At 71.4% G+C, this 57,020-nt stretch carries 55 protein-coding genes and 1 riboswitch (1 of these 56 running past the window's edge); of the genes, 11 read left to right on the top strand and 44 right to left on the bottom strand.

Annotated elements, in window-relative coordinates:
• The 17 genes from Amac_RS21635 to mraZ form a co-directional block, all read right to left on the bottom strand.
• On the bottom strand, nt 1-180 hold the 5' end (the start) of the coding sequence (locus tag Amac_RS21635) for a DivIVA domain-containing protein (protein WP_155356197.1). Its footprint begins 723 nt before the window's first position; only the first 180 of its 903 coding nucleotides appear in the window; it begins with the start codon at nt 178-180; the stop codon falls past the left edge of the window.
• Between the two features lie 44 nt (nt 181-224).
• Nucleotides 225-518: a YggT family protein gene (locus Amac_RS21630; RefSeq protein ID WP_155342926.1), complete on the bottom strand. Its 294-nt coding sequence runs from the start codon at nt 516-518 to the stop codon at nt 225-227.
• Nucleotides 519-613: 95 nt separating this feature from the next.
• Nucleotides 614-1,120 carry a cell division protein SepF gene (locus tag Amac_RS21625; RefSeq protein ID WP_155356196.1) on the bottom strand — a complete coding sequence of 169 codons (507 nt, stop codon included), beginning with the start codon at nt 1,118-1,120 and terminating at the stop codon, nt 614-616.
• 144 nt (nt 1,121-1,264) lie between these two features.
• A complete protein-coding gene (locus Amac_RS21620; protein ID WP_246268553.1) occupies nt 1,265-1,981 on the bottom strand; it encodes a YggS family pyridoxal phosphate-dependent enzyme in 717 nt (238 codons plus the stop codon).
• A gap of 10 nt (nt 1,982-1,991) precedes the next feature.
• On the bottom strand, nt 1,992-3,461 hold the full coding sequence (gene ftsZ, locus Amac_RS21615) for a cell division protein FtsZ (protein WP_155356195.1): 1,470 nt from the start codon (nt 3,459-3,461) through the stop codon (nt 1,992-1,994).
• 182 nt (nt 3,462-3,643) lie between these two features.
• Entirely contained in the window at nt 3,644-4,354 is a 711-nt protein-coding gene (locus Amac_RS21610; RefSeq protein WP_155356194.1) for a cell division protein FtsQ/DivIB, read from the bottom strand.
• Nucleotides 4,355-4,365: 11 nt separating this feature from the next.
• The gene (gene murC, locus Amac_RS21605; protein WP_155356193.1) at nt 4,366-5,760 is read right to left on the bottom strand and encodes a UDP-N-acetylmuramate--L-alanine ligase; all 1,395 of its coding nucleotides are present in this window, start codon (nt 5,758-5,760) and stop codon (nt 4,366-4,368) included.
• Nucleotides 5,757-6,836, bottom strand: coding sequence for an undecaprenyldiphospho-muramoylpentapeptide beta-N-acetylglucosaminyltransferase (gene murG / locus Amac_RS21600; RefSeq protein WP_155356192.1), 1,080 nt, complete (start codon nt 6,834-6,836; stop codon nt 5,757-5,759). The genes murC and murG overlap by 4 nt, the downstream gene beginning before the upstream one ends.
• 41 nt (nt 6,837-6,877) lie before the next feature.
• Complete coding sequence (ftsW, locus tag Amac_RS21595) at nt 6,878-8,143, bottom strand: putative lipid II flippase FtsW (protein WP_155356191.1); 1,266 nt, start codon at nt 8,141-8,143, stop codon at nt 6,878-6,880.
• The gene (gene murD / locus Amac_RS21590; protein WP_155356190.1) at nt 8,140-9,537 is read right to left on the bottom strand and encodes a UDP-N-acetylmuramoyl-L-alanine--D-glutamate ligase; all 1,398 of its coding nucleotides are present in this window, start codon (nt 9,535-9,537) and stop codon (nt 8,140-8,142) included. Before murD ends, ftsW begins: the two co-directional genes overlap by 4 nt.
• On the bottom strand, nt 9,519-10,595 hold the full coding sequence (gene mraY / locus Amac_RS21585) for a phospho-N-acetylmuramoyl-pentapeptide-transferase (RefSeq protein WP_155356189.1): 1,077 nt from the start codon (nt 10,593-10,595) through the stop codon (nt 9,519-9,521). The genes murD and mraY overlap by 19 nt, the downstream gene beginning before the upstream one ends.
• Complete coding sequence (locus tag Amac_RS21580) at nt 10,592-11,959, bottom strand: UDP-N-acetylmuramoyl-tripeptide--D-alanyl-D-alanine ligase (RefSeq protein WP_155356188.1); 1,368 nt, start codon at nt 11,957-11,959, stop codon at nt 10,592-10,594. Before Amac_RS21580 ends, mraY begins: the two co-directional genes overlap by 4 nt.
• On the bottom strand, nt 11,956-13,470 hold the full coding sequence (locus Amac_RS21575) for a UDP-N-acetylmuramoyl-L-alanyl-D-glutamate--2,6-diaminopimelate ligase (protein WP_155356187.1): 1,515 nt from the start codon (nt 13,468-13,470) through the stop codon (nt 11,956-11,958). The genes Amac_RS21580 and Amac_RS21575 overlap by 4 nt, the downstream gene beginning before the upstream one ends.
• Nucleotides 13,471-13,540: 70 nt before the next feature.
• Nucleotides 13,541-15,256 (bottom strand): peptidoglycan D,D-transpeptidase FtsI family protein, encoded by a 1,716-nt coding sequence (locus Amac_RS21570; protein ID WP_486303476.1) that lies wholly within the window; start codon nt 15,254-15,256, stop codon nt 13,541-13,543.
• Nucleotides 15,257-15,669: 413 nt separating this feature from the next.
• Nucleotides 15,670-16,314 (bottom strand): cell division protein FtsL, encoded by a 645-nt coding sequence (gene ftsL / locus Amac_RS21565; RefSeq protein ID WP_155356185.1) that lies wholly within the window; start codon nt 16,312-16,314, stop codon nt 15,670-15,672.
• Complete coding sequence (rsmH, locus tag Amac_RS21560; RefSeq protein ID WP_155356184.1) at nt 16,311-17,276, bottom strand: 16S rRNA (cytosine(1402)-N(4))-methyltransferase RsmH; 966 nt, start codon at nt 17,274-17,276, stop codon at nt 16,311-16,313. The genes ftsL and rsmH overlap by 4 nt, the downstream gene beginning before the upstream one ends.
• Nucleotides 17,277-17,574: 298 nt before the next feature.
• On the bottom strand, nt 17,575-18,006 hold the full coding sequence (gene mraZ / locus Amac_RS21555) for a division/cell wall cluster transcriptional repressor MraZ (protein ID WP_155343106.1): 432 nt from the start codon (nt 18,004-18,006) through the stop codon (nt 17,575-17,577).
• 481 nt (nt 18,007-18,487) lie between these two features.
• Here mraZ and Amac_RS21550 point away from each other — a divergent pair, with 481 nt between their 5' ends.
• The 3 genes from Amac_RS21550 to Amac_RS21540 are packed head-to-tail and all read left to right on the top strand — an operon-like array spanning nt 18,488 to nt 23,243.
• Nucleotides 18,488-19,474, top strand: coding sequence for an AAA family ATPase (locus tag Amac_RS21550; protein WP_155356183.1), 987 nt, complete (start codon nt 18,488-18,490; stop codon nt 19,472-19,474).
• Entirely contained in the window at nt 19,471-20,703 is a 1,233-nt protein-coding gene (locus Amac_RS21545) for a DUF58 domain-containing protein (RefSeq protein ID WP_155356182.1), read from the top strand. Before Amac_RS21550 ends, Amac_RS21545 begins: the two co-directional genes overlap by 4 nt.
• Nucleotides 20,703-23,243, top strand: a complete 2,541-nt coding sequence (locus tag Amac_RS21540; RefSeq protein ID WP_155356181.1) for a transglutaminase TgpA family protein — start codon at nt 20,703-20,705, stop codon at nt 23,241-23,243. Before Amac_RS21545 ends, Amac_RS21540 begins: the two co-directional genes overlap by 1 nt.
• A gap of 69 nt (nt 23,244-23,312) precedes the next feature.
• On the opposite strand, the gene Amac_RS21535 is transcribed toward Amac_RS21540, so the two are convergent.
• The 6 genes from Amac_RS21535 to Amac_RS21510 all read right to left on the bottom strand — a co-directional run bounded on the left by Amac_RS21535 (nt 23,313) and on the right by Amac_RS21510 (nt 27,904).
• On the bottom strand, nt 23,313-23,705 hold the full coding sequence (locus Amac_RS21535; RefSeq protein ID WP_155342910.1) for an SCO2097 family morphological protein: 393 nt from the start codon (nt 23,703-23,705) through the stop codon (nt 23,313-23,315).
• Nucleotides 23,706-23,864: 159 nt separating this feature from the next.
• Nucleotides 23,865-25,097: a DNA polymerase IV gene (locus Amac_RS21530; RefSeq protein WP_155356180.1), complete on the bottom strand. Its 1,233-nt coding sequence runs from the start codon at nt 25,095-25,097 to the stop codon at nt 23,865-23,867.
• A 27-nt stretch (nt 25,098-25,124) separates the two neighbouring features.
• Nucleotides 25,125-25,832 (bottom strand): methyltransferase domain-containing protein, encoded by a 708-nt coding sequence (locus Amac_RS21525; protein WP_155356179.1) that lies wholly within the window; start codon nt 25,830-25,832, stop codon nt 25,125-25,127.
• A 49-nt stretch (nt 25,833-25,881) separates the two neighbouring features.
• On the bottom strand, nt 25,882-26,292 hold the full coding sequence (gene nusB, locus Amac_RS21520; protein WP_155351451.1) for a transcription antitermination factor NusB: 411 nt from the start codon (nt 26,290-26,292) through the stop codon (nt 25,882-25,884).
• Nucleotides 26,292-26,852: an elongation factor P gene (efp, locus tag Amac_RS21515; protein WP_155351452.1), complete on the bottom strand. Its 561-nt coding sequence runs from the start codon at nt 26,850-26,852 to the stop codon at nt 26,292-26,294. Before efp ends, nusB begins: the two co-directional genes overlap by 1 nt.
• Before the next feature lie 26 nt (nt 26,853-26,878).
• Nucleotides 26,879-27,904, bottom strand: a complete 1,026-nt coding sequence (locus tag Amac_RS21510; protein ID WP_155356178.1) for an aminopeptidase P family protein — start codon at nt 27,902-27,904, stop codon at nt 26,879-26,881.
• An 88-nt stretch (nt 27,905-27,992) separates the two neighbouring features.
• Between Amac_RS21510 and Amac_RS21505 the strand changes: the two genes are divergently transcribed.
• Nucleotides 27,993-29,861: a glycoside hydrolase family 9 protein gene (locus Amac_RS21505; RefSeq protein WP_246268551.1), complete on the top strand. Its 1,869-nt coding sequence runs from the start codon at nt 27,993-27,995 to the stop codon at nt 29,859-29,861.
• On the opposite strand, the gene Amac_RS21500 is transcribed toward Amac_RS21505, so the two are convergent.
• Nucleotides 29,839-30,873, bottom strand: coding sequence for an LLM class F420-dependent oxidoreductase (locus tag Amac_RS21500; protein WP_155356177.1), 1,035 nt, complete (start codon nt 30,871-30,873; stop codon nt 29,839-29,841). The genes Amac_RS21505 and Amac_RS21500 overlap by 23 nt on opposite strands.
• A gap of 138 nt (nt 30,874-31,011) precedes the next feature.
• Between Amac_RS21500 and Amac_RS21495 the strand changes: the two genes are divergently transcribed.
• The gene (locus Amac_RS21495; RefSeq protein ID WP_246268550.1) at nt 31,012-31,899 is read left to right on the top strand and encodes an endonuclease/exonuclease/phosphatase family protein; all 888 of its coding nucleotides are present in this window, start codon (nt 31,012-31,014) and stop codon (nt 31,897-31,899) included.
• A 207-nt stretch (nt 31,900-32,106) separates the two neighbouring features.
• Here Amac_RS21495 and Amac_RS21490 read toward each other — a convergent pair whose 3' ends face one another.
• From Amac_RS21490 to Amac_RS21475, 4 genes are read right to left on the bottom strand one after another with little or no spacing between them, the layout of a single operon-like run.
• Nucleotides 32,107-32,709 (bottom strand): nucleotidyltransferase family protein, encoded by a 603-nt coding sequence (locus Amac_RS21490; protein WP_246268548.1) that lies wholly within the window; start codon nt 32,707-32,709, stop codon nt 32,107-32,109.
• Nucleotides 32,702-33,796, bottom strand: coding sequence for an XdhC family protein (locus Amac_RS21485; protein ID WP_155356176.1), 1,095 nt, complete (start codon nt 33,794-33,796; stop codon nt 32,702-32,704). Before Amac_RS21485 ends, Amac_RS21490 begins: the two co-directional genes overlap by 8 nt.
• Nucleotides 33,789-34,892 (bottom strand): vWA domain-containing protein, encoded by a 1,104-nt coding sequence (locus tag Amac_RS21480; RefSeq protein WP_155356175.1) that lies wholly within the window; start codon nt 34,890-34,892, stop codon nt 33,789-33,791. The genes Amac_RS21485 and Amac_RS21480 overlap by 8 nt, the downstream gene beginning before the upstream one ends.
• Nucleotides 34,885-35,775, bottom strand: a complete 891-nt coding sequence (locus Amac_RS21475; RefSeq protein ID WP_425544318.1) for an AAA family ATPase — start codon at nt 35,773-35,775, stop codon at nt 34,885-34,887. The genes Amac_RS21480 and Amac_RS21475 overlap by 8 nt, the downstream gene beginning before the upstream one ends.
• A 34-nt stretch (nt 35,776-35,809) precedes the next feature.
• Between Amac_RS21475 and Amac_RS21470 the strand changes: the two genes are divergently transcribed.
• From Amac_RS21470 to Amac_RS21455, 4 genes are all read left to right on the top strand, one after another.
• A complete protein-coding gene (locus Amac_RS21470; RefSeq protein ID WP_155356174.1) occupies nt 35,810-36,406 on the top strand; it encodes an HD domain-containing protein in 597 nt (198 codons plus the stop codon).
• 33 nt (nt 36,407-36,439) lie between these two features.
• Nucleotides 36,440-36,715, top strand: coding sequence for a hypothetical protein (locus Amac_RS21465; protein ID WP_155356173.1), 276 nt, complete (start codon nt 36,440-36,442; stop codon nt 36,713-36,715).
• Nucleotides 36,712-37,140 carry a hypothetical protein gene (locus Amac_RS21460; RefSeq protein ID WP_155356172.1) on the top strand — a complete coding sequence of 143 codons (429 nt, stop codon included), beginning with the start codon at nt 36,712-36,714 and terminating at the stop codon, nt 37,138-37,140. The genes Amac_RS21465 and Amac_RS21460 overlap by 4 nt, the downstream gene beginning before the upstream one ends.
• Nucleotides 37,141-37,342: 202 nt before the next feature.
• Nucleotides 37,343-38,134, top strand: a complete 792-nt coding sequence (locus Amac_RS21455) for an alpha/beta fold hydrolase (RefSeq protein ID WP_218041213.1) — start codon at nt 37,343-37,345, stop codon at nt 38,132-38,134.
• A 21-nt stretch (nt 38,135-38,155) separates the two neighbouring features.
• Here Amac_RS21455 and Amac_RS21450 read toward each other — a convergent pair whose 3' ends face one another.
• The 7 genes from Amac_RS21450 to rpe all read right to left on the bottom strand — a co-directional run bounded on the left by Amac_RS21450 (nt 38,156) and on the right by rpe (nt 43,709).
• The gene (locus Amac_RS21450) at nt 38,156-38,605 is read right to left on the bottom strand and encodes a PH domain-containing protein (RefSeq protein ID WP_307729747.1); all 450 of its coding nucleotides are present in this window, start codon (nt 38,603-38,605) and stop codon (nt 38,156-38,158) included.
• Between the two features lie 62 nt (nt 38,606-38,667).
• Nucleotides 38,668-39,138: a 6,7-dimethyl-8-ribityllumazine synthase gene (gene ribH, locus Amac_RS21445; protein ID WP_155356170.1), complete on the bottom strand. Its 471-nt coding sequence runs from the start codon at nt 39,136-39,138 to the stop codon at nt 38,668-38,670.
• 13 nt (nt 39,139-39,151) lie between these two features.
• A complete protein-coding gene (locus Amac_RS21440) occupies nt 39,152-40,366 on the bottom strand; it encodes a bifunctional 3,4-dihydroxy-2-butanone-4-phosphate synthase/GTP cyclohydrolase II (RefSeq protein WP_155356169.1) in 1,215 nt (404 codons plus the stop codon).
• Entirely contained in the window at nt 40,363-41,016 is a 654-nt protein-coding gene (locus Amac_RS21435) for a nicotinamide mononucleotide transporter family protein (RefSeq protein ID WP_155356168.1), read from the bottom strand. Before Amac_RS21435 ends, Amac_RS21440 begins: the two co-directional genes overlap by 4 nt.
• Complete coding sequence (locus Amac_RS21430) at nt 41,013-41,603, bottom strand: riboflavin synthase (protein WP_155356167.1); 591 nt, start codon at nt 41,601-41,603, stop codon at nt 41,013-41,015. Before Amac_RS21430 ends, Amac_RS21435 begins: the two co-directional genes overlap by 4 nt.
• Nucleotides 41,584-42,678: a bifunctional diaminohydroxyphosphoribosylaminopyrimidine deaminase/5-amino-6-(5-phosphoribosylamino)uracil reductase RibD gene (ribD, locus tag Amac_RS21425; protein WP_246268546.1), complete on the bottom strand. Its 1,095-nt coding sequence runs from the start codon at nt 42,676-42,678 to the stop codon at nt 41,584-41,586. Before ribD ends, Amac_RS21430 begins: the two co-directional genes overlap by 20 nt.
• Before the next feature lie 124 nt (nt 42,679-42,802).
• Nucleotides 42,803-42,933: riboswitch (FMN riboswitch) on the bottom strand.
• A 104-nt stretch (nt 42,934-43,037) separates the two neighbouring features.
• Nucleotides 43,038-43,709 carry a ribulose-phosphate 3-epimerase gene (rpe, locus tag Amac_RS21420; RefSeq protein WP_155356166.1) on the bottom strand — a complete coding sequence of 224 codons (672 nt, stop codon included), beginning with the start codon at nt 43,707-43,709 and terminating at the stop codon, nt 43,038-43,040.
• A gap of 71 nt (nt 43,710-43,780) precedes the next feature.
• Here rpe and Amac_RS21415 point away from each other — a divergent pair, with 71 nt between their 5' ends.
• Together Amac_RS21415 and Amac_RS21410 are read left to right on the top strand one after the other, a co-directional pair.
• A complete protein-coding gene (locus tag Amac_RS21415) occupies nt 43,781-44,698 on the top strand; it encodes an ABC transporter ATP-binding protein (RefSeq protein WP_155356165.1) in 918 nt (305 codons plus the stop codon).
• The gene (locus Amac_RS21410) at nt 44,695-45,492 is read left to right on the top strand and encodes a DUF2705 family protein (RefSeq protein ID WP_155356164.1); all 798 of its coding nucleotides are present in this window, start codon (nt 44,695-44,697) and stop codon (nt 45,490-45,492) included. The genes Amac_RS21415 and Amac_RS21410 overlap by 4 nt, the downstream gene beginning before the upstream one ends.
• Here Amac_RS21410 and Amac_RS21405 read toward each other — a convergent pair.
• The 9 genes from Amac_RS21405 to coaBC form a co-directional block, all read right to left on the bottom strand.
• Nucleotides 45,489-46,856: an RsmB/NOP family class I SAM-dependent RNA methyltransferase gene (locus Amac_RS21405; RefSeq protein WP_155356246.1), complete on the bottom strand. Its 1,368-nt coding sequence runs from the start codon at nt 46,854-46,856 to the stop codon at nt 45,489-45,491. The genes Amac_RS21410 and Amac_RS21405 overlap by 4 nt on opposite strands.
• Nucleotides 46,857-46,876: 20 nt before the next feature.
• Complete coding sequence (gene fmt / locus Amac_RS21400; RefSeq protein ID WP_155356163.1) at nt 46,877-47,803, bottom strand: methionyl-tRNA formyltransferase; 927 nt, start codon at nt 47,801-47,803, stop codon at nt 46,877-46,879.
• Nucleotides 47,804-47,824: 21 nt separating this feature from the next.
• Complete coding sequence (gene def, locus Amac_RS21395) at nt 47,825-48,373, bottom strand: peptide deformylase (RefSeq protein WP_155356162.1); 549 nt, start codon at nt 48,371-48,373, stop codon at nt 47,825-47,827.
• A gap of 61 nt (nt 48,374-48,434) precedes the next feature.
• Complete coding sequence (locus tag Amac_RS21390; RefSeq protein ID WP_246268544.1) at nt 48,435-49,679, bottom strand: hypothetical protein; 1,245 nt, start codon at nt 49,677-49,679, stop codon at nt 48,435-48,437.
• Between the two features lie 23 nt (nt 49,680-49,702).
• Entirely contained in the window at nt 49,703-51,391 is a 1,689-nt protein-coding gene (locus Amac_RS21385; RefSeq protein ID WP_155356161.1) for a hypothetical protein, read from the bottom strand.
• 74 nt (nt 51,392-51,465) lie between these two features.
• Entirely contained in the window at nt 51,466-53,622 is a 2,157-nt protein-coding gene (locus tag Amac_RS21380; RefSeq protein WP_155356160.1) for a primosomal protein N', read from the bottom strand.
• A 75-nt stretch (nt 53,623-53,697) separates the two neighbouring features.
• Entirely contained in the window at nt 53,698-54,885 is a 1,188-nt protein-coding gene (gene metK / locus Amac_RS21375; RefSeq protein ID WP_155356159.1) for a methionine adenosyltransferase, read from the bottom strand.
• A gap of 93 nt (nt 54,886-54,978) precedes the next feature.
• Nucleotides 54,979-55,347: a hypothetical protein gene (locus Amac_RS21370; RefSeq protein WP_155351474.1), complete on the bottom strand. Its 369-nt coding sequence runs from the start codon at nt 55,345-55,347 to the stop codon at nt 54,979-54,981.
• Between the two features lie 172 nt (nt 55,348-55,519).
• Nucleotides 55,520-56,731, bottom strand: coding sequence for a bifunctional phosphopantothenoylcysteine decarboxylase/phosphopantothenate--cysteine ligase CoaBC (gene coaBC, locus Amac_RS21365; RefSeq protein ID WP_218041211.1), 1,212 nt, complete (start codon nt 56,729-56,731; stop codon nt 55,520-55,522).
• Between the last annotated feature and the right edge of the window lie 289 nt (nt 56,732-57,020).

Below are 57,020 nucleotides of genomic sequence, written 5' to 3'. Positions count from 1 at the left end.
GACCTTGCCCCGCAGGCACTCGGCCAGCTTGGCGCGGAGCTCCTCGTTCTCCTGGATGAGGCGGTCGAGTTCGGCCTCGACCTCGTCGAGGAAGGCGTCCACCTCTTCCTCGTCGTAGCCCGGCCTGAGCCGGGTCGTACTGAACTGCTTGTTCCGCACATCTGCGGGCGTCAGCGGCATTTGGGTCTCCTTGGCGCGCTTGGAGTCTGTCCGGAGAGAAGTACCTATCCTCGACCAAACGCGGACACGACTTGGATCAAGACCAAGACCACAATGAACAGCACTGTGAAGCTTAGGTCAAAGGCCACCGTACCCAACCTCAGGGGCGGAATGAAACGGCGGAGGAATTTGAGGGGTGGATCCGTGGCCGTGTACGTGGCCTCGGCGAGGACCAGAACCGGCCCTCTGGGCCGCCAGGCCCGGGCGAACGCCTGCACCGTCTCGAAGATCATCCTGCCGATCAGCAGGACCAGGTAGAGGGACAGGACGAAGACCAAGACACCACTAACGATCCCCACGGTCGCGCCCCGCCTCCGTCCTGGTCCGCTGCCAGGTTCGCACCCTCCGGTCCCCGTGGGCACCGCTCAGCTTTTCACTGTCCATACAAGGAACTCTAGCTCTGGTTGAAGAAGCCGCGTTCCGCGATCCGAGCCTTGTCCTCCGCGGTCACCTCGACATTGGCAGGGGACAACAGGAACACCTTGTTGGTAACACGTTCAATGCTGCCGTGTAGCCCAAAAACCAGACCTGCCGCAAAATCGACTAGACGTTTCGCGTCACTGTCAACCATTTCGGTCAGATTCATGATGACCGGCGTGCCCTCCCGGAAGTGCTCCCCGATCGTGCGCGCCTCGTTGTACGTGCGGGGGTGCAGGGTGGTGATCCGCGCCAGATCGGTCGTACGGCGCTCGATCACCGCGGTGGAGGGTCTCGGCGCGGGAACCGGCGTGTCGTCGCCCGCATCGCGCCCCTGCGCCCCGGCAGGGGCGAACTCCTCGCTCTGCCCGTCATACGGGTCCACACCGAAATCGTCGGCGTCATAGTCCCGGTACCTGTCGTAGCGGTCGTCGTCCTCCACGAGACCGAGGTAGACCGCCATCTTGCGCATCGCGCCGGCCATCGCTCCGTCGTCCTCCGTCTACCGTGCCTCTGCGGCCACCCTAGCGTGCCGGGTGCCGTCGAGGGCCTTGAAGGTCCGTGGCGGAAGCCGTAACCCCCCGACTGGCGAACCGCTGATCGACCTCTACCTGTTACTCGGGGGACATTACCTGACGAAGGGCGTCCGGCGGCCGAGCAACGCCGTACCAACACGCAGGTGTGTCGCACCTTTCGCTATCGCCTGCGCGAGATCGCCACTCATCCCGGCAGAAATCACATCCGCCCCAGGATGCTCTTTCTGTACGGCTTGCGCCACCTCGAACAAACGGGCGAAAGCGACATCCGGGTCAGATCCCAGCGGGGCCACCGCCATGACGCCCCGCAGCCGCAGACCCGGCGCCTCGGCCAGGGCGGCGGCGAGGGCAGGGACGTCCGCGGGACGGGCGCCACCGCGCTCAGGACGGTCGTCCAGGGCCACCTGAACCAGGCAGCCGACCTCGCGCCCCACCCGGACGGCTTCGCGGCTCAGCGCCGCCACCAGGCGGCTCCGGTCCACGCCGTGGATCAGATCCGCGTAGGCGACGATGGATCTGGCCTTATTCGTCTGCACCTGGCCGATGAAATGCCAGGTGAGCGGGAGATCCGCGCATTCGGCGGCTTTCGCCGCCGCCTCCTGATCGCGGTTCTCCCCCACATCGCGCACCCCGAGCTCGGCCAGCAGCCGCAGGTCGGCCGCCGGGTAGGTCTTGGTGACCGCGATCAGCGTGAGCTCCTCGCGGGAACGGCCGGTGGCACGGCACGCGTCCAGGATGCGCCGCTCCACGTCGGCCAGCGCGGCCGCGAGCTCGCTACGGCGCCCGGCGGGGGGATCCGGGTCGATCACGTGCGGTGGATCACTTCAGGAAGTCCGGCACGTCCAGCTCCTCCTCCTGCTCCTCGAAGACCACCGGGCGCCGGGGGACCGGCTGGGTGAGCTTGGAGGTGATCGGAGTCGGCGGCTCGGTCGGCCGCGGGATGGCGAAAGGGCCGGTGCCCGACGCCCCCTGGTGGTCCGGCCGCGAACCCTCGCCCTCCCGTCCGAACGGCACCGAAGGCGCGACCTGCTCGGCCGAGGCCACCTGGGGCTGCGCCGCCGGGTGGTTCGGCCCCGGCTGGGCCGGGGGCGAGGTGATCGGCGGCACCGGCTGCACGGGCGAGACCGGCGGCGAGCCCGCCGGGGTGAGCGGGCGCACCGGCGCGGGCGGCTGCTCGGTCCGCGGGTCGGGCCGCGACTCCTGGCGGGGCTCGGGCTTGGGCGGCGCCACGAAGGACGACAGCGCGGGACGCTCCCGGCCCCCCGGGGCGGTCTGGGCCTGGGCGGGGGCGGGGCGGGCCTGCTGCTGCCGCGGCTGCGGCATGACGGCGGGCTTCTCCGGCACCGGCTCGTCGAACCCGGCCGCGATCACGGTGACCCGGACCTCGTCGCCGAGCGCGTCGTCGATGACCGTGCCGAAGATGATGTTGGCGTCCGGCGCGGCCGCGCTGGAGACCAGCTGGGCGGCCTCGTTGATCTCGAACAGGCCCAGGTCGGAACCGCCCGCGATGGACAGCAGCACACCGTGCGCGCCGTCGATGCTGGCCTCCAGCAGCGGGCTGGAGACCGCCATCTCGGCGGCGGCCACCGAGCGGTCGTCGCCCCGGGCGTGGCCGATGCCCATCAGCGCGGACCCGGCCCCGGACATGACCGACTTCACGTCGGCGAAGTCCAGGTTGATCAGGCCCGGCGTGGTGATCAGGTCGGTGATGCCCTGCACACCCGAGAGCAGCACCTGGTCAGCGGCCTTGAACGCGTCCAGCACGCTCACCTGGCGGTCCGAGATGGACAGCAGCCGGTCGTTCGGGATGACGATGAGGGTGTCCACCTCCGCCCGGAGATTCTCTATTCCGGCCTCCGCCTGCATGGCGCGGCGCTTGCCCTCGAAGCTGAACGGGCGGGTCACGACCCCTATGGTCAGGGCGCCCAGCGATCTGGCGATGTTGGCCACCACGGGCGCGCCGCCGGTGCCGGTGCCGCCGCCCTCCCCGGCCGTCACGAACACCATGTCGGCGCCCTTGATGACCTCCTCGATCTCCTCGCGGTGATCCTCGGCCGCCTTGCGCCCCACCTCGGGGTTGGCGCCGGCGCCCAGGCCACGCGTGAGCTCGCGCCCCACGTCCAGTTTCACATCGGCGTCACTCATCAGCAGCGCCTGGGCGTCGGTGTTGATGGCGATGAACTCGACGCCCTTGAGTCCCTCCTCAATCATCCGGTTCACGGCGTTCACTCCGCCGCCGCCGATGCCGACGACCTTGATGACCGCGAGGTAGTTCTGCGGTGCTGCCACGACGAGGGGCCTTTCCGCTCGCTTACATATGTCCACGCAGGCTGCTGCCCGCTCTGTCAAACCCTCACCCTCAAGTTGAGATTTAGAGTTATGTCAACCTGAGGATTGATACGGACAGTAGGGTTGCGCCTCCCCCAGGGTCAACTAACCGCGCCGCAAGCACGTCCGGCGTGTCGCCGATCTCACTTGACCGTTACCACGTCAGGGGAACTGACGTCGAAGGTCATGGCGTTCTCGCGAAGCAGCGTGGTCAGGATCCTGGCTTTGTCCCCGGTCCGCTCGGGACCGCCCCACACCACGGTACGGCCATCGGCGAGCGTCAGCGTCACGGTTTCCGCGGACGCGGCGCTCACCTGCCGCACCCGCCGGGAGATGCTCTCCGGCAGGCTGGCGAGAACGGCCAGCGCGGCCTTGATCCCGGGATCGGCCGGATCGAACCGGTTGGTCTTCAGCTCCGGCAGCCGCAAGGTCACCGGATCCACCGCCCCCGCGGGATCCGCGGTGTCCGCCGCGTCCACCAGGTCCAGCACGACGCCGAACCGGTCCACGACCGTCGTCCTGCCGTTGATCGGCACCGCCACCAGCGGCATGCGCTCCACCACGGAGATCAGCAGCGTGCCCGGCCACTCCCGGTCCACGGTGACCGACTCGACCGCCCGCAGCGCGGCCACCCTGGCCCTGACGGCGTCGGTGTCCACCCCCACCAGCGGGGTGTCCGGCGGCACGGCGGCCGCCCTGCGGACCTGCTCGGCCGGGAGCCGCTGGTTGCCGATCACGGCCACCTCGCGCACTCCCAGGACCGGCGAGAGGAAAACCACCCACCCGGCCACCGCCACCACCCCGCCGGCCAGCAGAGTGGCGACAGCCGTACGCCACAGGACGTTCTTCCTCACCGCGGGCTCCCCTATCGGGCGTGCAGCTCCGCGACGATGTGCGGGCCGAGCTCGGTGACGTCGCCGGCGCCCATGGTGAGCACGATGTCGCCCGGCCGGGCCCTGCCCGCCACCAGGGCGGGCACCGCGGACCTGTCCGGAGCATACGAGACCTGTGCGGACGGGAGCGGGATCTGGCCCGCCACCAGCGCGCCGGAGACGCCGGGCTCGGGGTCCTCGCGCGCGCCGTAGACGTCCAGCACGATCGCCTCGTCGGCCAGGCCCAGGGCGGCGCCGAACTCGGCGGCGAAGAACCGGGTTCTGGAATACAGGTGCGGCTGGAAGACGGCGATGACCCGGCCTCCCCCGGCCACCACATCCCTGGCTGCGGCCAGGTCGGCGGCGAGCTCGGTCGGGTGGTGGGCGTAGCTGTCGAAGACGGTGACCCCGTCCGCCTCGCCCTTGGCCTCGAACCGGCGCTTGGCCCCGGTGAAGGCCGCCAGGCCGTCCCTGACCTCCTCGAACGGCAGGCCGAGTTCGAGCGCCACGGCGATCACGGCGGCCGCGTTGAGCGCGTTGTGCCGCCCGGGCACCGACAGCCTGACCCGGCCGAGCCCGGCCACCTCGAACTCCACGCCGAGGCCCTTCGGGACCACCTCGGCGACTCGGACGTCCGCCTCGCCCTCGCCGTACGTGACGACCTTGAGGCCACGCGACCGGGCGACGGGCGCCAGCTTGGCCGCGCCCGGGTCGTCGGCGCAGAGCACCAGCGTCGACCCGATCCGCTCGACGAACCGGTTAAAACTGTCGTAGACCGCCTCGGGGTCGCCGTAGTTGTCCAGGTGGTCGGCCTCGACGTTGGTCACCACGGCGATCTGGGGGGCCAGCATCAGGAACGAGCCGTCGCTCTCGTCGGCCTCGGCCACGAAGACGTCCCCGGTGCCCTCGTCCGCGCCGAGCCCGGTGGTGACCAGCTGGCCGCCCACGCAGTACGACGGGTCCGCGCCACACTTCTGTAGCGCCACGGTGAGCATGGAGGTGGTCGTGGTCTTGCCGTGGGTGCCCGCGATCGCGATGCCGACCCGCCCGGTCATCACCGCCGCCAGCGCCGCCGCGCGCGGGATGATCCGCACGTTCTGCCGCAGCGCCTCCCCCAGCTCCGGGTTGGAGTCCCGGATGGCGGTGGACACCACGACCGTGTTCACGTCCCTGATGTGCGAGGCCGCGTGCCCGACGTGCACGGTCGCGCCCAGCTCGCGCAGCTCGGTGAGCATGTCCGAGCTGCGGGCGTCGCTGCCGGACACCGCCACCCCGCGCTTGAGCAGGATCCTGGCGATGCCCGACATGCCCGCCCCGCCGATGCCGATGAAGTGCACCCGGCCGAGCTCCTCGGCCGGCACCGGCTCAATCAGTTTCACCAGACTCATCGCGCTGCGATCTCCAGAACCTTGCGGGCGAGCGTCACGTCGGCGTCCTTGCGCCCCATCTGCAGGGCCGCCTCGCACATCACGGCCACCTTCTCCGGGTTGTGCAGCAGCGGCGCCAGCACCCTCATGATCCACTCGGGGGTGAGGTCGGCGTCCTCCACCATCAGCCCGCCGCCCGCCTGGACGATCGGCTGGGCGTTTAAGCGCTGCTCGCCGTTGCCGTGCGGCAGCGGGACGTAGGCCGCGGGCAGGCCCACGGCGGTCAGCTCGGCGCAGGTCATCGCGCCGCTCCGGCACAGCACCAGGTCGGCCGCCGCGTACGCCAGGTCCATGCGGTCCACATACGGCAGGATGACGTACTGCGGATCTCCCGGCGGGGGCTCCTGCTCGACCGTGTTCTTCGGGCCGATCACGTGCAGCACCTGCACCCCGGCGGCGCGCAGCGCGGGCGCGGCGTCCAGCGCGGCCTTGTTGATCGAGCGCGCGCCCTGGGAGCCGCCGAACACCAGCAGCGTGGGCCGGTCCGACTCCAGGCCGAAGTAGGAGCGGGCCTTGTCGCCGAGCGAGAACCGGTCCATGTCCACCACCTGGCGGCGCAGCGGGATGCCGATGCACACCGCCCCCGGCAGCGCGGTGTCCGGATGGCCGGTGAACACGTGGTCGGTCAGCCGCGCGCCCAGCCGGTTGGCCAGGCCAGGCCGGGGATTGGCCTCGTGCACCACGATCGGGATGCCGCGGCGGCGCGCGGCCAGGTAGGCCGGTGTGGCCACGTAACCGCCGAACCCGACCAGGACGTCGGCGCCGACCTTGTCCAGGATTCCGGTGGCGGCGTTGATCGCCCCGGCCAGCCGGCCCGGCACCGCGAGCAGCTGCGGGGTGATCGCGCGGGGCAGCGGCACCGCGGGCACCAGCTGCAGGTCGTAACCCCGGGCCGGCACCAGCCGGGTCTCCAGGCCGCGATCGGTGCCGAGGCAGGTGATCCCGATCGTGGGGTCGATCTGACGAAGCGCGTCGGCCAGCGCGAGCGCCGGCTCGATATGGCCGGCCGTCCCGCCGCCGGCGAGGACCACCCTCATGTCTCTCCCTATGTGAAAAGCCGCGTGTTTCAAGTCGCGGATTATGCCCGGAGGCCAAGCCAGCTTAGAGCCCGGGCCGCCGGTCCGGGCCCCCGCGCGGCCAACGCTTCGGCCGCGCCCGGCTCACGTTTCGCGAACGACAACAACATCCCAAGCGCGGCGAGCGTCGGCAACAGGGCGGATCCGCCGTACGAGACGAGCGGCAGCGGGATGCCCGTGATGGGCAGCACGCCGATGACCGCGCCGATGTTCACGATGGCCTGCCCCACGATCCAGGCCACCGACGCCGCCGAGGCGAACCGCACGAACGGGTCGTTGACCCGGGCCGCGATGCGCAGGCCCGCGTAGCCGAGCAGGCCGAACAGGGCGATCACGACGAGCGTGCCCATCAGGCCGAGCTCCTCGCCCAGGATGGAGAAGATGAAGTCGCTCTCCGCGTGCGGCACCCAGTCCCACTTCTGCCTGCTGCTGCCCAGGCCCAGGCCGAACCAGCCGCCGGAGCCCATCGCGATCTGCCCCTGGGCGGCCTGGTAGCCGGAGCCCTGGGCGTTCTCCCAGGTGTTGAGCCAGCCGGTGATGCGCTCGGACCGGTAACCCTCTGAGATGATCATGAAGACGGTGGCCAGGGCGAGCACGGCGAGCAGGCCGGCGAACAGCCGTACCGGCGCGCCCACCACCCAGAGCAGGGCCAGGAAGATCATCATCAGCACCAGGGTGGTGCCCAGGTCGCGGCCCCACATGACCAGCACGGCCAGGATGGCCACGCCGGGCATCAGCGGGATCAGCAGGTTGCGCCACTCCATCAGGCGGCCGCGCGCGTGCCGGGCCAGGATGTCGGCCCCCCACAGCACCAGGGCCAGCTTGGCCGGCTCCGACGGCTGGATGGTGAGGCTGCCGATGTAGATCCAGCGCTGCGCGCCCAGCTCGGTGGAGCCGATGAAGATCACCATCACCAGGCCGATGATGGACAGCGCCAGCAGCGGGTATCCGGCCAGCCGGAAGAAGCGCTGCGGCAGCTTGCTGCAGGCGTACATGAGCGGGATGCCCAGCGCGACCGAGAGCGACTGCTTCAGGAACCAGTAGAACGGGTCGCCCTTGACCTGCAGCGCCTCGATGCTGGAGGCCGAGAGCACCATCATCAGGCCGAGCGCGAGCAGCAGCGCGCTGCAGCCCAGCACCAGGTAGTAGGAGGTGAGCGGGCGGCTCAGCAGCTCGCGCAGCAGCGCCAGCTGGATCCTGCTCCAGCTGGGACGGCGCCGCTCCCCCTCTGTGGCAGCCCCTGCGGCGGCCCCGGTGGCGGCCGTCACCGCTCGACCAGACCGGTCAGGCCGGTCAGATTGCGGACGGCTCGCGCGAAGGCCTCCCCTCGCGCGCCGTAGCCGGGGAACATGTCCAGGGAGGCCCCGGCGGGGGCCAGCAACACGGTGTCCCCGGGGGAGGCGAGCCTGGCGGCTGCGGTGACGACACGATCCATCACCCCAGTGTCGTCCCCGGCCACCTCAAGCACGGGGACATTCGCCGCGTGTCGCGCCAATGCCTCCGCGATCCGTTCCCGGTCCACGCCCAGCAGCACCGCGCCGCGCAGCCGAGGCGCGGCCCGCCGGACCAGATCCTCCACGTCGGCGCCCTTCAGCTGGCCGCCGGCGATCCAGACGATCGACGGGTAGGCCGCCAGCGACGCCGCCGCCGCGTGCGGGTTGGTGGCCTTGGAGTCGTCCACGTAGTCGACCTCGCCGACCCGGGCCACGTGGGCGATCCGGTGCGGGTCGGGGCGGAAGTCCGCCAGGCCTTGCCGTACGGCGGCCGCGGGCACCCCGTGGGACCGTGCCAACGCCGCGGCGGCCAGCGCGTTGGCCACGTTGTGCGGCGCGAACGGGTGCACGTCCGACAGCGCGGCCAGCTCCTCCGCCGACCGCATCGGGTCCCCGGTGAACGCCCGGTCCACGAGCAGGTCCTCCACCACGCCCAGCTGACCGGGCCTGGGCACCCCCAGCGTCCACCCCACGGAGCGATCCCGGTACGGCTCCGCCAGCCGCGTGGCCCACGGATCGTCGGCGTTGTAGATCACCCGCTCCGCCTTCGCGAAGATCCGCGCCTTGGCGCGCGCGTACTCCTCCAGCGAGCCGTGCCAGTCGATGTGGTCGGGCGCCACGTTCAGGACGGCCGCCGCCTTCGGGGCCGGGCTGGCCGACCAGTGCAGCTGGAAGCTGGACAGCTCGACGGCGAGCACGGTGGTCTCGCCCGGGTCGAGCACCGCGTCCACGATCGGGACGCCCACGTTGCCGACGGCGAGCGCGCGCTCCCCGGCGGCGGTCAGCATCGAGGTGAGCATGCGGACCGCGGTGGTCTTGCCGTTGGTGCCGGTCAGCGCCAGCCAGGGCGCCGCGCCCTCGTGCCGCAGCCGCCAGGCCAGCTCGACCTCGCCGATGACCTCGATCCCGGCCGAGGCGGCGGCCCGCAGTAGCGGATGGTCCGGCTTCCAGCCCGGCGAGGTGACCACCAGCTCGGTTCTGGCGGGCAGGTCCTGCTCGCCGAACCTGACCTCCACCCCGAGCTCGGACAGGATCTCCGGGATCGGGCGCTCGCGCTGCTCCAGCACGACCACCCGCTCCCCGCCCCTGGCCAGGCCGCGCGCGGCGGCGGTGCCGGACAGACCGAGCCCGGCCACGACGACGCAGCCCCTCACAGTTTCGGCATCCATTCCACGTAGAACAGGCCGAGCCCGGCGGCCGCGCTGAGCGCGGCGATCAGCCAGAACCGGACCACGATCGTGGTCTCCGCCCAGCCCTTCAGCTCGAAGTGGTGCTGGAGCGGGGCCATCCGGAAGATGCGTCTCCTGGTCATCTTGAAGAAGCCCACCTGGATGATCACCGAGGAGGTGATCACCACGCACAGGCCGGCCAGGATGAGCAGCAGCAGCTGGGTCCTGGTGGTGATGGCCAGCCCGGCCAGCACCCCGCCCAGGGCCAGCGAGCCGGTGTCGCCCATGAAGATCTTCGCGGGCGGGGCGTTCCACCACAGGAAGCCCACCAGCGCGCCCAGCACCGCCGCCGCCACCACCGCCAGGTCCAGCGGATCCCGCACGATGTAGCAGTTCGGCCCGAGGATCGCGGTGGTGCAGCTGTTGCGCAGCTGCCAGTTGCCGATCAGCACGTACGAGGCGAGCACGATCCCGGTGGCCCCGGAGGCGAGCCCGTCCAGGCCGTCGGTGAGGTTCACCGCGTTGGAGAACCCGACGATCATGATCAGCACCCAGATGGTGAACCCGATCAGGCCGATGGAGGGCCCGAAGTCGCGCAGGAACGACAGCCGGGTCTCGGCCGGGGTGATCGAGTACGCGTTCGGGAACTGCACCACCAGCACCGCGAAGACGGCGCCCACGATCAGCTGCCCGAGCGCCTTCGCGCCGCTGCGCAGGCCCAGGCTGCGCTGCTTGTAGATCTTGATGAAGTCGTCCAGGAAGCCGACCATGCCCAGGCCGGTCATCAGGAACAGCACCAGCAGCGCCGAGGCGGTGGGCGGGGCCGGATCGGCCGACAGCAGCGTGGCCAGGTGCGCCGCCGCGTAGCCGAGCAGGGCCGCGATGACGATGACGGTGCCGCCCATGGTGGGGGTGCCGCGCTTGTCGTGGTGGCCGGACGGCCCTTCCTCGCGGATGTTCTGGCCGTAGCCCCTGCGGGCGAACAGCCGCATCGCCAGCGGCGTGCCGAGCATGGACAGCACCAGGCCGACCGCGGCGGCGACGAGGATGTCCCTCACCGGGCGTCACCCCCTATCAGCCGTTCCGCCACCCGTTCCAGACCGGCGGCCCGGGGACCCTTGATCAGCACCACGTCGCCGGGCCGGAGCCGCTCGGCGAGTTCGGCGGCGGCGGCCGCCACGTCGGGCGCGTGGATCGCGTCCGGGGCCCCGGCCATGATCTCGCCGGCGTTCTCGCCCACCACGAGCAGACCGGCCAGGCCCGCGCTCGCGGCCAGACGGCCGACGCCCTCGTTCAGTTCCGGTCCGTCCTCGCCCAGCTCGCGCAGCGCGGCCACGACGGCGAATTTGCGCCGTCCGGCGGCCATCGCGTCGAGCGCCGCGAAGGCGGCCCGCATCGAGTCCGGATTGGCGTTGTACGCGTCGTTGATCACGGTGACGCCGTCGGCCCGGTCGGTGACCTCCATCCGCCAGCGGCTGCGCGGCTCGGCCTGCGACAGCTCGTCGGCGATGGTGGCCACCGGCAGGCCCAGCTCGTAGGCGGCGGCCGCGGCGGCCAGGGCGTTGGCGACGGCGTGCCCGCCGTACAGCCGGAGCCGGACCGGGGCCGCGCCGGTCGGGGTGCGCAGCGTGAACGCGGCCCGCCCCCGCTCGTCGAGCCGCTCGTCCAGGGCCCTGATGTGCGCCCCTGCGCCGCGCCCGAACCAGGTCACCCTGGCCTCGGTGCGCACGGCCATGCCCGCCACCAGCGGGTCGTCGCCGTTCAGCACGGCCACGCCGTCCTTCGGCAGCGCCTCCACCAGCTCGCCCTTGGCCCTGGCGATCATGTCCTTGCCGCCGAACACGCCCAGGTGCGCGGTGCCCACGTTGAGCACCACCCCGATCCTGGGCGGCGCGATCCCGGCCAGATACGCGATGTGCCCGACATCTCGGGCGCTCAGCTCCAGCACCAGATACCGGGTCTCCGCGTCGGCCTTGAGCACGGTCAGCGGATGCCCGATCTCGTTGTTGTACGACCCGACGGGCGAGACCGTGGGCCCGATCCGCGCGGTCAGCCGGGCCAGCAGGTCCTTGGTCGAGGTCTTGCCGGCCGACCCGGTCACCCCGACCACGGTCAGCTCGGGCAGCTCCGCCACCACGGCCCTGGCCAGCTCGGCCAGCGCGCCCACCACATCGCCCACGATCACGGTGGGCGCCTCCACCGGGCGCGCGGCCAGCACGGCCACCGCGCCGGATTCGCAGGCCTGGACCGCGTAGTCGTGCCCGTCCACCCGCTCGCCCTTGAGCGCGACGAACAGCGACCCCGGCTCGGCGGCCCGGGAGTCGATCACGACCGGACCCCGCACCACGGCCCGGGGGTCGGTCAGGCCCATCAGGGCGCCCGCGGTGATCTCTGCGACCCGGCCCAAAGGCAACGGGATCATGCGTTCCTCCTGCGAATGGCGGCGGCGACCACCTGGCGGTCGTCGAATGGCACGACCTCGCCTGCGACATACTGGCCCTGCTCGTGGCCCTTGCCGGCCACAACTACCACATCTCCCGCGCGGGCACGGGAGATCGCCAGCTCGATGGCCTCGGCTCGGTCCGGCTCCACGATCACGCGGGCCCGCTCCGGCGGCGGCACTTCCAGCGCCCCGTCCATCATGGCGGACAGAATGGCCAGCGGGTCCTCACTGCGCGGGTTGTCGCTGGTGAAGATGGCCACATCGGCGAGCCGGGCGGCGGCCTCGCCCATCAGCGGGCGTTTGCCCCGGTCCCGGTCGCCGCCGCAGCCGAGCACGATGGTCAGCGTGCCCTCGGTGACCTCGCGGAGCGAGCGCAGCACCGACTCGACCGCGCCGGGCTTGTGGGCGTAGTCGACGATCGCCTCGAACCCGTGAGGGGACGGCACCCGCTCCATCCGGCCCGGCACCCCGGCGAACCCGCTCACCCCGGCCACCGCGGTCTGCAGCGGCACGCCGGTCTCCACCAGCGCGACCAGCACGCCCAGCGCGTTGGCCACGTTGAAGGGCCCGGGCAGGGCGACCGACACGTCGGCCTCGATGCCGCCGGGGCCGACCACCCGGAAGGCGCTGCCGTCCGAGCCGAGGCGCACGTCCACGGCCCGCCACTCGGCCTCGGGGCCCCCGGCCGGCGAGAACGTGGTGATCGGGATCTTGGCGAACCCGGCCAGCTCCAGGCCATGCGGGTCGTCGGTGTTGACCACGCCGAGCCGGGCGAACTCCGGGGTGAACAGCCGCGCCTTGGTGGCGAAGTAGTCGTCGAAGTCCCGGTGGAAGTCCAGGTGATCCTGGGACAGATTCGTAAATATCGCGACATCGTAGAAGATGCCGTCGACGCGGCCCAGCGCCAGCGCGTGGCTGGAGACCTCCATCGCGGCGGCGGTGACCCCCTGCTCGCGCATCAGCGCGAACAGGCCCTGCAGATCGCTCGCCTCCGGCGTGGTCAGCTCGGGCGTGATCCGGATGTCCCCGGCGTGGATCTCCACCCCGCCGACCAGGCCGGTCCGGTGCCCGGCGGCGGCCAGGCCCGCCTCCAGCAGGAACGTGGAGGTGGACTTGCCGCTGGTCCCGGTCACCCCGATGACCAGGATGTCGGTGGCGGGCTGGCCGTACACCCAGGCGGCGACCTGGCCGAGCAGGGCGCGCGGATCCGGCAGCACGAGCACCGGCAGGCCGGTGGCGGCGGCCTCGTCCCGGCCGGCGTCGTCGGTGAGGATGGCCACCGCGCCCGCCGAGCGGGCCGCGGCCGAGAACGCGGCGCCGTGCGCCGCCTTGCCGGGCAGCGCCACGTAGAGGTCGCCGCGCTGGACCCGCCGGGAGTCGATGGTGACGCCGGTGAGCACGCCGCGGGCCACCCGGCCGGAGGCGGACGGCGCGCCGAGCAGGGTGGCCAGCCCGGAGAGCGGGCGGGCCGACGTGGAGGACGGACGCATCGGGTGATCCACGGGATGGCCCGTGGGATGCGCTGCGGGCTGGTTCACGGCGAGAGCGTATCGTTCGCGGTCACGGCAGAGCGCTCGTCGAGCCGGTAGGCGGGATTTTCTTGGTCTTCAACGCGAATGTCATGACGTCCTTGAACACGGGCGCGGCGATCGTCCCGCCGTAGTGGTCCTTCTTCGGGTCCTGGATCACGGCCAGCGCCAGCAACCGGGGGGCCTCCGCCGGGGTGAAGCCGACGAAGGTGGCCGTGTAGCCACAGTAGCCCCCGCATTTCTGGTCATACCGCATTGCCGTGCCGGTTTTGCCCGCCACCCGGTACCCGTCGATGGCGGCGGCGTTGCCGGTGCCGTCCGTGCCGGAGACCGCGCCCTCCAGCATCGCGGTGAGCTGCTTGGCGGTCAGGTCGCTGATCACCCGGGTGGACTTGCCGAGGGGGGCCGGAGTCAGCCGGTCGTGCTGGTCGGTGGTCCCGGCCACGACCGTGGGGGCGATCCTGACGCCGCCGTTGGCGATGGCCTGGTAGACGCTGGCCATCTGGAGGGCGGTGACCGAGATGCCCTGGCCGTACATGATGGTGCAGCGCTGGCTGCCGCTCCAGTCCTGCCACTTGGGCAGCAGGCCGGCCTCCTCGCCCGGGAGGGCGCCGCCGCTCTTGGCGCCGAAGCCGAACGACCGGAACATGTCGTACAGGCGCTGGTTGGTGATTTTCTGCCCGGCCAGGATGGTGCCCACGTTGCTGGACTCGCCGAGGATCTCCGCGTAGGTCATCTGCTCGGTCGGGTGCGGGTGGGCGTCGCGCAGCGTGCGGTCGGCGCACTGGATGTGGTCCGGCACGGTGAAGATCGTCTGCGGGGCGACCACCCCGGCCTCCAGCGCCGCGGCGGCGGTGATGACCTTGTTGGTGCTGCCCGGCTCGAACACCTCCGAGGCGGCCCGATTGCCGCGCTGCTCGGCCGGGACCTTCTGCCAGCTGCGCAGGTCCACCTCGGGGGCGTTGGCCATCGCGATGATCTGCCCGGTCCTGGTGTCCATCACGATCACGCTGCCGCTGCGCGCGCCGGTCGCCTTCACCTGCTTGGCGATGGCCTGCTGGGCGGCCCACTGGATGTAGCGGTCGATGGTGAGGCGCAGCTCGCGGCCCGGCACGGGGGCGACCCTGGTGCTGCGGGTCATCGGGATGCGCTGGCCGTCGCGGCCGATCTCGATGCTCTGCTGGCCGTCCTGGCCGGACAGCAGCTTGTTGTGCGCCTGCTCCAGGCCCTCCAGGCCGAAGCCCTCGTCGCCGACGAAACCGACCAGGCCGCCGGCCAGCGAACCGCCCGGGTAGAGCCGCCGGTAGGTGGCCTTGGAGCCGACCCCGCGGAAGCCCAGGCCCATGATCTTGCGGGCCCGGAGCGGGTCCACGTCCTTGGCCACCACCAGGTAGCGCTTGTCGGCCTGGGCCAGCTTGGCGGCGATCTCCTCCTTGGGCCGGCCCAGCTCGGTGGCGAGCGTGGTCGCGATCAGGTCCCGCTGGTCGGGCCTGACCTCGTACGGGTCGAGGTAGATCTCGCGGGCGTCGGAGGTGAGCGCCAGCTCGTAGCCGTTCACGTCGGTGATCGGCCCGCGCCTGGCCGGCAGCGTCTCCGGCTGCACCCGCTGCTGGGCCGCCTTGGCCTGGAACGACTTGGAGTCCAGGCCCTGCAGCTGGACCAGCCGCCCGGCGAACAGGGACAGCACGAACGCCATCACCACCAGCGCGACGTTGATCCGCCGGGACGGATCGCCCAGGCGCAGCATGGCGGGCGGGCGCGGGGGCCGCGCGGGCGGGCGCGGCGGCGCTCCGGGCCGGCCCCGGCCCGGCCCGATCGGCACGGTACGCCCCTGAGCGTCGCGCCCCTGCGTATCCCGGCCCCGGACGTCCCGGCCCTGGGCTGTCTTGGTCGGCGCTGTCCTGTTCTGCGGGTCCTTGTTCTGGCCGTCCTTGCGCTGAGCGGGGTTCTGGGGCGGATTCTGGGCAGGGCGAGGCTGCCCGGCGGCGGGCCGGGGCTCGCGTGGCGGCCCGGGGCGCGGCTGGGGCGGCAGGGGCGGCCTTGGGCGGCCGGAACCGCCGGGAGTGCGGCGAGCGCCTCCGGAACCGCCACGGGGACCGCCCGGGGAACCGCCTCCCGGGCCGCCGCGGCCGGCGCTGGGCGGCCGGCCGCCGCCGTCTTTCACCGGACCGCGCCCTCCGTCGTGGCGGCGGGGCGCGGCGCCGCGGACTCGTCGCCGGGCTCGGCGACGCGCTCGCCCAGGCTGGCCGGGTGCAGCCCCTCGCCGACGAACTCCGGCGCCGAGTCGTCCGGCCGCAGGCCGAGGTCGCCCGCCTGCCCGGCCAGGCCGGAGGGCTGCTGCGCGTCGCGGATGCGGCCCTCCTCCTGGTTGGCCTGCTGGTGCAGCTGCTCGGTGACCCGGCGCAGCTCGTTGTACTTGAAGGAGTCCTGGGCGAGCACGGTGTTCAGCAGCAGCAGGCTCACCAGGCCGCCGCCGAGCAGCCCGACCACGAGCAGCACGAACGGCGCCCTCGGCGGCCGCCGGTCGCCCGGCCGCGCCGCCATCGGCTTCGGCACGGGCTTGGCCGCCACGGGCTCCTGCCGCTGGGCCCTCAGCCGAGGCTGCGGGGCCTTGGGGGTCGCCTGCGGCTTCGCCGGTTGCGGCGCCTTGGGCTCCGGCTTGGGCGCTTGCTTCGGCACCGGGCCGGGCACCTGCGTGGGCAGCGGCTTGGGCGCCTGCTTGGGCGCGGGGACCGTCCGCCCCGGCACCCGTGCCCTGGTCCGGACGTCGGTGCCGGCACGCCTGTTGTCCTGGTCGGTCGTCATCCCTGGCGGATCCTCTCTGCCGCCCGCATCCGGGCCGAGGCCGCCCGCGGGTTGCGGGCCACCTCGTGGTCGTCCGGGAGCTCTGCTCCCCTCGTCAGGAGGCGGAACCGAGGCTGGTGGGCCTCCAGCGGGACCGGCAGCCCGGGTGGGCCGGTGTCCCTGGTCCGCGCCGTGAGCACCTGCTTCGTGAGCCGGTCCTCCAAGGAGTGGTAGGCGAGCACGACCACGCGCCCGCCGACGGCCAGCGCGTCGAGCGCGGCCGGCAGCGCCGTCTCCAGCGCCGACAGCTCCGCGTTCACCTCGATGCGCAATGCCTGAAAAGTTCGTTTTGCGGGGTTTCCCCCGGTGCGCCGGGTGGCCGCGGGGATCGCCTGCCTGACCAGGTCGGCGAGCCGCTTGGTCGAGGTGATGGGCGCCTTGGCCCGCTCCTTGACGATCAGCCCGGTCACCCGGGAGGCGAAGCGCTCCTCGCCGTAGTCGCGCAGGATCCGGGTGAGCTCCCCCGGCGGATACGTGTTCACCACTTTTTCCGCGGTAAGATCTTGCTCCCGATCCATCCGCATATCCAGCGGGGCGTCGTACGAGTAGGCGAACCCGCGCTCGGCCTCGTCCAGCTGGGGCGAGGACACGCCCAGGTCGAAGAGCACCCCGTTGACGACCGGGCGGCCGAGATCGGCCAGCACCCCGGCCAGCTCGTCGGAGACCGCGCGCACGATCGTGACCCGCGCCGCGAACGGCTCCAGCCGCGCGGTGGATCGCTCGATGGCCACGGGATCGCGGTCGATGCCGATCAAGTGCAGCGCCGGGTGGGCGGCGAGCAGCGCCTCGGCGTGCCCGCCGAGCCCGAGGTTGGCGTCGACGACGACCGCGTCCGGCCCGGTCAGCGCCGGAGCCAGCAGCTCCAGCACACGATCCAGCAGGACCGGGACGTGACCCCCCGGCTGCTGACGCTCCTCAGACATCGTTCAACCCCCAACGGACTGCCGCTTCTAGGCTCGCGGATACGCGGCGCACACCCTCGATGATCTAGTCCCCACCCTGGATCGGCCCCAGGCGGGGAGCCGACCCGTCCGGCCAGGTCCCCATCCGCAGACCGTTGCTCGCGACACCTGACACCGGGGAAGGTGCATCAGCTGCCGGCTGGGTGCGGGTGGAGACCTCGCCGAACGTCACCGACGGGTCACAATAAGATCAGTACGGCCGATGGTGTGGTCAATCGGTTTTGTCCCGATAACCCACCAGGGGACGACTGATCGCCGGTTACAGGACTCCGGGCAACACCTCCTCCGACAGATCGGCGAACGCCGGCTCCTGTTCGGCCAGGTAGGTCTCCCAGGCTCGGGCGTCCCAGATCTCCAGACGGGTGTTGGCTCCGATGACGACGCAGTCACGTTCCAGTCCCGCGTACTGCCTGAGGCTCGGGGGGATGGTGATCCGCCCCTGCTTGTCGGGCGTTTCGTCGGAAGCGCTGGCGAAGAAGACACGGCTGTAGTCGCGGACGGCCTTGGCGGTCACCGGCGCGGTGCGCAAAGCCTCAGTGAGCCGCTGGAACTCCTCTACGGGGAAGACGTAGAGGCAGCGCTCCTGGCCTTTGGTGATCACAAGACCCTCCGCCAGCTCCTCGCGATACTTCGCCGGCAGGAACAGTCGTCCTTTGTCGTCGAGGCGCGGCTGATGGGTGCCGAGAAACAACGGCCCCACCTCCCGTACCGTGCGGAACACCTAGCTCTGCAGCCACGGCCCTCCACTGGGCTCCACCATACTCCACTTCTCCCCACCGTCAACTGATTCAAACGGTATGGAGACGGTGTTAAATTCGCGTTTCCGCAGGTCAGAGAGGGTGGAGCAAAGTGGGGCGGGGCGCGGCCCGTGCCCCGTGTTTGGGCGTGTCGCGGGCGCTACTTGACACGAAAACCCCGATCGTGGGGCTTCCCGGCGGGTCCGGGTGGAGCGGAATGGAGGGGATCAAGGCCACTACCAGCAATGGATGGCCCGATGTCACGGAATACGGACATCCGTACCACCCGATCGAGAAGCAAGTTCACGACACTGTGGGCAGTTCACGGTTGTTTCGCACAAAGTCGCCTGGGAACCCGTCGCGGCATAGTGTCGGTACACACAATGGATAAGGAATGGCAAACCCCCAGTAATACGGCATGCCTCTGGAGGCCTGGTGGCAGTAACACACGGCGCCGACACCGATGTCGACGCGGAACGGCTTGAGGATCTGGTCGAGGTCGCGCACCGGATCCGCACCGCGATCGAATCGGTGATCGAGGGCAAGAGCGACGTTGTCCGGCTCACCTTGACAGTTCTGCTCGCGGAGGGCCACCTCCTGATCGAAGACGTGCCGGGGGTCGGCAAGACGATGCTGGCCAAGGCGCTGGCACGGTCCATCGACTGTCCCGTCCGGCGCGTGCAGTTCACCCCCGACCTGCTGCCCAGCGACATCACCGGCGTCAGCGCGTACAACCAGCAGACCCGGGAGTTCGAGTTCAAGCCGGGCCCGGTGTTCGCCAACATCGTGGTCGGGGATGAGATCAACCGGGCCTCCCCGAAGACCCAGTCCGCGTTGCTGGAGTGCATGGAGGAGCACCAGGTGACCGTGGACGGCGTGACGTACACGCTGGAGTCGCCCTTCATGGTCATCGCCACCCAGAACCCGATCGAGATGGAGGGGACCTATCCGCTGCCGGAGGCACAGCGGGACAGGTTCACCGTGAAAATCGCGATGGGCTATCCGGAACCGGCCGCCGAGCTGGAGATGCTCGACGTGCACGGCGCCCCGCAGCCGCTGGGCAAGCTGGACCCGGTGGCCAGCACCGCCGAGGTGCAGGCCCTGATCCGGGCCGTCCGCGCGGTCTACGTCTCGCAGTCGGTCAAGAAGTACGCGATCGACCTGGTCGACGCCACCCGCCACTCGCCCGACCTGCGCCTGGGCGCCTCCCCCCGGGCCACCCTGCACCTGGTCCGGGCGGCCCGCGCGCACGCCGCGCTGTCGGGCCGGGACTACGTCATCCCCGACGACCTGCAGGAGCTCGCCGTCCCCGTGCTCGCGCACCGGCTGCTGCCCAGCCTGGAGGCCCAGGGCCAGCGCCGTCACCCCGAGCAGGTGATGACCGAGCTGGTCCGGCGCGTCCCGGTGCCGGACAGCAAATGACCGGGCTCAAGGCGCTCACCTCCCGGGGCCGCTCGTTCCTGGCCTCGGGTTTCGCGGCCCTGCTGTGCGCCTTCTTCCTGGGCGAGCACGACCTGCTCCGGGTGGCCGTCCTGATCGCCGCGCTGCCGCTGCTGGCCGCGATGGTGGTGGCCAGGACCCGATACCGGCTGAGCTGCGCCCGCCGGCTGGACCCGGCCAGGGTCGAGGCGGGCAGCGACAGCACGGTGACGCTCCGCCTGGAGAACGTCACCCGGCTGCCCACCGGCCTGCTCCTGATCGAGGACACCCTGCAGTACGCGCTGGGCACCCGCCCCCGCTTCGTGCTGGACCGGGTGGAGGCCAAGGGCGTCCGCGAGATCGACTACAAGGTCCGCTCCGACCTGCGCGGCCGGTTCACCATCGGGCCGCTGGCGATCCGGATCACCGACCCGTTCGGCCTGGTCGAGCTGGCCAGGACGTTCACCGTGACCGACTCGCTGGTGGTCACCCCGCAGGTGATCCCGCTGCCGCCGGTGCGCCTGTCCGGGGAGTGGACCGGCGGGGGCGACAGTCGTACTCGATCGGTGGCCTCGGCCGGGGACGACGACGTGGCGCCGCGCGAGTACCGCCAGGGCGACGACCTGCGCCGGGTGCACTGGCGCTCCACCGCCAGGTACGGCGAGCTGATGGTGCGCCGGGAGGAGCAGCAGTGGCAGAGCCGCGGCGCCCTGCTGCTGGACACCCGCCGCCCCGCCCACCGCGGCGACGGGCCGCGCTCCTCGTTCGAGGTGGCCGTCTCGGCCGCCGCGTCCATCGGCGTGCACCTGGCCCACGAGGGTCTCGGCCTGCGCCTGGTCACCGACCAGGGGCCGCAGCACCTCACCGACAAGGGCGTCTCCTGGTCGCTGCTCGACACCCTCGCGGTGGTGCGGCAGAGCCAGTCCCGCAGCCTGGAGCAGGGCGTCGCGGCGCTCCGCCAGGGCGGCGGCGACGGCCTGATCGTGGCCGTGCTGGGCGCGATCGACCCCGAGGAGGCGCAGGCGCTGGCCCGGCTCAGGCACGGGCACATGACCGGCGTCGCCGTCATGCTGGACGTGGCGAGCTGGGAGCAGTCTCGCGCGGCCGACGAGCGGTTCGAGCAGGCGCAGGCCGTGCTCACCGGAACGGGCTGGCGGGTGCTGCGGCTGCCCGCGGGGACGTCGCTGGCCACGGTCTGGCCGGACGCGGCATACAAGAGGAGCGCGGCGTGATGAGGCTGCCGATCTCGGCGGGGCTGGCCACCGGAGCCGTCTCGCTCACCCTCTACCCGCTGTTCGCCGACGGCGCCTGGTTCTGGACCAGCCTGGGCATGCTGATCGTCACCACCCTGGTGGCCACCCTGATCACCCGCCTGGCGCTCCCTGGCTGGCTGGCCCCCGTGGGCATGCTCGGCGGCAGCTGGCTCTTCCTGACCTTGGTGTACGCCAGGGACGACGCCTGGCTGGCGTTCATCCCCACCAAGGACTCCGTGCTGGCCCTGGCCGAGCTGCTGGTGGAGGGCTTCGACGACATCCAGCAGTACGCGGCCCCGGTGCCCGCCAACCCCGGCATCAGCCTGCTCACCGCGGGCGGGGCCGCCCTGATCGCGATCCTGGTGGACCTGTTCGCGGTGCGGGTGCGCCGGGCGGCCCTGGCCGGGCTGCCGCTGCTGGCCCTGTTCACCGTGCCCGCCGCCGTGCTGAACGAGCCGATCGGCTGGCCGGCGTTCGTGATCGGCGCGCTCGGGTACGTCGGGCTGCTGGTCGCCGACGGCCGGGAGCGGGTCAGCCACTGGGGCCGGGCCGTGCTGGTGCGCCGGTCCAAGACCACGACCACCGCCGACGCCGGGCGGCTGGCGCTGTCGGGCAAGCGGGTCGGCGTGACCGCGATCGCGCTGTCGATCGCCATCCCCGCCCTGATCCCGACGCTGACCCCGGACCCGCTGTTCGGCTTCGGCGTCGGCAACGGCCTGGGCGACGGCGGCAACAACGTCGGCATCCCGGACGCGGTGGCCAAGCTCAGCGGGCAGCTCACCCAGCCGGTGAACGCCACCGTGATGAGCTACACCTCGGCCGACGACACCCCGCGCTACCTGCGCATCTACTCGCTGGACGTGTTCGACGGGCGGCAGTTCAAGCCGAGCTCGCTGAAGGGGCGCCCGGAGGACAAGGTGGACGAGGGGCCGATGCCGCCGGTGCCGGGCCTGTCCCCGAGCACGCCGACCACCAGGACCTCCACCACCATCCAGATCAGCGACGAGATCGAGGAGCTGCGGTTCCTGCCGTTGCCGTACCCGGCCACCCAGGTGGCGGTGGACGGCGACTGGCGGGCGGACCGGAGCACGCTGATGGTCTTCTCCACCCGCGACGAGGCGGCCGGTCTGGAGTACGAGGTGACCGGCATGGACCTGCGGCCGACGTTCGACACGCTGGACCAGGCGCCGGTGGCGCCGGTGGAGGTGCAGTCCCGCTTCCTGGCGCTGCCGCGCGGGCTCGACCCCCGGATCATGGATCTGGCGCTGGAGGTGACCGACGGGGCGCCCTCGCAGTACCAGCAGGCGGTGAAGCTGCAGGAGTGGTTCACCAAGACCGGGCAGTTCGCCTACAGCCTGACCACCCGGGGCTCGGGCAACGAGGCGCTGGCCGAGTTCCTGCTGAACAGCAGGACCGGCTACTGCGAACAGTTCGCCAGCGCGATGGCCGTGATGGCCCGGCTGCTGGGCATCCCGGCCCGGGTCTCGATCGGCTACACCGGCGGTTCGAAGATCGACGGCCGCTGGGTGGTGCGCACCCACGACGCGCACGCCTGGCCCGAGCTCTACTTCGAAGGCGCGGGCTGGCTCAGGTTCGAGCCGACCCCGGCGGGCGGCGGCGGGCAGGCGACCGCCCGGGTGCCGCAGTACTCGCTGCCGGTGACTCCGACGGCCAGCCCGACGGCGGGGGCCTCGGCCAACCCGACGACGGGGGCGACCGACCCGGCCGGCCCGGACTCCGAGGCCGCCAGGAACATCCGCGAGCTGGAGGATCCGTTCGCCGGCACGTCGGGAGCGGTGGCCGAGCCGGGCATGCCGCTCATCGTGAAGATCCTCATCGGGGTGGGCGTGGCGCTGCTGCTGTCCCTCATCCCGGCGCTGATGCGGCTGATCCTGTGGCTGTGGCGGCGGCGGATCGTGAACCGGGCGGCGGGATTCGGGTCCATCGAATCGAGCACACGAGAAGAACCGGAATCGGACGGGTGGACCCGTGACGAGATCGGCTCCGTGGCCGATCCGGACGATCGTCCGGTCGTGGATCCGGCCAAGTTCACCGTACCGGCGGTGGAGGCGGCCTGGGCGGAGCTCTGCGACACGCTGACCGACCTGGGCATGGCCCGGCAGACCAGCGAGACGCCGCGGGCGCTCGGGCGCCGTCTCACCGAGCGGTACGAGCTGGACCGGGAGGCCGCGGCGGCCATCGCCAGGATCTCCTCGGCCGAGGAGCGGCTGCGGTACGCCCGGGTCCCGGCGGTCGCGAGCCCGCTGGTCAGCGACCTCCAGACGGCCAGGAGCGCGCTGGCGGCCACCGTGTCCTGGCAGCGCAGGGTCGGCGCCCTGCTGACGCCGGTGTCGGCGTTGCTGCGGCTCAGGGCGATCGGCGAGGGGCTGCTGGACGGGTTCGACCGGCTGGAGGGAAACGGCTGGCGGCCCCGCCGGAAGGCGCGCACGGGGAAGGTCGCTCGTACCGAGAAGGCCGAGCCCACAGCGGAACGCCCGCTGGCCGGGACTCGGCGCTAAGTTCGACCTAGTTCGATATCTAGTTCGATTTCGATAAGGTCCGGGGGTTTCGAACCCCCGGGCCTTTCGTTATCTCTCGTCGTTACGACGGCGCCAGCGCTCTTCCATGCGCTCCATGAAGCCCGGCCGGCGGCCGCCACGGCGACCGCCCTGGGGAGGAGCGGCCGGGGACGTGGTCTCTCCGCCGAAACCGTTCATGCGTTTCCAGCTGGACAGACCCCACAGACAGGTCGCGAGCATGACCACGAAGCCGGCGACGCCGAGCCAGATAGTGTTCGACACGACGCCGACCATCAACAGGACGACGCCGAGCGTGAAGCCAATGGAGGCTTTCACCAGGCGGCGCTTGTAATGGCTGCGTGGATCACTGATCCGGACGGTATTAGCCCACTTCGGGTCCTCGGCGTAGAGCGCCTGCTCGATCTGGTCGAGCAAGCGCTGCTCGTGCTCAGACAGCGGCACGGCGCCTCCCAAGGACAGCCCCACTACGGGGAAGACGGCAACGGACGACACGGGGTGTCCGAACCCTGCGGTCGGTTATCCCCAGAATACGAGTCTGTAGACGTAGACGAAAGAAAACGGTCACAACGTCCACAAGCGCGGTACAAACCGGAGGTGACGTCATAGATCCATTGGACCAAACGGTCGGCGAACAAGCGATGCCGGTCGCACCGCATCCGGACCGAAACGCTGGATCGCCTTGTCCATCGCCTGTTCCGCCTCCCGCCAGCCGGTCTCTCTCTCACCGAGGCCCAGTTGCCTGGTCGCGGTGCCCGCCGGTCGGAGATTCTCCATCCGGACTCCCACCAGCCGCAGCCGAATCCGCTGCAGGCCCGCGGCCCGGTAGAGGTCGCAGGCGGTGGCGTGGATCTCCTTGGCCACGTCGGTGGCCTCGCGCAGGGTGCGAGACCGGGTGATCGTGGTGAAATCCGATCGGCGTAGTTTCACACTGATTGTACGCCCTACCAGATCCGCCGCTCTGAGCCGGGAGGCCACCCGCTCCGACAGCCGCAGCAGCTCCCGCTCGATCACCTCGGGATCGTCCACGTCCTGGGCGAACGTCTCCTCGTTGCCGATGCTCTTGTCCGGCGTGTGCGGCACCACCTGGCGCTCGTCCCGGCCCCAGGACAGCGCGTGCAGGTGCTCCCCGGCCACCCCGAACTCCCGCCGCAGGGTCGTCACGGGCACCTGGGCGAGATCGCCGACCGTGTTGATGCCCAGCCGCGTCAGGGCCTGCTCGGTGCGCTCTCCGACGCCCCACAGGGCCGCCACGGGCAGCGGGTGCAGGAACTCCGTCACCCGGTCGGCGGCGACCACCAGCAGGCCGTCCGGCTTGCACTCGCGGGAGGCCAGCTTGGCCACGAACTTGGTGCTGGCCACCCCGACGGAACAGGTGATCGAGAACCGCTCGGCCACCTGCTCGCGGATCATGGCCGCGATCCCCGCCGGCGAGCCGAGCCTGCGCCGGGCCCCGCCCACGTCCAGGAAGGCCTCGTCCACCGAGAGCGGCTCCACCTCGGGGGTGATCGCGTGGAAAATCTCCATCACGCCTTTGGAGATCGCGCCATACTTCCCGTGACTAGGGGGGATCACCACAGCCTGGGGGCACAACCGCCTGGCCCGCGTCATCGGCATCGCCGAGTGCACACCGAACCGCCGCGCCTCGTAGGTGGCGCTGAGCACCACACCACGCGCCCCCGCGGCCCCGATGATGACCGGCAGGCCATGCAACTCGGGCCGGTCGACCAGCTCCACGCTGGCGAAGAACGCATCCATGTCCACGTGCAGGATCGAGCACCCCGCGTCATCCGCGAGCCCGCCCCCACCACCCGGCCGCACCTGTTTCCTGGACACGCCATTCAGCCTATCCGAACACCCGTTCTATTGATAGGCGAGCACATGCAGCTGGGTGGCGATATCACGCAGCACCGGATGGGTTGCCGCCGCCTGCTCCAGCGCCACCAGAGCGTCCGGATCCCCTTCGGCGAACCGACTCGGCACCAGATCCGCGAAGATCCGCACCCCGTGCGTCTCCCCCACCGTGAACCCGGCCTTGGCCAGCAGGGCGGCCAGCGCGGCCGCGGTGAACCGGTGCGGGGTCGGATCCTTGTCCCCCCAGCGCCCGGCCGGGTCAGCCAGCACCTGGCGGGCCTCGCCGAAGTTCCCGGCCACCGCCCTGTGGATGGCGGTCGCCACCGGATTGGCGGCCAGCACGCTCAGCACGCCGCCGGAGCGCAGCAGCCCGCCGATCGCGGCCAGCGCGACAGCAGGATCCTCGACATACTCCAGCACGCTGTGGCAGAGCACCAGATCGGCGCTGCCGGGCGCGAGGAGTTCCCCGAGATCTCCGGCATCCCCCTGGATGCCCTTGACCGCCACGCCCGCCTCAGCGGCCCGGCGCTCCAGCCCGGCCAGTGAATCCGGGGTCGGGTCGACCACAGTGACCGCGTGCCCGAGCTGGGCCAGCGGCACCGCGAACCCTCCGGTGCCGCCACCGGCGTCCACGATGTCCAGTGTCTCTCGCCCGGTGGCACCCGCCCGCTCGGCCAGCACCGCGCGCAGCGCGTCCCACACGACTGTCTGCCGCACCTTGATGTTTCCTCCCGAGAGCTGCCGGAACAGGCGTAAGCCTACGCCGCTACAGCACCAGGGAGGGCTTGAGCTGCTTGAAGCGGGCCAGGATGCCGTTGACGAACTGGGGGGACTCGTCGGTGGAGAGTTCGCCCGCCAAGTGCACCCATTCGCTGATCACGACGCCCTCGGGCACCTCGGACGACCACAGCATCTCGTAGGTGCCGCCGCGCAGCACGTTGCGGTCCACGGCGGGCATGCGTTCCATGCTCCACCCCTCGGCATACGTCGAGATCAGCTCGTCGATCCGGCCGAGATGCCGGGTCACCCCCTCGACCAGGGTGACCGTGTACTCGTTCACCGGTGGTTCGGCCCGCTCGATCCGCTCGGCCAGCACGTCGAGCGGGCTCCGGTCCCTGGCCTCGGCCTCGAAGAGGATGTCCAGGGCGCGCCTGCGGGCCTTCCCCCGAGCTGACATCAAGCGCGACCGAGGTAGTCGCCGGTGCGGGTGTCGACCTTGACCTTCTCGCCGGTCGTGATGAACAGCGGCACCTTGATCTCGGCGCCGGTCTCCAGCGTGGCGGGCTTGGTGCCACCGGTGGACCGGTCGCCCTGCAGCCCGGGCTCGGTCTCGGCCACGAGCAGCTCGACCGCGGCGGGCAGATCCACGTAGAGCACGTTGCCCTCGTTGATCGCCACCGTGGCGGTCATGTTCTCCAGCAGGTAGTTGGCGGCGTCGCCGACCGAGGCCCGGGAGACGTTGAGCATGTCGTAGGTCTCGGTGTCCATGAACACGAACTCGGCGCCGTCCATGTACGAGAACTGCATCTCGCGCTTGTCCACGGTCGCCACGTCCACCTTGACGCCGGCGTTGAAGGTCTTGTCCACCACCTTGCCGGACATCACGTTCTTCAGCTTGGTACGGACGAACGCGCCGCCCTTACCGGGCTTGACGTGCTGGAATTCCACGACGGTCCACAGGTCACCGCCGTCGAGCTTCAGCACCAGTCCGTTCTTGAGGTCGTTCGTCGTCGCCACGTGGATTCTCCAGCTTGCGGGCCGCCCTACAGAACGAGCAGCTCCTTGGTCGTGAGTGTGAGCAGCTCCGGCCCGTCGGCACGCGTCACCAGCGTGTCCTCGATGCGCACACCGCCCCTGCCCGGCAGGTAGACCCCGGGCTCGACGGTGATCGGAACTCGATCCTTTAGTCTACCGGTCCTGTCGGGGCCGAGGAACGGAAGCTCGTGGATCTCCAGGCCGACCCCGTGCCCGAGCCCGTGCTCGAAGTGCTCCGCGTGCCCGGCGTCCGCGATCAGATCCCGGGCCGCGGCGTCGATGTCGTGCGCGCTGGCCCCGGCCCGTACGGCTTCGCGCCCGGCCCGCTGCGCCGCGCGGACCAGCTCGTACAGCTCGCGCTGCCAGCCGGCGGGCTCGCCGAGGGCGACGGTCCTGGTCATGTCGGCGTGGTAACCCCGGTAGAGCGCGCCGAAGTCCATGGTGATCAGGTCGCCGCGCTGGACCGGGCGGTCGCCGGGCGCGTGGTGCGGGATGGCGCCGTTGGGCCCCGCGGCCACGATCGAGTCGAAGGCGGGTTTGTCCGCGCCGAGTTCCAGCATCCGGAACTCCAGCATCCGGACGATCTCGCGTTCGGTGCGGCCGGGCGCGATCCGGCCGGCGACGTCGGCGAAGACCTCGTCGGTGAGGGCGCAGGCGTGGCGGAGGGCGTCGAGCTCGGTCTCGTCCTTGACCGTGCGCAGCTCTTCGACCTGGCCGCTCAGGACGGGCATGTCGCCGCCCAGGCGGCGGTAGTCGTCCACGGTCATGTCGTGGCCCTCCACGGCGGCGCCGGGGCTCAGCAGGGCCGCGGCCACGTCGCGGGCCTCGATCACCTCCAGGTCCGGGCATTCGCGGGCGGTCTGGATGTAGCGGGAGTCGGTGGCCAGGGCGGCGGTCCCGTCCTGCCGGACCAGGATGGCGGCGTTGCTGCTGGCCAGGCCGGTGAGGTAGCGCACGTTGACGGGACGGGTGACGAGCAGGGCGGGCACGTCGAGCGAGGAGGCCAGCCGGAGCCGCCGTTCCACGTAGGTCATGTCCCGAATTTACGGGATATCTTGACCAGCCTCACGAGGCGGGCTACAACGTTAGGAATCTTTCCTAACTATAGGGCGGAGTTTGCCTGTGCGTTCCTTATCCCGACCGGCGCTGGCGTTCGCGGTGGCCGCCGTTCTCACGACAAGTCCAGCCATGGCCGATGCGAAGACGACCGGGTTCATCCGCGTGGACCAAGTCGGGTTCACCCCGGTTGAGAGCAAGCACGCCTACCTGATGACCACCGGGACGGCTGCACGTTTCACCGTCGTCGACGCCCAGGGGCGTACCGTCCTGACCGGAACCCCAGGCGCGGACCGCGGCACCTGGAACACGAAATATCCGCACGTCTACCCGCTCGACCTGTCCGCCCTGGAACGCCCGGGTTCGTACAAGATCAAGGCGGGCGGCCTGACCTCGCCCGAGTTCCGGATCGCCCCCGCCGCCCAGTTCGCCGTGCCCGCCGCCAAGGCGCTGGCCTTCTTCGCCGCCCAGCGGGACGGCGCCGACGTACGCCCCGGGGAGCTGGGCCGCCGCCCGAGCCACCTCAACGACCGCGCCGCCACCGTGTACGAATGGCCGGCCTTCACCGGCCCCGACACCGACGTGATCCAGGGCGAGCTCACCAGGATCGGCGGCCGGGTGGACGTCGAGGGCGGCTGGTTCGACGCCGGGGACTACCTCAAGTTCACCCACATCCTGGCCTACGTGGACACCCTGATGTGGGCCGCCAAACGCGACGGCGGACCGCTCGCCGCCGGGGTGACCGCCGAGGCGCGGCACGGCCTGCGCTGGCTGGACAAGATGTGGGACGAGAAGTCCAAAACGCTGTACATCCAGGTCGGCATCGGCGCGGGCAACGAGGAGGGGACCTTCGCGGGCGACCACGACGTGTGGCGGCTGCCGGAGGCCGACGACCACGACACCGGGGAAGGCCGGCAGTACATCCGCAACCGCCCGGTCTTCCGGGCCGCCGCGCCCGGCCAGAAGATCAGCCCCAACCTGGCGGGCCGCACCGCCGCCGCCTTCGCGCTGGCCGCCCAGGTGGAACCGGACCGCAAGATCGCCCGCGACCTGCTCGACAAGGCCGCCACCCTGTACGCCCAGGCCAAGACCACGAACGTCGGCCAGCTGGTGACCTCGCTCCCGTTCGCCTTCTACCCCGAATCCGCCTGGCGGGACGACATGGAACTCGGCGGCGCCCAGCTCGCCCTGGCCGCCAAGCGGCTCGGCGACCATCGCGCCGGGGCCTGGCTGGAGCAGGCCGCGCACTGGGCCGGGGAGTACCTGGCCCACGAGGCGGGCGGCGACACCCTCAACCTGTACGACGTAAGCGCCCTGGCCCACCGCGACCTCATCCTCGCCCTGCGCTCCTTCGGCACCCGGGGCCTGGCCGTCGGCGAGCAGGACCTGATCGCCGACCTGAAGGCCCAGCTGGAGATCGGCGCCGCCCGGGCCACCCCGGATCCGTTCCAGGCGGGCGCCGACTACGCCCAGTTCGACGCGGTGCCGCACGCGTTCGGCCTGACGGCCACCGCGCGGCTGTACCGTTCGGTGTCCGGCGATCCGGCCTACGACGCGTTCGGCACCCGGCAGCGCGGCTGGGCGTTCGGCGCGAACCCGTGGGGCGTCTCGTTCATGGTCGGGGTGAGCGAGAACGCCGAACGCTGCCCGCACCACCAGGTCGCCAACCTCAAGGGCCGCGCCGACGGGCGGCACCCGATGCTGACCGGCGCGGTGGTCAACGGCCCGAACAGCGCCGACCTGTTCGCCGACGGCCTGGGCGGCCACTTCGACGAGATGGTCCGCTGCCCGCCGGACGGGGTGGACCGCTACGAGGAGTTCACCGGCCGGGGCGCGCGTTACGTGGACGACGTGCGGTCGTGGCAGGCGTCGGAGCCCGCCGACGACTTCGCGGCCATCGCCCTCTACGCGCTCACCCTGACGTCATCTCCTTGATCTTCTCGATCAGGGCGACCCGGTCGGCGTGGGTGGCGCCGGCCGGGGTCACGTTGATCGTGGTGACGCCGGAGTCGCGCATGGCCTGGATCCGGTCCCGGACGAAGCCCTCCGGGCCGACCAGGGACATGTTCTCCAGCAGCTCGTGCGGGACCAGGGCGGCGGCCTCGTCCTTCTTGCCGTCCAGGTAGAGGTCCTGGATCCGCTCGGCCTCCCGCTCGTAGCCGTACCGGCGGGCCAGGTCGTTGTAGAAGTTCTTGCCCTTGGCTCCCATGCCGCCGATGTAGAGGGCGGCCATCGGGCGGCCGAACTCCAGCAGGCCGCCGACGTCGTCGCCGATGGCGAGGGTGGCCTGGGCGATCACGTCGAGCTCGCCGAGTTCGGGGGCGCGCCTGGCCTTGCCCGCGGCCAGCGAGGGCCCCCAGACGTCGGCGGCCTTCTCCGGCAGGTAGAAGATCGGCTCCCAGCCCTCGGCCAGCTCGGCGGCGAGCTCCACGTTCTGCGGGCCGATGGCGGCGACCACGATCGGGATGCGCTCGCGGACCGGGTGGTTGATCAGCTTCAGCGGCTTGCCGAGCTTGGTCCCGGCCAGCGGCATCGAGTAGTGCTTACCCTGGTGCTCCAGCTTTTCCCGCCGCCACACCTTCCGGCAGATCTCGATGATCTCCCGCGTCCGGCCCAGCGGCGCGGTGTACTGCACCCCGTGGAACCCCTCGATGACCTGCGGCCCCGACGCCCCGAGCCCGAGCGTGAACCGCCCGTCGGAGACGTAGTCCAGGCCCGCCGCGGTCATCGCCAGCAGCGTGGGCGTCCGCGAGTAGATCGGCAGGATCCCCGACGCGATCTGCAACGTCTCGGTCTTGGCCGCGATGTACCCCATCTGGCTGACCGCGTCGAAGCTGTAGGCCTCGGCGACGAAGACGATGTCCAGACCGGCCTTCTCGTAGTCGGCCAGCTCGGCCACGGTCTCCTTGAAGCCCCCGGAGTAGCTCAAGGCCATCCCGATCCGCATAGCGCAGTCCTCCTTGACCGAATGTTGTTCGGTTTCTTCGGCATTCCGAGGGTACATGAGCGCGTGGCCCGCCGAAGCGGCGGTCTGTGGACGGGTCTCCGGTCAATAGACTGGTGCCCGCAGCCCCAGGGAGTGATCTTGCTCAGACGCGCGGTCATGGTGCTCGCGGCCGTGCTCGCCGCGGTGCTCGCGGGCCATCGGCTGCTGCCCGAACTCGGCGGCTTCACCCCCGTCCTGGAGAGCGTGCTGCCCTGGATCGGCCTGGGCGTCCCGCTGCTCCTGGCCGCCGCGCTGGCCTCCCGCTCCGTCCCCGCCATCGTGGCCACGCTCGTCCCCGCCGTCGTGTGGGGCGTGCTGTTCGGTCCCGGCCTGCTGCGCAGCCCGCCCGGCGGCCCCAGCGACCTGTCGGTGGCCACCCTGAACGTGGGCGTCACCAACAGCCTGTCCGGTACGGCCGTGCGCACGCTCTCCGAAGGACGCGACCTGGTCGCCCTGCAGGAACTGACCCCCGGCGGCCCGGCCGCCAAGGAACTCAACAACCGGTATCCGCATCACTACCAGGTCGGCACGGTCGGCCTGTGGAGCCGCTACCCCCTGGAGGGCGCCCGCAAGGTGGACGTCGGCCTCGGCTGGGCCCGCGCCCTGCGCGCCGTCACCAAATCCCCCAAAGGCGAAGTCACCGTCTACGTCATGCACCTCGCCTCCGCCCGCCCCGGCGAAACCGAATTCCGCGACGAGACCCTCGAAGCCGCCGGAAAACTCATCGCCGAAGACGAGAGCAAACGCTTACTCCTCCTGGGCGACCTCAACACCGCCACCACCGACCGCCACCGCGAGGACCTCGTCCCCCCACTCACCGACGCCCAGCAACAAGCCGGCCAGGGCTTCGGCTTCACCTGGCCCGCCAGATTCCCCATCACCCGCCCCGACCACATCCTCTACCGAGGCATGACCGCCACCACCGCCACCGTAGAAGAAGCCGCCGGCAGCGACCACCGCGCCGCCGCAGCCACCCTGCGCTTCTAGCCATACGACCCCAGCCACGCTGCGCTTGTGATCACACGACCCCAGCCATCGCGGCCCCCTCAACCCCAGCCATGCGCGGCTTCTATTGATGCTTGTATCGATCTGGCTCACGACCCCGATGCCGCTGGCCCCTCTTGGCGCCGGTGCGGCGAGAAGCACCACCTAGGTAAACGGCGCCGGATAGCGGCGAGCAACCAGGTGATCCGTTCACTCCGCCGGGCGCTCTTGTGCCTTAGCACTGAGGGCCGCCAAATCGGCCGCCTCGTCGATGTCCGCGGGGTCGCCGACGTCGTCGCAGGGGATCTCGGTCACCAGTTCAGGATGGGCGTGCAGGAATGGGCGTGCTCCCGCGTCGCCGTGGAGTGATTCCGCCAGGTCGTGTACGTATTCACGGCCAACGATCACCGGATTTCGCGGTTTGCCGTGATATGTCGCCACGGCGATCGCCGCGCCTTTCCGGTGGGCGGTGATCAAGCGTTTGATCGCCTCAGGGCGGATCAGGGGCTGGTCGACCAGGGCGATCACCACCGCTTCCGCCGAATCGGGCATCGCCGCGAGGCCGACTCGGAGGGAGGAGGCCATGCCCGTCTCCCAGTCCGGGTTCAGCACGGTCACCGCTCCACATACCGGCGCAAGTGCCGCCCCAAGGACGACCACGACCGGATGGCATCCCCCGCCGGCCAGCAGCCGTACGCCACGATCGACGAGACGTTCCCCCTCGAACTCGACCAGCGCCTTGGGTGTCCCTAACCGCCGACCGGCTCCGGCGGCGAGGAGGATCCCGGTGATGGAGCCGTCGTGGTCAGTCACCGTGGATGCGGCCCTCCGTGCCGGTCAGCGGGAGCCCCGAGCCGCCCCAGCGCAACTGGATCAGCTCGGCGGCGATCGAGACCGCGGTCTCCTCGGGGGTGCGCGCCCCCAGGTCCAGCCCGATGGGCGAGCGCAGCCGGGCCAGCTCGTCCGGGGTGACGCCAGCCTCGCGAAGCCGTACCAGCCGATCTTCATGGGTGCGGCGGGATCCCATCGCGCCCACATACGCGGCGGGGGTGCGCAGCGCGACCTCCAGCAGCGGGACGTCGAACTTGGGATCGTGGGTGAGCACGCAGATGACCGTGCGTTCGTCCACATTCGTGGCGGTCAGATAGTCGTGCGGCCATTTGACCACAACCTCGTCGGCGTCCGGGAAACGCTTGCCGGTGGCGAACACCGGGCGGGCGTCGCAGACCACCACGTAGTAACCCAGGAACTTGCCGATCCGCGCCACCGAGGCGGCGAAGTCGATCGCCCCGAACACCAGCATGCGGGGCGAGGGCGCGAACGACTGCACGAACACCTGCAGATCGTCGAGGCGGCGCTCGCCGTGCGCGCCGTACCTGCGGATGCCGGTGAGCCCCTGGGCCAGCATGCCGCGCACGTCGTCGTCGACCGCGTCGTCCAGCCGCGCCGACCCGAGGGTGCCGGAACCGCGATCCGGCCAGATCACCCGGCGCGCGCCCGCCTTGCCGGGACCGGACAGGATGGTCGCCACCGCCACCGGCTGCCGCTTCTCGATCGACGCGGCGATCTCCCCGAGCTCCGGATAGTCCGCCCGCGACACCGGCTCCACGAAGACGTCGATGATCCCGCCGCAGGTCAGCCCGACGGAGAAGGCGTCGTCGTCGCTCACGCCGTACCGCTGCAGGACCGGCCGCCCGGCCGCCACCACGTCCTGGGCCAGCTCGTACACCGCGCCTTCGACACAGCCGCCCGACACGCTGCCGACCGCCTCGGCCGCCAGCACCGCCATGGCCGCGCCCGGCGGCCGGGGCGCGCTCCGGAAGGTGCCGACCACCGTGGCCAGGCCGAACCGCTCCCCGGCCTCCCACCATCGCACGATCTGCGAAAGCACATCACGCACGCCGCAACCCTCCCAACCGATCCCCTAGCTCCTCGAAAGCAGCCAGACTGTGCCCTGCCACCAGCTCGTCGATGTACGGCAGCGCGGCCCGCATACCCGCCGTCAACGGCTGATACCCCGGATCCCCTTTATGAGGATTAACCCACACGACCCGGTGAGCCATCCGCGCCAGCCGCGCCATCTGCGCCGCCAGCAGCCCCGGATCCCCACGTTCCCACCCGTCGGAGGCGATCACCACGATCGCCCCGCGCGCGTCAGCGAGCCTGAGCAGCTCCCGGAGTTCCTCCCCCAGCCGGGTCCCGCCGCTCCAGTCCGGAATCGCCTTCGACACCGCGTCCATGGCCACGGCCGGATCCCGGTGCCGCAGCTCGGCGGTGATCCTGGTCAGCCGCGTCCCCACGCTGAACACCTCGGTCGCCCGCGGCTCGGACCGCACCAGCGCGTGCGCGAACCGCAGCAGCGAATCCGCGTAGGCGGCCATCGACCCGCTGACGTCGGCCACCATGACGACCCGCCGCGGCTTCAGCCGCCGATCCCGGTAGTACAGCCTGGACGGCTCGCCGCCGCTCCTGATCGCGTGCCGCGTCGTCCTGCGCGCGTCCAGGACGCCGCCCTGGGACGGCACCAGCCGCCGTGACCTGCGCAGCTCCCTGGCCGTCCGGAGCAACGCGAGCATGCGGTGCACCTCGTCGCGCTCGGCGGCGGTCATCCGGGCGATGTCCCGATTACGCAGCACCTCGACCGCGCTGGCCGTGGCGGGCAGCACGTTCGGCTCACCCTCCGAGGCGCCCGTGTCACCCGAGGGCGTGGCGGTGAACCGGGTCACGGTCACCGTCAGCTGGGATCGGGCCGGGCCTGCCCGTACCCCCGCGAAGTACGCGGCGAAGCAGCGGTCATACCTGGGCAGATCATCGGGACCCGCGCACAACGTCAGCCGCCCCGCCCAGTAGACGTCGCTCTCCCGCGCCGAATCGAGGTGTTCGAGCGCACTCAGGAAATTCCGCGTCCGCTCGTGATCGGCTCCGACCCCCGCCGCCCGCAGAGTCCGCGCGAACCCCACCAGCACCGACACCAGCCGGGCTCGCGGCTCACCCATCACGCAAAAGCCCATTTTTCACGACGAACTGCTGATCCTCCCGATATTTCAGGACCGCGCCGAGCGTGGCGGCGGCGAGATCGGGATTGAGATCGGTCGCCCCCAGCGTGAGCATCGCCTCCGCCCAGTCCAGGGTCTCCGCGATCCCCGGCGGCTTGACCAGATCGGCCTCCCGCAGCCGGGCGGCGGCGTGCGCGACCTGCCCCGCCAGCGTCTCCGTACAGGCCGGCAGGCGGCGCAGCAGGATCGCCACCTCCCGATCGAACCCCGGATGCTCCAGCCAGTGATACAGGCACCGCCGCTTCAGCGCGTCGTGCACCTCCCGCGTCCGGTTCGAGGTCACCACCACCACCGGCGGCGCGGCTGCCGCGATCGTCCCCAGCTCCGGAATCGAGATCGTGAAATCCGAGAGGACCTCCAGCAGGAACGCCTCGAACTCGTCGTCCGCCCGGTCCACCTCGTCCACCAGCAGCACCGCGGGCTGCACCTCCAGCGCCCGCAGCAACGGCCGCGCGATCAGGAACCGCCGGTCGTAGATCTCCCCTTCGAGCGCCCTGACATCCCCCGCGCCCACCGCCTCGGCCGCCTTCAGATGCAGCAGCTGCCGGGCGAAATCCCAGTCGTAGAGCGCCTGCGCCGCGTCCAGCCCCTCATAACACTGCAACCGGATCAACGGCGCCTCCAGCACCGCGGACAGCGTCTTGGCCAGCTCCGTCTTCCCGACCCCCGCCTCCCCCTCCAGGAACAGCGGCCGCCCCATCTTCAACGCCAGAAACGCCGCCGTCCCCAGCCCCTCATCGGCGAGATAATCCTGCTCCCCCATCCGCCGCACCAGCGCCGCCGGAGAATCGATATCAGCCGCCCTGCCCGCTCGCTCCCACACGCCCTCAGGCTACGCCACCGGATAAGTTTCCCCCGTGGACAATCCGCTTGGCCTCCCCGGCTCCCCCGCCGCCACCGCCCTGCTCGCCGAACTGGAAGCCCGGTGGTCAGAACCCCACCGCCGCTACCACACCCGCGCCCACCTGCACGCCGTCCTCACCGCGATCGACACCCTCGCCGCCCACGCCGACGACCTCCTCGCCGTACGGCTGGCCGCCTGGTTCCACGACGCCGTCTACGACGGCCGCCCCGGCCACGACGAGGAACGCAGCGCCCAACTGGCCCACACCCGCCTCACCGCCTGCGCCTACCCCGCCGCCGCGGAGGTCGCCCGCCTGGTCCGCGTCACCGCCACCCACACCCACGCCCCCGGCGACCACAACGCCGCCGTGCTATGCGACGCCGACCTCTCCATCCTGGGCGCACCCCCCACCACGTACGACCACTACAGCCACGCAATCCGCCAGGAATACCACCACGTCCCCATCAACCTCTTCAAAACCGGCAGAACCGAAGTCCTCACCCGCCTTCTCACCAAAGACCCCCTATTCCATACCCCGACCGCCCAATCCCTCTGGACCGAACAAGCGACGAAAAACCTCACCCGAGAACTGGCATCCCTGGGGACCTGAGGATCCGGCCGCCTGCATGAGTATGATCTGGGTATGAGCGAGAAGAAGACGCGGATCACCATCACCGTGGATCCGCATCTGGCCGCCTACGCCGAGCAGCTCGTCGAAGCCGGGAAGGCGGCCTCGGTGTCCGCCGCGTTCAACGACGCCCTGGCCGAGCACGCCCACCGCAGCCGGCGGGCCCGGCGCTGGTGGCAGACCAAGGCGGCCGCGGCCGCCGCCGATCCCTCCACCGCCGCTCGAGTGGCCAGGACCCGCGCCCACATCGACGAGCAACTGCGCGCCTTCCAGGAGCGCGGGCAGCGTTGACCGACTTCACGCCTGTCCCCCTGATCCTGGACTCGACCGTGCTGCACGAACTCGCGCGCGGCGAGATCGGCACGATCAGCCTCATCCAGGGCTACGACGCCGACGGCCAGCCGATGGTGGTCTCCGCTCTGGCGATCACGCGAGCGCTGGTGGACACCCACACCGAAGAGGCCGCCGACGCCATGCACGGCCTGACCTCGCTGGAATACGTGACCGTCGCGCCACTGCGGGACACCGAACAAGCCGAACTCCTGGCCGAGGTCGTGGCGACCACAGGGCTGGAGGCGTACGAGGCACACACGGCCGCGATCGCGGACATCTCGTTCTGCCCCATCCTGACCATGGACGCCACCCGATGGGTTGACGCCTCAACCCATCTGGACGAACCCCTCCACATCATCGAGATCAGAGATCCCGAGGGCTAGATCCCATCCTCGACCGTGACCGCGGCACAGTCGCGTTGTCCGCCGCGGATCACTTCCTCTCTCGGCCGGCGCGGGGGATCCTGACGAGGGACCCGTCGGATGGTGTGAGGGGGGGCAAGCCGGCATCGAGACGATCCGATCGGCCGATCAGATGAGAACGCTCGCCATCTCGCGACAGGGCAAAGTCGAGGGGGGCATTCCGGTGTTCCTTCTGCATGGAACTCCGGGCAGCCGGGTGGGCCCGGCTCCGCACGCCGACCTGCTCAATCGCCTGGGTGTCCAGCTGATCACCTACGACCGGCCCGGGTACGGGGCGTCCGACCGCCACATGGAACGGCGGGTGTGCGATGTCGCCTCCGACGTCACGGCCATCGCGGACCACCTGGGCCTCGATGAGTTCGCCGTGGCCGGGCGATCTGGCGGCGGGCCACACGCGCTCGCTTGCGCCGCGCTCATCCCTGACCGGGTGACCCGGGTGGCGGCGCTGGTCAGTCTGGCGCCGATCGCCGCCGCGGAGCTGGACTGGTTCGAGGGAATGACCCCGACCAATGTGAGCGAGTATCGAACCGCGCTACAAGGCCGGGCCGCCTTGACCGCCAAGCTGGCCTCGGAGGCCGAGGAGATCAAGAAGGACCCCGTCCAGCTGGTGAACAGCATTTTCGCCGAACTCACCGATTCCGACCGGCGCATCGTGACCGACCCGGAGTTCCGTACCGCTCTGATAAGAAACTTCGCGGAAGCGGTGCGAACGTCGCCGGGCGGATGGATCGACGACTCCCTCGCCTTCACCGCCCCCTGGGGTTTCGATCCCGCCGAAATCCGGGTCCCCACGCTGGTGTGGCACGGCCAGGACGACAAGTTCTCTCCGCTGAGCCATTCGCGGTGGCTGTCCGAACGCATTCCCACGGCACGGATGACCGTGCAACCCGGAGCCGCGCACTTCCATGCGTTCCACGTCCTCCCCGACCTGCTCCCCTGGCTCGTTCAACGGTGACGTGGGAGCCCCGAGCAGAGGTCATCGGTCTTCGGGGGCCTCGCCTTTGGCCTTGAGGAGGATGCGGAGTTCTGCCACCGCCTGGGCGGCGCGGATCTTTTCGGAGCCCTGGATGCCCATCGCGCCGATGACTGTGCCGTCGGCGAGGTCGAGGCGGGGCCACGGGTCGGCGTCGATGAAGGTGACGTCGAGGACCTCGGCCCATTCGTAGCGGTGGGTGCGCAGGACGTTGACGACCGTGAGGCCGTCTTCTGCCGCGACCACCCGGATCCGGCCGATCAAGTGCAGGACCCAGGCGATCGCGGCGAAGAAGGCGACCATGCCGATTCGGTCGGGGGCCTTGAACTGTTCCGGGAGGACGACCGCCAGGATCAGGGAGCCCGCGACCATGAGCGCCGCCATGCCGTACGCGACGTAACGGGAGCGGCGGGGGCGCCAGGTGAGAGGGAGGGTGGGCAGGGGTTCGGGCACGATTGAGGGTCACCAGGTGAGTCGGGGCGGGACCACAGAACCGTACTGCACGGGTGCGGAGGTCAGGGGGTCAGGGCGCGGAGGAGGACGGCGGTTTCGAGGGCGGCGACGGTGGCTTCGTAGCCTTTGTCCTCGTGGCTGCCGGGGAGGCCGGATCTGTCGATGGCCTGGTGCAGGCTGTCGCAGGTGAGGACACCGTTGCCGATGGGGGTGGATTCGTCCAGGGCGATCCGGGTCAGGCCGGCGGTGACCGAGTCGCAGACGTAGTCGAAGTGGGCGGTCTTCCCGCGGATCACGACGCCGAGGGCGACGACGGCGTCGTGGCGGCGGGCCAGGGCCTGGGCGATGACGGGGATCTCCAGGGTGCCGGCCACCCGGACCACCACGGGGGTGGCGCCGCAGTCCTTGGCGGCCTCGACGGCGCGGGCGACCAGCTGGTCGGTGATCTTCTCGTGCCAGCGGGCGGCGACGATGCCGACGGTCAGGCCGTCCGCCTCGACGGGGGTCGGCTCGGGGCGTCCTACTCCACTCATCACTTCTCTCCACTCATCGCTTATCTCCAGGAATGTCGTGGCCCAGGCGGTCGCGCTTGGCCGCCAGGTAGTTCTGGTTGTACGGGTTGACCACCACCGGCATCGGCTCCCGGCCCAGCACCTTGATGCCGTAGCCGTCCATGCCGCGCAGTTTGGCGGGATTGTTGGTGAGCAGCCGGACCGACTTCACGCCCAGGTCGCCGAGGATCTGCCCGGCGTTGGAGAACTCGCGCGCGTCGACGGGCAGGCCCAGTTCCAGGTTGGCGTCGACGGTGTCGCTGCCGTTGTCCTGCAGGCTGTAGGCGCGGAGCTTGGCGACCAGGCCGATGCCCCGGCCCTCGTGGCCGCGCAGGTAGACGATCACGCCGCGGCCCTCGGCGGCGATGGCGCTCATGGCGTGGTCGAGCTGCACGCCGCAGTCGCAGCGCAGCGAGCCGAGCACGTCACCGGTGAGGCATTCGGAGTGGGCCCGGACCAGGACGTTCTCCTCCAGGCCCTCGCCGAGGACCAGGGCCAGGTGCTCGCCGCCGTCCAGGGCGCTGGTGTAGCCGTACGCGCGCCAGGTGCCGTACCGGTTGGGGATGGACGTCTCGGCGACCCGGGTGACCATGCGCTCGGTGCGGCGGCGGTGCTCGATGAGCTGCTCGATGGAGACCAGGGCGAGGTCGTGCTCGTCGGCGAACTCGCGCAGCCGGGGCAGCCGGGCCATGGTGCCGTCGTCGTTGACGACCTCGGCGAGGGCGCCGGCGGGGGTGAGCCCGGCCAGGCGGGCCAGGTCCACGGCGGCCTCGGTGTGGCCGGGGCGGGCCAGGACGCCGCCCTCGCGATACCGCAGCGGGAAGATGTGCCCGGGCCGGACGAGCTCGTAGGGTTCGGTGGCGGAGTCGCAGAGGGTGCGGATCGTGTGGGCCCGGTCGGCGGCGGAGATGCCGGTGCTGACGCCGTCCCTGGCGTCCACGCTGATCGTGTACGCGGTGCGCAGGCGTTCCCGGTTGTCCTGCACCATCAGCGGCAGCCTGAGCCGGTCCAGGTCGGGCCCCGGCACGGCCACGCAGATCACCCCGCTGCTGTGCCGGATGGTGAAGGCCAGCAGGTCCGGCGTGGCCTTGGAGCCGGCGAAGATGAGGTCGCCCTCGTTCTCCCTGTCCTCGTTGTCGACGACCACGACCGGTTTGCCGTCGCGGATGTCCGCGATCGCGCGTTCGATCGGATCCAGCCTGATGGTCATACCGCCACCACTACTTCCCTTGACCGGTATTGCTTGAGCCAGTTCACGAACCCGACGAGGACCAGCAGGAAGAAGATCCCGTACACGGTTCCGGAGACGACGAGGCCGGAGCGGAAGGCCAGCGGCACGCCGACCAGGTCCACCGCGACCCAGATGAGCCAGAAGTCCACCAGCGCGCGGCCCTGCGCCCAGGTGGCGACGGCGCTGCCGACGAAGATGTACGCGTCGGCGGCGACCAGGAAGTACCCCTCGGGCAGCGGCGCGTGCGCGCCCCAGGACAGCCCGGTCGTGAAGAACAGCACGCCCACCGCGGCGGTGCCGGCGACCATTGCGACGATCATGGCGGCCCGCTCGGGGCCGGTGGCGGGGCGCACGGCCAGCTCCTGGCCGTCCCGGGTGCCCTGCGACCAGCGGATCCAGCCGTAGATCGCGAGCGCGCCGAACATGACCTGCTTGAGGGCGTTGCCGGTGATGTGCGCGTTGACGGAGGCGACCAGCAATAACACCGACGCGGTGAGCTGGACCGGCCAGGTCCAGATCGACCGCCGGATGGCCAGCAGGACGGTGGCCAGCGCGGCCACGTTGCCGATCAGGTCGGTCCACAACACCCGGGTGCCCAGCAGGTCGAAGCCCGCCTCGGCCCAGTTCATGACCGGGTCACCAGCTTCTCGACGTACTTGGCGATGATGTCGACCTCCAGGTTGACCGGGTCGCCGGGCTGCTTGTGACCGAGCGTGGTGAGGCCGAGCGTGGTCGGGATTAAGCTGACGGCGAAGCTCTGCTCGTCGACGGCGGCGACGGTGAGGCTGACCCCGTCGACGGTGATGGAGCCTTTCTCGACCACGTAGCGGTTCAGGTCCTTGGGCAGGGAGAGGCGGACGATCTCCCAGTGCTCGGCGGGTTCGCGGGTGAGGATGACGCCGGTGCCGTCCACGTGGCCCTGCACGATGTGGCCGCCCATCCGCTGGTCGGCGCGGACCGCGCGTTCCAGGTTGACCCGGGAGCCCCGCTGGAGCACGCCCAGGCAGGAGCGGTTCAGGGTCTCCTTCATGACGTCGGCGGTGAACACCTCGCCGTCCACGTCCACCACGGTCAGGCAGACGCCGTTGACGGCGATCGACTCTCCGTGCCGCGCGCCGACGGTCACGATCTTGCCGTGTACGGCCAGGCGGGCGGCGTCGTGCAGGTGCCCGACGTGCACGACCTCACCGAGTTCCTCAACGATTCCGGTGAACATCTGTCTCCTTCGGGGGTGCCGGCCGGGCGATGAAGCGAAGGTCCGGCCCAATAGGGGAAATTTCGTGAAATATCAGTCGATGGGTGTCGGTGATGGTGGTGACTCCGGCCGGTCCGAGGGCCGCCGCCCCCGAGCCCAGCAGGGCCGGGGCCAGGTAGCCGACCACCTGGTCGACCAGCCCGGCCCGCAGGAACGATCCCGCCACCACCGGCCCGCCCTCCACCAGCAGGCTCACCACCTGCCTGCGGTAGAGCTCGGCCAGCAGGCCGTCGAGATCGATCCCGTCCGGGGTCCGGGCCAGCCGGACCACGTCGGCGTGGGCCACCTCGGTTCCCTCCGCCACCGCGATCAACGTCGGCGCGGCCGAGTCCAATACCCGGGCGCCCGGCGGCGTCCGCCCCTCGCTGTCCAGAACCACCCGGAGCGGCGGTCTCCCCCGCGGCGGCCGCACGGTGAGCTGGGGATCGTCCGCCAGCACCGTGCCGATCCCGGCCAGGATCGCGTCCTGCTCGCCCCGCAGCCGGTGCACGTCGGCCCGCGCCTCCGCCGAGGTGATCCACTTGCTGGTGCCGTCCTCGGCCGCCGACCGCCCGTCCAGCGTCGCCGCGAACTTCCACGTCACGTACGGCCTGCGCCGCCGCACGAAGGTCAGCCAGGCCGCGTTGCCCGCTTCGGCCGCCTCGGTCAGCACCCCGGTGTCGACCCGGATCCCCTGCCGCCGGAGCCGCTCGGCGCCCCCCGAGGCCACCGGATTGGGATCGCCCACGGCGATGACCACCCGGGCCACGCCCGCCTCGATCAGGGCGAGGCTGCACGGCCCGGTCCGCCCGGTGTGGTCGCAGGGTTCGAGTGTCACGTACGCGGTGCCGCCCCTGGCCCGCTCGCCGGCCGCGCGCAGCGCGTTCACCTCGGCGTGGGGGCCGCCGGCGTACTCGTGGAATCCCTCGCCGGCCGGCTCGCCGTCCGCGTCGAGGATCACGCACCCGACCACGGGATTCGGGCTGGTCGTCCCCAGCCCGCGCGAAGCGAGCGCGACGGCACGCCGCATGTGCGCGATGTCCGGCTGATCGGCCACCCCGGTCCTCTCCTCACCTGTGTCACCAGGCGGGCCCCGGGGGTGGCGATGGGTGCACAAACCGGTGCACTCCATCAGCGGACAGCGGACCTCCCCGAAAATCGGGGGACGCCCAACCGCCCGCCAGCGCGCTGCCTCCCATCCGGACTTTCACCGTCGGTCCTGGAGTTTCACCAGGTCAACCGGCCGAAGGCTTCGGCCGGGTCGCGGACTGTAACCGCCGGTTCGGAATTACACCGACCCCGGAGCACGCTTTGCTCGCTTTCAGTGTGCCATGCGACCGCGAATCGCGGCGACCCATCCATCTAATGAGACAAGCAAGCGCTTGTTTCCAGTCCTCGCGCGCCGCACGTTCACGCTTACCCCAAGGGCGGATGTGCCAGCGCCAGCGCGCGCAGGTCCCGGACGGCCTGGGCCGGATCGTCGGCCGCGTAGACCGCGTTGCCCGCCACGAACACGTCCGCCCCGGCGGCGGCGCAGCGTTCGATCGTCTCGGCCGAGACGCCGCCGTCGACCTGCAGCCAGATCTCCCCGCCGTGCTTCTCGATCAGCGCCCGGGTCCGGGTGATCTTCGGCAGCACCACGTCCAGGAACCGCTGCCCGCCGAACCCCGGCTCCACCGTCATCAGCAGCAGCATGTCGATCTCCGGCAGCAGATCCTCGTACGCCTCGATCGAGGTGGCCGGATTGAGCGCGAACCCCGACCTGGCCCCGGCCGCCCGGATCGCCCGCAACGTCCGCACCGGCGCCTTGGCAGCCTCGGCGTGCACGGTCACGCTCCCGGCCCCGGCCTCCGCGTAGCCGGGCGCCCACCGGTCCGGATCCTCGATCATGAGATGGCAGTCGACCGGAATCGGGGTGGCCCGCAGCAGCGCCTCCACCACCGGCAACCCCAGTGTGAGATTGGGCACGAAATGGTTGTCCATGACGTCCACGTGCAGCCAGTCGGCCACCCCTTCGACCCGCGCCGCCTCGTCGGCGAGACGGGCGAAGTCGGCGGACAGGATGCTGGGCGAGATCTGTACGGCCATGACCGGCAATTCTACGGCGAGACGCGCGGGCTTTACCGATTGCCGGGTGCCCGCGTCCTAGCCTCGACATCATGATCCAGGCACAGGGCCTCACCAAGGTCTACGGCGCGAAGACGGCGGTCGATCACATCGACTTCGAGGTCAGGCCGGGTGTGGTCACGGGGTTCCTCGGCCCGAACGGCGCGGGCAAATCCACCACGATGCGGATGATCCTCGGACTGGACCACCCGACGGCCGGGCGGGTGACCGTGAACGGGCGGCGTTACCGGGACCTGCCCGCGCCGCTGCGCGAGGTGGGCGCGCTGCTGGAGGCCAAGTCCGTGCACGGGGGGCGCACGGCGTACAACCATCTGCGCTGCCTGGCGAAGGCGAACGGGATCTCCCCGCGGCGGGTGGCCGAGACGCTGGATCTGGTCGGGCTGACCGAGGTGGCGGGCAAGCGGGCGGGCGGGTTCTCGCTCGGCATGGCGCAGCGGCTGGGCATCGCGGCCGCGCTGCTCGGCGACCCCGGCGTGCTGCTGTTCGACGAGCCCGTCAACGGCCTGGACCCGGAGGGCATCCGGTGGATCAGGCAGCTGATGCGCAGCCTGGCCGCCGAGGGGCGGACGGTGTTCGTCTCCAGCCACCTGATGGCGGAGATGGCGCTGACCGCCGAGCGGCTGCTGGTCATCGGCAAGGGCCGGATCCTGGCCGACACCACGATGAGCGCCTTCATCGCCGCCAACGCCTCCAGCCACGTCCGGGTCCGCTCCCCCGACCTGCTCGCCCTGGCCTCACTGCTCACCGCGCGCGGCTGCCGCACCGCCCCGGCCGAGCGCGGCTGCCTGCTCGTGTACGGCGTGAGCCCCGCCCAGATCGGCGACCTCGCCTACGCGGCCCGGCTCCGCCTGCACGAGCTCTCGGTGGTCCAGCCGTCCCTGGAGGACGCGTTCATGCGCCTGACCGCCGACAGCGTCGAGTTCCACGCGCACGCCAGGGACGCGGCGTGAGCCGCGGGTCGCGCCGCCGCGCCACCTTCGCCCAGGCCCTGGCCGCGGAATGGCTGAAGTTCTTCACGGTCAGGTCCGCGTTCTGGGGCCTGCTGGCCACCGTGGTCGTCACGGTCGGCCTGTCCGCGCTGCTCGCGCTCGCGTTCGTGGTCTCCCTCGACCAGCTGCCCGCCTCCCGCCGCGCCGCCTTCGACCCGGGCGCGTACGGCCTGGCCGGGCTGAACTTCGGCGTCATCACGCTGGGCGTGCTCGGCGTGCTGACCATGTCGGGCGAGTACTCCACCGGCTCGATCAAGTCCACGCTGGCGGCGGTGCCACGCCGGGGCCGGCTGCTGGCGGCCAAGCTGGTCGTGCTGGCGGTGGTCAGCCTGATCACCGGCCTGCTCGTGTCGTTCGCGTCGTTCTTCGCCTCGCAGGCGGTGTTCGCGACCAGGGGCCTGGCCGCCACCCTCGGCCAGCCGGGCCTGCTGCGCGCGGTGCTCGGCGGCGGCCTCTACCTGGCGCTGGTCGCCCTGTTCTCGCTGGGCCTGGCGACCATCGTGCGGCACACCGCCGGGGCGATCACGGCCGTGCTGGGCCTGCTGTTCGTGCTGCCGATCTTCGGCGCGTTCCTGCCCGGCGAGTGGGGCGCGACGACGCAGAAGTTCCTCCCGTCCACGGCGGGCGCGGCGATCATGAACGCGGCGGAGACGTCCGGCTCGCTCGCCCCGTGGACGGGATTCGGGGTGTTCGCCGGATACACCGCGATCATCCTGGCCATCGCGCTCTGGGCGTTCCGGCGGCGGGACGCCTAACGTTTCCTGAGCAGGGCCAGGAACATCGCGTCGGTGCCGTGCCGGTGCGGCCAGAACTGGGCGTACGGGCCGTCGCCGAGGCCGGGGACCTCCGGCAGGAACTCCCGGGCGTCCAGCGTGTCCACCCGGCCGGCCACGTCGGCGATCACGGCTCTGGTCTCGGCCAGGTGGGGCGAGCAGGTGACGTAGGCGACGACGCCGCCGGGCCGTACCGCGTCCAGGGCGGAGTCGAGCAGGCGGCGCTGCAGGCGGGTGAGCTCCGGTATGCCGCTGGGATCGCGCCGCCAGCGCGCCTCCGGGCGGCGGCGCAGCGCGCCGAGGCCGGTGCACGGCGCGTCCAGCAGCACCCGGTCGAACGCGCCGGGCCGCCAGGCGGGCGCCAGGCCGTCGGCGACCACGACCTTGGCCTCCTTGGTGGTACGCCACACCATCCTGGCCCGGTGTTCCTGCAGGTCGGCGGCGAGCACCCGGGCGCCGGTCTGGACGGCGACGGCGTCAAGCAGCCCGGCCTTGCCGCCGGGGCCCGCGCACATGTCCAGCCAGAGGCCGTCGCGGTCCAGCGGCACCCGGGTGAGCGCGAGCGCCACCAGCTGGCTGGCCTCGTCCTGCACCGCCGCGCGGGCCTCCCCGACGGCGGCCAGCGAACCCGGATCGCCCTCGGTCATGTACGCGCCGTACGGCGAGTACGCGGCCGGTTCCGCGCCCGCCGCGACCAGCTCGTCGATGGTCGCCCGGCCGGGGCGGGCCACCAGGGCCACCCGGGGACGCTCGTTGTCGGCCGCCAGCAGCGCGGCCGTCTCGGCGAAGTCGCCGCCGACCGCGTCCCGCAGCGCGGCCACGATCCAGGCCGGATGGCTGTGCACGATCGACAGGTGGCCGATCGGGTCCTTGTCCGCCGGTGGGGCGACGATCTCCAGCCAGTCCGGCAGGGAGCGCCCGGCGACCTTGCGGAGCACGGCGTTGGCGAACCGGGACGGGCCTTCGCCGACGCGCAGCCGGACCAGGTCGATGGTGGCGCTGACCGCGGCGTGCGCCGGGATGCGGGTCTTGAGCAGCTGGTGCGCGCCCAGCCTGATCGCGTCCAGCAACGGCGGATCCACGTCCTCCGGGGCCCGGTCGCTGCACGCGGCCACGATCTCGTCGTAGGTGCCGAGCCCGCGCAGCGTGCCGTAGGCAAGCTCGGTCGCCAGCGCGGCGTCCCGGCCGGTGATGCCGCGCTGCCGGAGCATGACCGGCATCAGGAGGTTCGCGTACGCGTCCCGCTCGTCGACCGCGCGCATCAGGTCGTAGGCGGCGTTGCGCGCCGCATCCCTGACCGGCTTGGAAGGCCTCTTCCCGCCTCGCCGGTTGGCGCCCTGGCTCATTCCGGCCCGGTTTCCCGTCACTAGTCCAGCCGATCCTGGTCTGTTATGCGGACGCCGCGCGCCCAGTCTCCCGCCAGCATCTGGCGCTTCCCTTGTGGCCCCACCTCGCCGAGCTCGACCGGGTGGCTGCCCGTGCCGGCGAGGACGCTGTTCTTGCTCACCCGGAGCTCGCCCGGCTCCAGCTTCTCGGCGTCCGGCCTGAGCCGGACCGGGCCGAGCTTGACGCGCTGGCCGCGGAACTCGGTCCACGCGCCGGGGTTGGGGGCGCAGGCCCGGACCAGCCGGTCCACCCGCATGGCGGGGGCCGCCCAGTCCACCCGCGCCACCTCCACGGTGATCTTCGGCGCCAGGCTGACGCCGTCGGGCGGCTGCGGGCGGGCCTCCAGCGTGCCGTCCTCGACGCCGTCCAGCGTGGCGGCCAGCAGGCCCGCGCCGGACTCGGCCAGCCGCCCGAGCAGCTCGCCGCTCGTGTCCGCAGGCCGGATCACCTCGGTGACCACGCCGAACACCGGACCGGCGTCCAGCTCGCGGACGATCCGGAAGGTGGCCGCGCCGGTGATCTCGTCGCCGTGCAGGATCGCGTGCTGCACGGGCGCCGCGCCGCGCCAGGCGGGCAGCAGCGAGAAGTGCAGGTTGATCCAGCCCTGCGGGGGAATGTCCAGGGCCGCCTGCGGCAGCAGCGCGCCGTACGCGACGACCGGGCAGCAGTCCGGGGCGATCTGGCGCAGCCGGTCCAGGAACGCGGGGTCGCCCGCCTTCTCCGGCCGCAGCACCTCGATGCCCGACTCCGCGGCCAGCGCGGCGACCGGGCTGGGCCGCACCTTGCGCCCCCGGCCCGCCTCGGCGTCCGGCCGGGTGACCACGGCGACGACCTCGTGCCGGGACGCCAGCAGCGCCCGCAGCGACGGCAGCGCGGTCTCGGGCGTGCCCGCGAAGACCAGCCTCAACTCAGTCCTTCCTGGATCACGCTAGATGGCCCGACCCTGGGTGGCGTGCGGCGACACCTTGACGACCGGGGCCGACATGCCGCTCCACTCCGCCTCGCGGATCGCCTTCATGGCGAGTTTGCGCTGCTTGACGTCCATGCGGTCGATGAACAGCACCCCGTTGAGGTGGTCGGTCTCGTGCTGGAGGCAGCGGGCCATCAGCTCGGAGCCCTCGATCGTGACAGGCTCACCGTACATGTTGAAGCCCTTGGCCACCGCGCGGATCGCCCGCGGCGTCGGGAAGGTCAGGCCGGGGAAGGACAGGCAGCCCTCCTCGCCCTCCTCGTCCAGGTCGGCCGACAGGTCCAGGTCCGGGTTGATCAGGTGGCCCAGCTCGTCGTCGATGTTGTAGGTGAACACACGCAGGCCGACCCCGATCTGGGGCGCCGCCAAGCCCGCGCCCGGCGCGTCCATCATGGTGTCGGTGAGGTCTTTGACAAGCTTGCGCAGTTCCTTGTCGAAGTCTGTCACCGGATCCGCGGGCGTGCGCAGGACGGGGTCGCCGAACAGGCGGATCGGCTGAATGGCCACCAGCGGGCTCCTCATTACCTAGGGATCACCCCAGTTTACGGGTCCCTCGGAGGCGGCCTGTTCAGTGCGCGCGGGAGCGGGCCTTCATCGCGGTCTTGCGCGCGGCCTTGGCCACGACCACGTCCGGATGGTGCTTGCCGAGCAGCTCCAGCACGGCCAGCGTGTCGGGGTGGTCGGCGGCGCCCATCTCGGGGACCAGGCTCAGTAAGTCCTCCCCGAGGATGTCCAGCTTGGCCGGCGAGTCCACCCGGGGTTTCAGGTAGAGCAGCGCGGCCAGCGTGTCCACCGCCACCCAGGCGCCGTCGCCGCCGCCCAGCGCCGGGGCCTCCAGGTCCCGCACGCCCAGCCAGGCCGCCGCGTACCGCCACATCATGGGCTCGTCCAGGGCTTCCCGGACGGCGGCGGCGGCCTCGGGGCCGAGCTCCTCCAGGATGGTCCCGGCGGTGCCGCGCTGGGCGGCGTTGCCGGAGGCGGCGATCTTGATCAGGTCGCGGGCGGCCTCCTCGGGGACGCGCCGTTCCAGCCAGAGCGTGGCCGCGCTGGCCGAGGCGCGGCCCGCCAGCAGGGCGTCCACCAGCTCGCCCGCGCTGAGCTCGGCCAGGCCCGCGACCTCGCGGAGCGACGGCGCGTCGTGGCCCTCGCGGAGCAGGTCCCGCCGGACCGCCCAGACGCCCGGCGGGGTGAGCCTGACCAGGTCCCCGGCGATCTCGATGAGCCCGCAGTAGCGCAGCAGCTCCATCGCCTCGGCCAGCTCGGCGGGCAGGGACAGGCGCAGCCGCCGCAGCTCGGCCGGGCGGGCCTCGCAGCCGACCTCGTGCGCCTGCAGGATGCCGGAGGCCAGGGCGGCGAACGCCATGCCGTCGCGGACCGAGTACATGGTGGCCAGGATCTCGGTCAGGTGCTCGTCGATCACCGCGGAGCGGGTCAGCCCAGCGCCGGTCTGGGCGTCGGTGCGGTCCAGCACGTCCATGACCACGCCGTCCCAGAACTCCATCGGGTCGGTGAAGCCGGGTCCTGGCCGCGCGCCCTCCCGGGTGATCTCGATCAGGCGGCCGTTCACCGCCACGATCCAGAGCAGCGCGAGCCGCCGGGGCGGCAGGCCGAGCGCCTCGACGGCCGCGGCGGCGTCGCCCTCGGAGAGCAGGTTCTCCCCGGTGACCGCGCGGACGCCGGTCCAGGTGGCGAGCCGGTGAGCGTCGCGCACCAGGGGCACCGCGAGCACGATGGCCGCAAGCTCGTCGTCGAGCGCCAGCTCGACCGGCGGGAATGTGAGCACGTCGCTGTCGAGGATCCCAGAACCAGGCATCTCTGCAACTTACTCCACAGGAGTTACCTGATGCCCCGCGAACGAGCCTTGAAGGCGGCCTTCCTCGCCGCTTTCGCCGCCATGTCGTCGGGCAGCGTCTGGCCGAGCAGCTCGAGCACCTCGACCAGATCGGGGTGCTCCACCCGCCACAGATCCTCGATCACCTCGGGCGGCGGCCCGGACGCGCCCATGTTCTCGGCGAAGCGCTCCGGGTCGGCCTCGGCGGCCGGGAGGGCCAGCGCGAGCATGTCCACGGTGAACCACAACATCTCGGCCTCGGTCAGCGGCGGCGCGTCCAGGCCGCGGGAGGACAGCCAGTGGATCGCGTGCGGGCGCAGCTCCGGGTCGGCGAGACGGTCGCGGACCGACGGTTCGGCGGCGTGGCCGAGCCGGTCCACGATCGTCACCGCGACGCCGCGCACCTGGGCGGGCGCGCCGGCGACGGCGGCCAGGAGCTCGGCGGCGGCGTCGGCGGGACTGCGGGCCGACAGCCAGCGGTCCACGTCGCGCTCGGTGACGTCGTCGGGGGACCAGTCGTGCAGCAGCCCGGAGATCAGCGATCCGGCGTCCCCGGCGGCCAGGTCGGCGGCGACCGGGGCGTCCAGGCCGAGCTCGTCATACATCTCGCGCAGGCCCCACTGGCCGTGCTCGGTGAGCGTGAGGCCGCCGGGGGTCAGCCGCACGGTGCCCGCGTAGGACAGGGCCGCCAGCGCGGCGGGCAGGTCCTCGACCAGGCCGCCGTCGCCGACCTCGCGCAGGTAGTCGCCGACCTGGTCGAACGGGACCGGCTCCTGCAGCCGGTAGAGCAGGTCGTGGAGGGAGTAGATGGCGTCGTCGACCAAGGTCTCGCCGGTGACCTCGCGGCCCTCCTCGCCGAGGAACTCGACGGTGCCGACCCACAGGTCCAGCACGTCCTCCTGGGCTCTGGCGTGCAGCGGGCGGAAGCCCGCCTCCTTGACGACGGTGGTGCCTTCCAGGTCGGCCAGGCCGAGTTCCAGGGCCAGCCGCCAGGCCAGCGCGGGCCTGGCCACGCCCAGCTCCTGGGTGATCAGCCGGGCGTCCTTGACCCGCAGCGCCTTGCGGACGGTGGTGGTGCGGTTCTGGTCGGCCAGCCAGGCGGCGACCGTGTGCGCGTCGCGGAGCAGCGGCACCTCGCGGACGGCGGCGGCGATCTCGGCGGCCGGGGCCAGCCGGACGGGCGGGAGGGGGGCACAGCCGGGGCAGTCGCACTCCTCGTCCAGGGTGGCCGTGTCCCTGACCACCTCGGCGGTCGCGCCCTGCACGGGCAGCGGGTCGCCGAGTTCCAGGGAGTCGGCGCCGATGGCGCTGAAGATGCTCTTGGCCATGCCGAACTTGCTGGTGTCGGCCAGGGCGGCGGGCATCTCGGGGCCGATGCGGTCGAGGGTGGCGCGCATCCGGGCGGCCGCCTTGGTGGCGATCTCGCCGGTCTCGACCAGGAACTCGATCAGCGTCCTGGCGGCGGCCACGGTCTCGGGGGCGGTCTCCGGCGGGGCGATCACCTTGCGCGGGTAGATCTCCAGCAGGAGTTCTTCGAACGTGCCGGGCCGGAAGTCGCCGAGCTCGTGCACCTCCAGGTAGTCGCTGGCGTAGTCACACAGCAACCGCACTTCGTCGACGTCGACCTCGACGCCCTTCTCGTTGCCCCACACGCGGAGACCGTCGATGGCCCGGTTCACCCATTCGATCGACACAGGGAGACGCTAACGGGTTACTGACCGCATCGCGAATCGGCGCGAACCTCCTGTGCGGGGTGTGACGGGTGGGTTCAGATCAGGTCGAGGGGGTCGATCTGGACCCGTACCAGGTCGGCCTTGCGTGCCGAGCGCACGCCTTCGGCGCCCTTGAGCACCCGGGCGAGCTCGGAGCCGCCCGCCCGGGGGACGCGGATCATGGCACGTTCCTGCCCGGCTTCGACCGGGACCGGGCCGAGCACGTCGGCGCGCGCGGGCAGGGCCAGCGCGGCGAGCATCTCGCGGACGGCCGCGGGCGCGCCGGTGAGCGTGGCCATCCGGGTGGCCGGGGGGAAGCCCAGTTCGGCGCGGTCGCCCAGTTCGCGTTCCGCGTGGGTGACCGGGTCCCAGCGCAGCAGGGCCTGGACGGCCGGGATTCCGGCGTCGGCCAGGACGACCACCTCGGCCCCTGGCCGGACCAGGGCGGCGGCGTTGAGCCAGCGGCGCAGGGTCTCCTCGGCGGAGCGCAGGTCGGGGCGGCCGAGCAGCGCCCAGCCGTCCAGCAGCACGGCCGCCGCGTATCCGCCGTCGGGCACGGGCTCGGCGCCGGGGGTGGCCACCACCAGGGCGGGAGCGGAGCCGACCGTGGCCTGCACGCCGTCCCGGCCCGAGGTGGTCACCCGGACCGAGGCGAAGGCCCGGCCGAGCTCCTCGGCGGTGCGGCGGGAGCCGACCACGCTGGCCCGGACCCGGACGCCGCCGCAGGCCGGGCAGCGCCACTCCCCCGCGATCCGGCCGCACCAGCGGCAGTACGGCATCGCGTGCCCCCCGCGCAGCGCCAGCGGCCCCGAGCAGGGACCCGACGGGGTGTCCGCGGCGCACCGGGCGGGCGCCCGGCAGTGCTGGCAGGCCAGCGCCGGCAGGTAGCCCCGGCGCGGCACCTGGACGAGCACCGGGCCGTGCTCGAGACCCTGCTTGAGCGCCCGCCAGGCCAGGCTCGGCAGCCGGGCGGCGCGGGCGGCCTGGTCCCTGGCCAGCTCGGCGTCGTCGCCCGCCGGGCGCACCCGGGGCGCTCGCGCGCGCACGCCGTCCCGGTCGGCGACCAGGGGTTTGGCCCAGCCGGCGGCGATGAGCTGCGCGGCCTCGGCGGTCATCGCGTACCCCCCGATCAGCATGCCCGCCTCGGCCTGGTGCGCGCGCAGCGCGAGCACCTCCCTGGCGTGCGGGTACGGCGCCAGCCGCTCGGCGTGCAGATCGTCCCCGTCGTCCCAGAGCACGGCCAGGCCGAGGTCGCGCACCGGCGCGAACGCCACCGCCCGGGTGCCGATGACGGCGCGCGCCTGGCCGCGCAGCACCCGCAGCCAGCGCCGGTAGCGCTCGGCCGGGCCCAGGTCGGCGGTGAGCGCGACATGCTCGCCGGTGGTCCCGTCGGAGGTGCCGCGTTTGCGCGCGGGCGAGGCCACATTCTTGCCGCCGGCGGCGCCCTTGCCGTCGGCGGCGGCCGGTCCGCGGGTCGCGCCGGTGAGCGCCCGGTCGAGCAACGCCACGTCCTTGCCGTCGGGCAGCACGACCAGCGCGCCGCGTCCACCCGCCAGCGTCGCCAGCATCGCCTCGGCCACGGCGGCGGGCCACGACGGGCCTTCATCGCCGGTGCCGGGCACCGCGCACCAGACGGCCCGAGGCGTGCGCCCGTCGCGCAACGCGGTGAGGAACGATCCGCCGATCGGGTAGGGCGCCCACGCCTTCCCGGCGGGCGGCTCGCCCGCGTCGGCCCGGAGGCTGGCCGGCTCACCCGCATCGGCCTGAGGGCTGGGCTCCTCTGCCTCGACCTTGGCGTGGCGCGGCGGGATCGCGAGCCGCAGCACATCCGACATCGTCCCGGCGTAGCGGTCGGCGACCGCGCGGGCGAGGGCGGCGATCTCCGGGGTCAGCACCGGCTCGGGCGAGACCACCCGGTCGAGGAACAGCAACGTGCCCTCGTGCTCGCTTTCCGCGGCCCGCTCCAGCAGGAAGCCGTCGGTGAGTTTTCCGGCGAAACGCACGCGCACCCGGCAGCCGGGCACCGCGTCCTCGTGCATCGACGCGGGGACGAGATAGTCGAACGGCCGGTCCAGGTGCGGCAGCGGCGAATCCACCAGAATCCGGGCGACCGGATCCTGCTCCGCCTGGTCGGGCGCACCTTTCGCGGGAGTCTTGCGCGTGCCGGGCAGCGCGATCAGCGCCTCCTGCGCGACCCCCCGAGGCTCACTCACGCCCCCCGTCCTACCAGAACACGAAGACGGCGCCCAACTCGCGCCGGACGCCGTCGTCTCATGTACGGAATGGTGTTACAAACCGGCGGCCTGGCGCAGGGCGTCGGCGCGGTCGGTCGACTCCCAGGAGACGCCCTCCCGGCCGAAGTGGCCGTACGCGGCGGTCTCGGAGTAGATCGGGCGGAGCAGGTCGAGGTCGCGGATGATCGCGGCGGGCCGGAGGTCGAAGACCTGGATCACGGCGTCCTGGATCTTGTCCACGTCGACCTTCTCGGTGCCGAAGGTCTCCACGAAGACGCCGACCGGCTGGGCCTTGCCGATCGCGTACGCCACCTGGACCTCGGCGCGGTCGGCCAGGCCGGCGGCGACGATGTTCTTGGCCACCCAGCGCATCGCGTAGGCCGCGGAGCGGTCCACCTTGGACGGGTCCTTGCCGGAGAAGGCGCCGCCGCCGTGCCGGGCCATGCCGCCGTAGGTGTCCACGATGATCTTGCGTCCGGTCAGGCCGGCGTCGCCCATCGGGCCGCCGATCTCGAACCGGCCGGTCGGGTTGACCAGCAGGCGGTAACCCTCGACGTCCAGCTCCAGGTCGGCCAGGATCGGCTCGACCACGTGCTCGCGGATGTCCGGGGCCAGCATCTCCTTGAGGTCGATCTCCGGGGCGTGCTGGGTGGAGACCACGACCGTGTCGAGGCGGACCGGGCGGTCGCCGTCATACTCGATGGTGACCTGGGTCTTGCCGTCGGGGCGCAGGTAGGGCACGGTGCCGTTCTTGCGGACCTCGGACAGGCGCTTGGCCATCCGGTGCGCGAGCGTGATCGGCAGCGGCATCAGCTCGGGGGTCTCGCGGCAGGCGTAGCCGAACATCAGGCCCTGGTCGCCGGCGCCCTGGCGGTCCAGCTCGTCGGCCGTCTCGCCCTCGCGCGCCTCGTACGCGTCGTCGACGCCCTGGGCGATGTCAGGCGACTGCGCGCCGATGGACACCGAGACGCCGCAGGAGGCGCCGTCGAAGCCCTTGTGCGAGGCGTCGTATCCGATTTCCAGGATCTTCTCGCGGATGACGCCGGGAATGTCGACATAGGTCTCGGTCGTCACCTCGCCCGCGACGTGAACCTGACCGGTAGTGATCATCGTCTCGACGGCGACGCGGCTCTTCGGATCGTCCTTGAGCATGGCGTCGAGAATCGCGTCACTGATCTGGTCGGCGATCTTGTCGGGGTGGCCCTCGGTTACCGACTCGGAGGTGAACAGGCGACGGGACAACTCGTGGCTCCTATATGCAGCGGCTGCTGGCGTCTAAAATAGCTTCGCCGAGTGTAGCCCTACCGAGCTTGGCGTCGCGAAACTGTCTCAAATCTACAAGTCGGGAAGGGGATCGCGCGGAAGATCTCCTGGCGCGAACGCTTCCGCGTCCGCCGCGCCGACAACCGCGACATATTCCTCGTCTACTTCGAACACCATCCCGCCGAACTCGATCGTGGGGCCGCCGGCGAATTCGATCGGTCCCAGTCTGGTACGGCGCGGGTGGACCGCCCACACCGACGCGGGCTCCGAGCGGTCGAACATCTTGGTCGCCAGGACGGTGATGGACCGGTCGGTGACGACGATCAGGAAGCCGGCCACGCCCGGGGCGCTCATCGACTGCGCCGGGAAGACGTACCGGAGGTCTTCCCCGACTGGAAGCAGAGCCCGGCAGCGCGCTCGGATAGCGGCGGTCACCGGCATGGCTATCGCTCCTTCGCGTGCCCTCGTGCTTGTCGCTTGCCCGGGGTCGGCCTGGAAGCGCCTGGCGGCGGTGTCCGCCCTGGCGAATCCAGCGGTCGCACGTCGGCCTGTCCGGTGCGGGTGGGGCGTCCGGACTGGGGCCTAATCCCTGTTTGTCCCGGCGGGGCGGTCGTTACACCAGGCGTCCGGCTACCAGATCCCACACTATGCCCGCGAGATCCTCTTTTGGCCCACGCGGGATCTCAACCGGGTCACCGTCGGCGGCCAGCACGATGGCGGCGTTGTCCGGCGTGCCGAATGCCAGGTTCTCGCCCACCTGGTTGACGACCAGCAGGTCACAGCCCTTCCTGGCGAGCTTCGCCCGCCCGTTGGCGAGCACGTCGTCGGTCTCCGCCGCGAAGCCGACGATCACTTCCGGGTACGGCTGGCCTTGCTCGCGCTGCTTCCTCCGGGTCTCCCCCAGCTCCGCAAGAATGTCCGGATTTTTCGTGAGATAGATGGGCTCTGGTTCGCCGGGCGTCTTCTTGATCTTCGTGGCCTGCTGCCGTACCGGCCGGAAATCGGCCACCGCCGCCGCCATCACGACCACGTCCGCGTCCTCCGCGGCCGCCAGCACGGCTTCCCGCAACTGGATCGCCGACTCGACGCGGACCACACGCGCTCCCGCCGGATCGGGCAGCCCCACGTTGGCCGCCACGAGCGTGACCTCGGCCCCCCGGGCCACCGCCGTCCGGGCCAGCGCGTACCCCTGCAACCCCGACGACCGGTTCCCGATGAACCGCACCGGATCGATGGCCTCCCGCGTCCCCCCGGCGGACACCACCACCCGCCGCCCCGCCAGATCAGCCGTAGACCCCTTCAAGACATCCCGACAAATCCGAAATATCTCCTCAGGATCGGGCAGCCGCCCCTTACCGGTATCCACTCCGGTCAGCCGCCCCACAGCGGGCTCGACCACAATCGCCCCCCGCTCCCGCAGGGTCGCCACATTGGCCTGAGTTGCCGGATGCTCCCACATCTCGGTATGCATCGCCGGCGCGAAAACCACCGGACACCGAGCCGTCAGCAACGTATTCGTCAGCAGATCATTGGCCAGCCCATGCGCCGCCCGCGCCATCAAATCCGCCGTGGCGGGCGCCACCACCACAAGATCAGCACTCTTCCCGATCCGAACATGCGGCACCTCCTCCACCGCATCCCAGACCTCAGCACTAACTGCCTTCCCCGAAAGCGCCGCCCACGTCGCCTCCCCCACAAACTTCAAAGCATCCCGAGTCGGCACCACCCGCACGTCATGCCCCGACTCCGTAAACAGCCGCAACAACTCACAAGCCTTGTACGCGGCAATCCCCCCACCAACCCCCAGAACGACCCGTGGTTTCATCCCACCCACCCAGCCCTTTGTTTCTCCTCGGGCTCCGCCCGACCCCGCCATCCCCGTGGCTCCGGCACGAAACGACAAGTGGAAGAATCCCACACCAATCCAGAAGCAGCTCGAGCGACCCCACCAGGATCAACGCCCATCACCGACAAAGCGCCATCGCACGAGCCCGCACCAAAGGGCGGAGCAAGCCCACCTTCACCCTCGATTACCAACTGCCCGGCACGTGACCGGAAGAGCGGCCCAGCGCCGTGGCTCCCCCACCCACCCAGCCCGTTGTTTCCCCTCGGGC

It is taken from the genome of Acrocarpospora macrocephala, assembly GCF_009687865.1.
Lineage (GTDB): Bacteria > Actinomycetota > Actinomycetes > Streptosporangiales > Streptosporangiaceae > Acrocarpospora > Acrocarpospora macrocephala.
Note: the sequence above shows the minus strand (reverse complement) of the source record. Positions and strands in the feature narration are given on the sequence as shown.

What these genes read in the sequence shown, in the direction of transcription:
- Amac_RS21435 (WP_155356168.1), bottom strand. Translation starts at nt 41,016, where the DNA reads ATGAACTGGGCCGAGGCGGGCTTCGACCTGCTGGGCACCCGGGTGTTG.
- ftsL (WP_155356185.1), bottom strand. Translation starts at nt 16,314, where the DNA reads ATGACGACCGACCAGGACAACAGGCGTGCCGGCACCGACGTCCGGACC.
- Amac_RS21415 (WP_155356165.1), top strand. Translation starts at nt 43,781, where the DNA reads ATGATCCAGGCACAGGGCCTCACCAAGGTCTACGGCGCGAAGACGGCG.
- Amac_RS21370 (WP_155351474.1), bottom strand. Translation starts at nt 55,347, where the DNA reads ATGCCGGTGACCGCCGCTATCCGAGCGCGCTGCCGGGCTCTGCTTCCA.
- Amac_RS21430 (WP_155356167.1), bottom strand. Translation starts at nt 41,603, where the DNA reads ATGTTCACCGGAATCGTTGAGGAACTCGGTGAGGTCGTGCACGTCGGG.
- Amac_RS21480 (WP_155356175.1), bottom strand. Translation starts at nt 34,892, where the DNA reads ATGGGTGAGCCGCGAGCCCGGCTGGTGTCGGTGCTGGTGGGGTTCGCG.
- Amac_RS21405 (WP_155356246.1), bottom strand. Translation starts at nt 46,856, where the DNA reads ATGAGCCAGGGCGCCAACCGGCGAGGCGGGAAGAGGCCTTCCAAGCCG.
- rsmH (WP_155356184.1), bottom strand. Translation starts at nt 17,276, where the DNA reads ATGTCTGAGGAGCGTCAGCAGCCGGGGGGTCACGTCCCGGTCCTGCTG.
- Amac_RS21390 (WP_246268544.1), bottom strand. Translation starts at nt 49,679, where the DNA reads ATGCCTGGTTCTGGGATCCTCGACAGCGACGTGCTCACATTCCCGCCG.
- Amac_RS21440 (WP_155356169.1), bottom strand. Translation starts at nt 40,366, where the DNA reads ATGACCATCAGGCTGGATCCGATCGAACGCGCGATCGCGGACATCCGC.
- nusB (WP_155351451.1), bottom strand. Translation starts at nt 26,292, where the DNA reads ATGTCAGCTCGGGGGAAGGCCCGCAGGCGCGCCCTGGACATCCTCTTC.
- Amac_RS21500 (WP_155356177.1), bottom strand. Translation starts at nt 30,873, where the DNA reads ATGCGGATCGGGATGGCCTTGAGCTACTCCGGGGGCTTCAAGGAGACC.
- murC (WP_155356193.1), bottom strand. Translation starts at nt 5,760, where the DNA reads ATGAGTCTGGTGAAACTGATTGAGCCGGTGCCGGCCGAGGAGCTCGGC.
- coaBC (WP_218041211.1), bottom strand. Translation starts at nt 56,731, where the DNA reads ATGAAACCACGGGTCGTTCTGGGGGTTGGTGGGGGGATTGCCGCGTAC.
- ribH (WP_155356170.1), bottom strand. Translation starts at nt 39,138, where the DNA reads ATGAGTGGAGTAGGACGCCCCGAGCCGACCCCCGTCGAGGCGGACGGC.
- murD (WP_155356190.1), bottom strand. Translation starts at nt 9,537, where the DNA reads ATGGATGCCGAAACTGTGAGGGGCTGCGTCGTCGTGGCCGGGCTCGGT.
- rpe (WP_155356166.1), bottom strand. Translation starts at nt 43,709, where the DNA reads ATGGCCGTACAGATCTCGCCCAGCATCCTGTCCGCCGACTTCGCCCGT.
- Amac_RS21625 (WP_155356196.1), bottom strand. Translation starts at nt 1,120, where the DNA reads ATGGCCGGCGCGATGCGCAAGATGGCGGTCTACCTCGGTCTCGTGGAG.
- Amac_RS21465 (WP_155356173.1), top strand. Translation starts at nt 36,440, where the DNA reads ATGAGCGAGAAGAAGACGCGGATCACCATCACCGTGGATCCGCATCTG.
- Amac_RS21510 (WP_155356178.1), bottom strand. Translation starts at nt 27,904, where the DNA reads ATGACCTACGTGGAACGGCGGCTCCGGCTGGCCTCCTCGCTCGACGTG.
- Amac_RS21580 (WP_155356188.1), bottom strand. Translation starts at nt 11,959, where the DNA reads ATGATCCCGTTGCCTTTGGGCCGGGTCGCAGAGATCACCGCGGGCGCC.
- Amac_RS21575 (WP_155356187.1), bottom strand. Translation starts at nt 13,470, where the DNA reads ATGCGTCCGTCCTCCACGTCGGCCCGCCCGCTCTCCGGGCTGGCCACC.
- Amac_RS21545 (WP_155356182.1), top strand. Translation starts at nt 19,471, where the DNA reads ATGACCGGGCTCAAGGCGCTCACCTCCCGGGGCCGCTCGTTCCTGGCC.
- murG (WP_155356192.1), bottom strand. Translation starts at nt 6,836, where the DNA reads ATGAGGGTGGTCCTCGCCGGCGGCGGGACGGCCGGCCATATCGAGCCG.
- Amac_RS21540 (WP_155356181.1), top strand. Translation starts at nt 20,703, where the DNA reads ATGAGGCTGCCGATCTCGGCGGGGCTGGCCACCGGAGCCGTCTCGCTC.
- Amac_RS21570 (WP_486303476.1), bottom strand. Translation starts at nt 15,256, where the DNA reads ATGCTGCGCCTGGGCGATCCGTCCCGGCGGATCAACGTCGCGCTGGTG.